The organism is Paenibacillus sp. SRL342, from assembly GCF_984798905.1.
In genome coordinates this window covers 1,960,830-2,018,500 of the sequence record NZ_OZ481790.1, presented here as the reverse complement: position 1 = coordinate 2,018,500, position 57,671 = coordinate 1,960,830, and the positions used below count along the sequence as shown (strand labels likewise).

The 57,671-nt window shown below is 46.0% G+C and carries 47 protein-coding genes and 1 riboswitch (2 of these 48 cut by a window edge); of the genes, 9 read left to right on the top strand and 38 right to left on the bottom strand.

Going from position 1 to position 57,671, the window contains the following annotated elements:
• From AC4E8D_RS09240 to AC4E8D_RS09220, 5 genes are all read right to left on the bottom strand, one after another.
• Positions 1-2,052, bottom strand: the 5' portion of a protein-coding gene (locus AC4E8D_RS09240; protein ID WP_221823034.1) for an EAL domain-containing protein. The gene continues 429 nt to the left of window position 1, outside the view; only the first 2,052 of its 2,481 coding nucleotides appear in the window; it begins with the start codon at positions 2,050-2,052; its stop codon lies off the left edge, out of view.
• A 265-nt stretch (positions 2,053-2,317) separates the two neighbouring features.
• Positions 2,318-5,140: an endo-1,4-beta-xylanase gene (locus tag AC4E8D_RS09235; protein WP_405131836.1), complete on the bottom strand. Its 2,823-nt coding sequence runs from the start codon at positions 5,138-5,140 to the stop codon at positions 2,318-2,320.
• A gap of 252 nt (positions 5,141-5,392) precedes the next feature.
• Entirely contained in the window at positions 5,393-6,397 is a 1,005-nt protein-coding gene (locus AC4E8D_RS09230; RefSeq protein ID WP_237176193.1) for a LacI family DNA-binding transcriptional regulator, read from the bottom strand.
• 129 nt (positions 6,398-6,526) lie between these two features.
• Positions 6,527-7,534, bottom strand: a complete 1,008-nt coding sequence (locus AC4E8D_RS09225; protein ID WP_339183551.1) for a protoglobin domain-containing protein — start codon at positions 7,532-7,534, stop codon at positions 6,527-6,529.
• A 243-nt stretch (positions 7,535-7,777) separates the two neighbouring features.
• Complete coding sequence (locus AC4E8D_RS09220) at positions 7,778-9,673, bottom strand: PrkA family serine protein kinase (protein WP_036610009.1); 1,896 nt, start codon at positions 9,671-9,673, stop codon at positions 7,778-7,780.
• A 361-nt stretch (positions 9,674-10,034) separates the two neighbouring features.
• Between AC4E8D_RS09220 and AC4E8D_RS09215 the strand changes: the two genes are divergently transcribed.
• A complete protein-coding gene (locus AC4E8D_RS09215) occupies positions 10,035-10,880 on the top strand; it encodes a DUF2161 domain-containing phosphodiesterase (RefSeq protein ID WP_405131835.1) in 846 nt (281 codons plus the stop codon).
• Between the two features lie 112 nt (positions 10,881-10,992).
• Here AC4E8D_RS09215 and AC4E8D_RS09210 read toward each other — a convergent pair whose 3' ends face one another.
• The 3 genes from AC4E8D_RS09210 to AC4E8D_RS09200 form a co-directional block, all read right to left on the bottom strand.
• Positions 10,993-11,619 carry an FMN-dependent NADH-azoreductase gene (locus AC4E8D_RS09210; protein WP_221823024.1) on the bottom strand — a complete coding sequence of 209 codons (627 nt, stop codon included), beginning with the start codon at positions 11,617-11,619 and terminating at the stop codon, positions 10,993-10,995.
• A 191-nt stretch (positions 11,620-11,810) separates the two neighbouring features.
• On the bottom strand, positions 11,811-13,034 hold the full coding sequence (locus AC4E8D_RS09205) for an aminotransferase-like domain-containing protein (protein ID WP_076209159.1): 1,224 nt from the start codon (positions 13,032-13,034) through the stop codon (positions 11,811-11,813).
• Positions 13,035-13,170: 136 nt separating this feature from the next.
• Positions 13,171-13,827: a response regulator transcription factor gene (locus AC4E8D_RS09200; RefSeq protein WP_017689577.1), complete on the bottom strand. Its 657-nt coding sequence runs from the start codon at positions 13,825-13,827 to the stop codon at positions 13,171-13,173.
• 439 nt (positions 13,828-14,266) lie between these two features.
• Between AC4E8D_RS09200 and AC4E8D_RS09195 the strand changes: the two genes are divergently transcribed.
• Positions 14,267-14,677, top strand: a complete 411-nt coding sequence (locus tag AC4E8D_RS09195; protein WP_017689578.1) for a uroporphyrinogen-III C-methyltransferase — start codon at positions 14,267-14,269, stop codon at positions 14,675-14,677.
• Complete coding sequence (locus AC4E8D_RS09190) at positions 14,674-15,738, top strand: phosphodiester glycosidase family protein (protein ID WP_221823021.1); 1,065 nt, start codon at positions 14,674-14,676, stop codon at positions 15,736-15,738. Before AC4E8D_RS09195 ends, AC4E8D_RS09190 begins: the two co-directional genes overlap by 4 nt.
• Positions 15,739-16,037: 299 nt before the next feature.
• Here AC4E8D_RS09190 and AC4E8D_RS09185 read toward each other — a convergent pair whose 3' ends face one another.
• The 6 genes from AC4E8D_RS09185 to AC4E8D_RS09160 all read right to left on the bottom strand — a co-directional run bounded on the left by AC4E8D_RS09185 (position 16,038) and on the right by AC4E8D_RS09160 (position 23,701).
• Positions 16,038-17,054 (bottom strand): LacI family DNA-binding transcriptional regulator, encoded by a 1,017-nt coding sequence (locus tag AC4E8D_RS09185; RefSeq protein WP_221823019.1) that lies wholly within the window; start codon positions 17,052-17,054, stop codon positions 16,038-16,040.
• Positions 17,055-17,131: 77 nt separating this feature from the next.
• Positions 17,132-19,297 (bottom strand): beta-glucosidase BglX, encoded by a 2,166-nt coding sequence (bglX, locus tag AC4E8D_RS09180; protein ID WP_221823017.1) that lies wholly within the window; start codon positions 19,295-19,297, stop codon positions 17,132-17,134.
• A 98-nt stretch (positions 19,298-19,395) separates the two neighbouring features.
• A complete protein-coding gene (locus AC4E8D_RS09175) occupies positions 19,396-20,991 on the bottom strand; it encodes a type 2 periplasmic-binding domain-containing protein (RefSeq protein WP_221823015.1) in 1,596 nt (531 codons plus the stop codon).
• Positions 20,992-21,044: 53 nt separating this feature from the next.
• Positions 21,045-21,947 carry a carbohydrate ABC transporter permease gene (locus tag AC4E8D_RS09170; protein WP_076209164.1) on the bottom strand — a complete coding sequence of 301 codons (903 nt, stop codon included), beginning with the start codon at positions 21,945-21,947 and terminating at the stop codon, positions 21,045-21,047.
• Positions 21,948-21,965: 18 nt separating this feature from the next.
• Positions 21,966-22,925: an ABC transporter permease gene (locus AC4E8D_RS09165; protein ID WP_017689585.1), complete on the bottom strand. Its 960-nt coding sequence runs from the start codon at positions 22,923-22,925 to the stop codon at positions 21,966-21,968.
• Positions 22,926-22,936: 11 nt separating this feature from the next.
• A complete protein-coding gene (locus AC4E8D_RS09160) occupies positions 22,937-23,701 on the bottom strand; it encodes an alpha/beta hydrolase (RefSeq protein ID WP_221823013.1) in 765 nt (254 codons plus the stop codon).
• Between the two features lie 473 nt (positions 23,702-24,174).
• Here AC4E8D_RS09160 and AC4E8D_RS09155 point away from each other — a divergent pair, with 473 nt between their 5' ends.
• Positions 24,175-25,092, top strand: a complete 918-nt coding sequence (locus AC4E8D_RS09155; RefSeq protein WP_221823011.1) for a serine hydrolase domain-containing protein — start codon at positions 24,175-24,177, stop codon at positions 25,090-25,092.
• 99 nt (positions 25,093-25,191) lie between these two features.
• On the opposite strand, the gene AC4E8D_RS09150 is transcribed toward AC4E8D_RS09155, so the two are convergent.
• The 16 genes from AC4E8D_RS09150 to AC4E8D_RS09075 form a co-directional block, all read right to left on the bottom strand.
• On the bottom strand, positions 25,192-25,446 hold the full coding sequence (locus AC4E8D_RS09150; RefSeq protein ID WP_036610032.1) for an AbrB/MazE/SpoVT family DNA-binding domain-containing protein: 255 nt from the start codon (positions 25,444-25,446) through the stop codon (positions 25,192-25,194).
• Positions 25,447-25,612: 166 nt separating this feature from the next.
• On the bottom strand, positions 25,613-26,080 hold the full coding sequence (gene trmL / locus AC4E8D_RS09145) for a tRNA (uridine(34)/cytosine(34)/5-carboxymethylaminomethyluridine(34)-2'-O)-methyltransferase TrmL (protein ID WP_076209167.1): 468 nt from the start codon (positions 26,078-26,080) through the stop codon (positions 25,613-25,615).
• A gap of 140 nt (positions 26,081-26,220) precedes the next feature.
• A complete protein-coding gene (gene serC / locus AC4E8D_RS09140) occupies positions 26,221-27,309 on the bottom strand; it encodes a 3-phosphoserine/phosphohydroxythreonine transaminase (protein ID WP_313771485.1) in 1,089 nt (362 codons plus the stop codon).
• A 239-nt stretch (positions 27,310-27,548) separates the two neighbouring features.
• A complete protein-coding gene (gene glnA / locus AC4E8D_RS09135; protein ID WP_074094318.1) occupies positions 27,549-28,973 on the bottom strand; it encodes a type I glutamate--ammonia ligase in 1,425 nt (474 codons plus the stop codon).
• 413 nt (positions 28,974-29,386) lie between these two features.
• Positions 29,387-30,451, bottom strand: coding sequence for a 3-deoxy-7-phosphoheptulonate synthase (gene aroF, locus AC4E8D_RS09130; RefSeq protein WP_036610039.1), 1,065 nt, complete (start codon positions 30,449-30,451; stop codon positions 29,387-29,389).
• A 289-nt stretch (positions 30,452-30,740) separates the two neighbouring features.
• Complete coding sequence (locus AC4E8D_RS09125; RefSeq protein ID WP_076209170.1) at positions 30,741-31,694, bottom strand: 4-hydroxy-3-methylbut-2-enyl diphosphate reductase; 954 nt, start codon at positions 31,692-31,694, stop codon at positions 30,741-30,743.
• A 67-nt stretch (positions 31,695-31,761) separates the two neighbouring features.
• Positions 31,762-33,222: a sensor histidine kinase gene (locus AC4E8D_RS09120; protein WP_237176203.1), complete on the bottom strand. Its 1,461-nt coding sequence runs from the start codon at positions 33,220-33,222 to the stop codon at positions 31,762-31,764.
• 1 nt (position 33,223) lies between these two features.
• Positions 33,224-33,913, bottom strand: a complete 690-nt coding sequence (locus AC4E8D_RS09115; RefSeq protein WP_076209172.1) for a response regulator transcription factor — start codon at positions 33,911-33,913, stop codon at positions 33,224-33,226.
• A 174-nt stretch (positions 33,914-34,087) separates the two neighbouring features.
• A complete protein-coding gene (locus tag AC4E8D_RS09110) occupies positions 34,088-35,749 on the bottom strand; it encodes a S1C family serine protease (protein WP_490206109.1) in 1,662 nt (553 codons plus the stop codon).
• 147 nt (positions 35,750-35,896) lie between these two features.
• The gene (locus tag AC4E8D_RS09105; protein ID WP_017689597.1) at positions 35,897-36,559 is read right to left on the bottom strand and encodes a response regulator; all 663 of its coding nucleotides are present in this window, start codon (positions 36,557-36,559) and stop codon (positions 35,897-35,899) included.
• 18 nt (positions 36,560-36,577) lie between these two features.
• Entirely contained in the window at positions 36,578-37,603 is a 1,026-nt protein-coding gene (locus tag AC4E8D_RS09100) for a HAMP domain-containing sensor histidine kinase (RefSeq protein ID WP_091032721.1), read from the bottom strand.
• Positions 37,604-37,606: 3 nt separating this feature from the next.
• Entirely contained in the window at positions 37,607-38,635 is a 1,029-nt protein-coding gene (gene liaF, locus AC4E8D_RS09095) for a cell wall-active antibiotics response protein LiaF (protein WP_490206108.1), read from the bottom strand.
• Positions 38,636-38,820: 185 nt separating this feature from the next.
• Positions 38,821-39,036, bottom strand: a complete 216-nt coding sequence (locus tag AC4E8D_RS09090; RefSeq protein ID WP_221822994.1) for a hypothetical protein — start codon at positions 39,034-39,036, stop codon at positions 38,821-38,823.
• Between the two features lie 111 nt (positions 39,037-39,147).
• Entirely contained in the window at positions 39,148-39,687 is a 540-nt protein-coding gene (locus AC4E8D_RS09085; protein WP_156946116.1) for a 3D domain-containing protein, read from the bottom strand.
• 428 nt (positions 39,688-40,115) lie between these two features.
• Entirely contained in the window at positions 40,116-42,053 is a 1,938-nt protein-coding gene (thrS, locus tag AC4E8D_RS09080; RefSeq protein ID WP_221822992.1) for a threonine--tRNA ligase, read from the bottom strand.
• A gap of 415 nt (positions 42,054-42,468) precedes the next feature.
• Entirely contained in the window at positions 42,469-43,413 is a 945-nt protein-coding gene (locus AC4E8D_RS09075) for a putative sporulation protein YtxC (protein WP_221822990.1), read from the bottom strand.
• Positions 43,414-43,593: 180 nt separating this feature from the next.
• Here AC4E8D_RS09075 and AC4E8D_RS09070 point away from each other — a divergent pair, with 180 nt between their 5' ends.
• The 4 genes from AC4E8D_RS09070 (at position 43,594) to AC4E8D_RS09055 (ending at position 47,048) form a co-directional block, all read left to right on the top strand.
• Entirely contained in the window at positions 43,594-43,998 is a 405-nt protein-coding gene (locus tag AC4E8D_RS09070) for a hypothetical protein (RefSeq protein WP_221822988.1), read from the top strand.
• Between the two features lie 293 nt (positions 43,999-44,291).
• Complete coding sequence (locus AC4E8D_RS09065) at positions 44,292-44,786, top strand: cation:proton antiporter regulatory subunit (RefSeq protein ID WP_036610059.1); 495 nt, start codon at positions 44,292-44,294, stop codon at positions 44,784-44,786.
• A gap of 4 nt (positions 44,787-44,790) precedes the next feature.
• Positions 44,791-46,029: a cation:proton antiporter gene (locus AC4E8D_RS09060; protein ID WP_091014701.1), complete on the top strand. Its 1,239-nt coding sequence runs from the start codon at positions 44,791-44,793 to the stop codon at positions 46,027-46,029.
• Between the two features lie 113 nt (positions 46,030-46,142).
• Positions 46,143-47,048: a YitT family protein gene (locus AC4E8D_RS09055; protein WP_490206107.1), complete on the top strand. Its 906-nt coding sequence runs from the start codon at positions 46,143-46,145 to the stop codon at positions 47,046-47,048.
• 316 nt (positions 47,049-47,364) lie between these two features.
• On the opposite strand, the gene AC4E8D_RS09050 is transcribed toward AC4E8D_RS09055, so the two are convergent.
• The 6 genes from AC4E8D_RS09050 to metA form a co-directional block, all read right to left on the bottom strand.
• Positions 47,365-48,378, bottom strand: a complete 1,014-nt coding sequence (locus tag AC4E8D_RS09050; protein WP_490206106.1) for a zinc-binding alcohol dehydrogenase family protein — start codon at positions 48,376-48,378, stop codon at positions 47,365-47,367.
• The gene (locus AC4E8D_RS09045; protein ID WP_490206105.1) at positions 48,375-49,352 is read right to left on the bottom strand and encodes an aldo/keto reductase; all 978 of its coding nucleotides are present in this window, start codon (positions 49,350-49,352) and stop codon (positions 48,375-48,377) included. Before AC4E8D_RS09045 ends, AC4E8D_RS09050 begins: the two co-directional genes overlap by 4 nt.
• 231 nt (positions 49,353-49,583) lie before the next feature.
• Positions 49,584-50,720, bottom strand: coding sequence for a cyclic dehypoxanthinyl futalosine synthase (gene mqnC, locus AC4E8D_RS09040; protein ID WP_074096829.1), 1,137 nt, complete (start codon positions 50,718-50,720; stop codon positions 49,584-49,586).
• Between the two features lie 241 nt (positions 50,721-50,961).
• A complete protein-coding gene (locus AC4E8D_RS09035; protein ID WP_490206104.1) occupies positions 50,962-52,134 on the bottom strand; it encodes a trans-sulfuration enzyme family protein in 1,173 nt (390 codons plus the stop codon).
• Positions 52,131-53,318, bottom strand: a complete 1,188-nt coding sequence (locus AC4E8D_RS09030; RefSeq protein ID WP_076327044.1) for a PLP-dependent transferase — start codon at positions 53,316-53,318, stop codon at positions 52,131-52,133. The genes AC4E8D_RS09035 and AC4E8D_RS09030 overlap by 4 nt, the downstream gene beginning before the upstream one ends.
• A 24-nt stretch (positions 53,319-53,342) precedes the next feature.
• Positions 53,343-54,260: a homoserine O-acetyltransferase MetA gene (gene metA / locus AC4E8D_RS09025; RefSeq protein WP_237176215.1), complete on the bottom strand. Its 918-nt coding sequence runs from the start codon at positions 54,258-54,260 to the stop codon at positions 53,343-53,345.
• A 236-nt stretch (positions 54,261-54,496) separates the two neighbouring features.
• A riboswitch (SAM riboswitch) is annotated at positions 54,497-54,620 on the bottom strand.
• 451 nt (positions 54,621-55,071) lie between these two features.
• On the opposite strand from metA, the gene corA reads away from it, so the two are divergent.
• Positions 55,072-56,007, top strand: a complete 936-nt coding sequence (gene corA, locus AC4E8D_RS09020; RefSeq protein ID WP_062833460.1) for a magnesium/cobalt transporter CorA — start codon at positions 55,072-55,074, stop codon at positions 56,005-56,007.
• A 70-nt stretch (positions 56,008-56,077) separates the two neighbouring features.
• Here the strand turns inward: corA and AC4E8D_RS09015 are convergent, their stop codons facing one another.
• Together AC4E8D_RS09015 and AC4E8D_RS09010 are read right to left on the bottom strand one after the other, a co-directional pair.
• Positions 56,078-57,079 carry an HRDC domain-containing protein gene (locus tag AC4E8D_RS09015; RefSeq protein ID WP_221822967.1) on the bottom strand — a complete coding sequence of 334 codons (1,002 nt, stop codon included), beginning with the start codon at positions 57,077-57,079 and terminating at the stop codon, positions 56,078-56,080.
• 177 nt (positions 57,080-57,256) lie between these two features.
• Positions 57,257-57,671, bottom strand: partial view of an ROK family protein gene (locus AC4E8D_RS09010; protein WP_215076947.1) — the final stretch only. It continues 464 nt past the right edge of the window; 415 of the gene's 879 nt are visible here — the last part of the coding sequence; its start codon lies beyond the right edge, outside the window — the gene reads right to left on this strand; the stop codon is at positions 57,257-57,259.

The window sequence follows — 57,671 nt, the reverse complement described above, 5'->3', positions numbered from 1 at the left end:
CAGATAACGGGCCTCCAGCCCTGTCTCATGTAGGGCATTCTTGACCTGTTCCACTAAGTTGGATTGGTGAAACTGCTGGCTGGACAAGTTAACCGATACCGGAATGAGTGGTCCGCCACTGGCATGCCAGAGTTTCATCTGCCTGCATGCCTCCCGCAGCGTCCAATTGCCAATCTCATAGATCATGCCTGTCTCTTCTGCAAGCGGGATGAATACATTGGGTGCGAGCAGACCTTTGAGTGGATGGTTCCAACGTATAAGAGCCTCCACACCAATCATGCGGCTATCCTCGGTACGAATCTGTGGCTGATAGTACAGGACCAGCTCATCGCGTTCCAAAGCTTTACGAAGATAACCCTCCAGCTCAATGCGTTCATAAAGTTCCGAATCCAGTTGAGCAGTGTAGAATTGGAAACCATTTTTGCCGTTTTTCTTCACTTCATACATGGCGGAGTCCGCATGTTTCAGCAAAGCATCCACGCCAACTCCATGATCCGGGTACATCGCAATTCCAATGCTGGCGGTTACGTAAAAGTCATTCTCCTTCAGTCGATAAGGTAACTGAATGGCTTCAACAATCTGTTTTGCAAGTTCTGCCACTTGTACTTCTGTCGCTTGATCCTGGGTCACAACGAGTGTGAACTCGTCACCACCCATCCGGGCCAGCATGACATTCTCCATAGCCAAGGGATCAGAAGCTTCTATGGCTTTCATGATCCGGTTGCTGACTTCTCTTAGAAATACATCTCCAATGGAATGTCCCAGCGAGTCATTAATCATCTTGAAACGATCTATATCCATCACCATAACGGCAAAAGAATTCCCTTTTTCTTCTGAATCGTGAATCGTACAAGCCAGTACATCATCCAGCTTGCGCCGATTGGGCAACCCCGTCAACGGATCATGCAAAGCTTGGTGACGAATCTTCTCCTGAGCCTGTTTCTCCTCTGTAACGTCTTTGATCAAAATGTGACTTCCCACATGTCTGCCATCAATGACAACAGGAACTACAACAATACTAAGGTCCAGAAGTTCACCCTGTATGTCTCTCATTTTGGCCATGTAGTGCGCCTGCTCCAGCCCATGATCATCCCAATCGATGGAATCAAATTCACTTATCCACTCGATATCGATCTGCTGAGCGATATCATCAATGGAACGATCCATGACCTCTTTTTCAGGATATCCGGTGATTGTTGTTACAGCAGCATTAATACCTTTGACAATCCCTTCCTTGTTCACTGAAATAATGGCATCCGAATGGTTATGATACAAGGCCTGATACCATTGCTCGTTCTCATGAATCCGTTGATCTTTCTGTGACATTCGCTGATTGATAAATATGCCAAACAACGTCAAGCCCAAAGCAATAAATGTGCCCGATGCGATCAAGTAGGCGAGAATGCCTGGCTCAATCTGCATACCTGAACTTACCATCGAGCCATGTGAATGATGGAAATGCGCGGCTGACATCCCGGTATAATGCATGCCAGAGATTCCAATCCCCATTATGAGACCGCTGCCCATCTTGTAAACCCAGGTATGTCTTGATTGATGATAACGGAAGAAAAACATGAGCCACAATGCCGCAAAGGAAGCAAGCGCTGCAATCAGAATGGATAACACCACTCTGCCTGGTTCATACGTAACCGGAGTTGACATCGCTGCCATTCCCACATAATGCATCGAGCTGATCCCCGCTGTCATCAGCACTCCAGCAATCATAAGCTGGCTTATCCTGCCCGATTGTCTACCCGCAATGTTCAAGGCCACCCCTGATGCGACAATAGCAAGTAGAACAGATAAAATAACCTTACCGGTGGAATAGGAGACTTGCGTAGGCAGAACAAAAGCCAGCATACCTACGAAATGCATGGACCAAATTCCCAGCCCCATCGAGACTGCACCGCAGGTAAGCCATACATTCCGCGCCATCCCGCTAGCCTGACTTACACGGCCTGCAAGGTCAAGGGCTGCGTATGAAGCTAACGATGCAATAATATAGGATAAAATAACAAGTTCTAAGTTGTACGTACCATGTAGGTGCTCCACTCACTCTTTCCTTTCGACCGGGAAATGCCTTGTATGTATGCAAAAATGTAAAAAAGAAGCGAGTGCGCTGTCTGGATGACAGGCACTCCCTCCGCATCATTTGACTCGTGACCACAGACTTAGTTGAAGCCGTTGTCATACATTGGAACCCGTTTATTTGAATGTATATAGTCTAAACGTCCCAGCCCTTAAAATCAACACTTATTTCCAGATATACGATGTTGATTAGCTAACTTTTTCATATTCTAATTCACAACAAAATATTCTATTTGCGAGTCAATAACAGACTGCCAAAACCGGAAGTATCTTGATAAGAGTTACCTGATGAATCACTCCAGATGGACACACTGCTTCGCTTGCCATCCCCCGCGCCATCATCATTAACTTGCAGATCAAATCCAATCCATCTTTGCCCTTCAGCACGAACGCTATCTAGTGGGATTGCCACTTCAACTGTATACCCTCCGCTTGTTAATCGGGTAGCTGATTTGAAACTTTCTTTCCGTGCATTTCCTCCAAAAGAAGCCTCATTATCAAAATTGACCCGGTACTGGGCGTCATCCTCCTGATAGAATGTTGTCTGATCTTTGCTCGGGTCGATAAAAATCTCGATCGAATCCTGCTCATGTGCATTAGAACTTAATTTGCTTCGCAAAGGATCTTTCACATCTGCCAATACGTACAGGTATTTCTCATCCCATAACAGCTGTGCAGTCGCCGTTGCACCGGAGTTTCCGACCACCCAGACATCCGTTTTAACAGATGCAGCCTTTTTCCAGACGTTATCCTTTTTTGCATCAATTACAGGTTTGCCATAAGTGACCTTGGTTTGTTTCAAGACAGAACCGAGCTTCAGTTTGCCCCGGTTGGCTGGTTTGTCGGGCTGTTGATTGGAAATATCATTCCAAACGATGGTCGCTGTCTTTCCAGCAGCATATTCATCCGTAATCCGATAATCCAGAGACAAGACCTGGCCTTCAGTAAGTAAAGCAGCTGACATAGGCAGTGATGCGTATACAACATAACCGGTTTTTGTCTCCTGTACATTGTAAGTATTTTTATCTTTGCCTTTACCACCATCCCGTTTAAATGTATATTGACCATTGGCAGACGGCGGATTTTTCTTCTTGGCAGACAGATCAGCTTCAGAAGTTGCAGCACCTGTCCCCTTGACTTCTTCCGCGAGGAAAACCTGCACCTGATCCCCTTTGCGACGTGTGGTATCCTTCACTTCCACTCGTAAATTCACCTTTTTGGCATCCCACATCATACGAGCCTCACCCGTAACCGCAGATGTACCATCTGCCAGATGATTAATTTCCAGTCCTTTCACAGCACCCCAAAGAATATCTTCCTGTCCTTTATGATTCGGGAAAGAAGGGCTGGCCTTCAATGCTGTCCATTCATTACGATAGATCGGAAGGGTGGCAGGGTCCACCAGTGCCCAAAATGCCGGTTTTGCTTTTAATTTACGATCAAACAGCAACGGTGCATCTTTGCGTCCTTTGACCGGATGATTGTCAAGCCATGTACCATCATCTGCAAGTCCCCAGACCGTAACACTGTCCATCACGCCGCGTTTCCCCAAATCTTCGAACAGGTCAAACAGTTCACGATAACGATAAGCTTGTTGCAGCATTAATTCATCTGTGACAGGCATCTCCAGTTCAGAATTACTTGAATAGATCGAAACGTCCAGCTCTGTAACCTGTACATTCACACCAAGAGCGATCACTTTCTCAAAAGCCTCACGAATGAGCTTTACATCCGGTCCGTACATCGACACATGCATCTGGAATCCAACCGCATCAATGGGTGTTCCTTTGGCAAGCAGCTTCTCTACAAGCTTCACCATATCATTTACCTTGTTTCCATTGCCCTCCATTCCATAGTCATTAATCACCAATACCGCATCGGGGTCAGCCTCACGTGCATAACGGAAAGCCAGTTCAATGTAATCACTGTCATCTCCGTCGCTATCCACATCCCCAATAATATCTCTCCACTTGGAATTACTGGCCTCATTCCGCAAGCCGCCTCCGTCTGAGATGACTTCATTGACGACATCCCATGTATGAACCTTTCCTTTGTACCGACTCACGATGGTTTGAATATGCGTTTTCATCCGTGCAAGCAACTGTTCCCGCGTGGCAGGTTTCGAAGCATCATCCGGATCCGTAAAGAACCAATCCGGCACCTGACTATGCCATAACAGCGTATGACCTCTGATTTCCATGTCATTTGCTTCGGCAAACTTCACCAGGCGATCTGTCTCTGACCAGACAAACTGTCCTTCCTGAGGCTGCATCGCATCCATTTTCATAAAGTTTCCAGCTGTAATACTATTAAAATGTTTCGTCAACAGCTGGGAATGCGGATCTTCCGCGTCCAGTGCAGACTGGTCGATTGCCGCTCCCATTGCATAGTGTTGTCCCACAACATCCACTAGATTCGGAATGTTCGGCTCTATTTCAATTTTTTCGGCTTCCGTAATCAGTACATCATCCACGTAAAAAGTAATCGTATCCGCCGACGTCACTTCCGCTGACGTCTTCCAAGGTGTCTCTGCATACATGCGGAATCCGGTGATGCCGCTATTTTCTCCAGGGATCACCACATCTGCCTCGATTTTTTTCCACTGTCCCTTGTTCAGAGTTGCAGAGGCAAACGTAGCATATTCTCGACTTGAAGCGTCGTTATTGTACTCTTTCTCCAGTGAACCGTTAATGACCTGACTGTCCGGCCCTTCATCGTACATGGCCCAAAATGAAATATGAACCGTGCTGCCCTTCTGTACATGGTCTATTACTTCAATTAAGGGTCCATGGAACGTTTCGGTACGGGAAGAGGTTCTCAGGCTCCGTGTACTGTCGTGACCTACTTGCGTGACAATATCGAGTTTCTCATTCGCACGTGGACGCCATTGTCCCAACACACCATCTTCAAAATTAGCCTCAAACAGTACTTCATCATCGCCAGTCTTAACGTCCGCAGCCGCAGCACGTGTCCCTCCTGTTCCCACACTTGGGAACAAACTGAAGATCAATACAGCCGACAAGCACAAGCTCCACCATTTTCTCAAATGCATCCGATCTCCTCCTTGGTTGGTTGTTTGTGAAGAGTAACCTTTGTTCTGTCATGCGCCAGCCCTTTACAAGATCGTTGTGCAGGATTGGATAGTCGTTATTGAACAGAAATTGTAAGCACTTTCATTATACGATTGCCAGCGAACTTTGTTTACCCGTTAAACTATAGGACTTATTTTAAAAACTTCACAATAAGATAAAACGACAAAAAGCACAGCTTGTTAGCTGTGCTCCATGTCACCGTCATTACATATTTACACTTTTAAAGGTGCTGTGGTCTGACGGACAACCAGATTGGAAGGTTCCGTCACCACGGGAGGAGAATAAGATGGATTCTCGATCATGGCAATCAGATATTCGATGGACTTAATGCCGATGGAATAGATATTCTGATTCACCGTGGTCAACCCCGGTTTGAATACCTCAGCATAATACGTGTTATCGAACCCGACAACCGAGATATCTTCTGGTACACTCAGTCCATGCTTTTCAATTTCATGAATCGCACCAAAAGCAGACATGTCTGATGCACAGACAATTCCCGTTGGTTGATCCTGAAGTGCCAGCAATCGTCGGGCGGCCTTGCTTCCTCCGTCGAAGGAATAATCGCAGATCTCCAGATATACCGTAGAATACGGGATGCCGCATTCTCGCAGCCCTTCCCGATATCCTTCCAATCGTAGATTGGCTACGGCAGGTCCAAGTGTCCCTGAGATATAGGCAATTTTGCGGTGCCCAAGCTCATGCAGATGTTTGACACCCATCGAGATCCCGTTCGCGTTATCCGTAGTAATGTAACCGGCACGTTTGCCCAACATGTCCGTATCAACAAACATCGTTGGAATCTCTGCATCCACCAGTTCCTGAATACTCGTGTTTTCTCTGCCTTCCCCGAATACCACAACGCCATCCACATTACGACTGCGGCAATGTTTGATGAACGAGTACGCCGGATCATCGAATCGAGTAGACAACCGGACCAGGTCATATCCACTGTTCTCCAGCGCTGTCTTGATCCCTTCCAGCAACTCCGACACAAAAGGGTTCGTAAACGGAACCGTTAACAGTACGCCCACCGTCCATGAACGGCGTTTGACGAGTCCACGTGCGACCACATTGGGTTGATATTTCAATAATTCGATGGCTATATTGACTTTTTTGCGTGTTTTTTCACTTACATCAGGATAATCGTTTATCACTTTGGAAACGGTTGCAACAGATACTCCCGCTTCCTTGGCTACATCATGGATAGAAGCCATCTGATCACCTCAACCTCTTTCGAATCCCCTGTCTCCGGCTGCATTTTCTATAACATCGGCAGGTTTGTCTACCCATTATAGCTTAAAACAGCCTGAAACGGTATGGAAGGTTCCTAATGCTTTTAAGCTCTATTCCTGCTGTTCCAGATTCTTCAAATCCAGAGACAGTTTCTCCATTGTTGTTGCAAATACAGCGAGTTCAGCCGAGCGTGAAGCTTGGCTACGTGCTCCGCGAGACGTATGATCCGACTCCTGCTGCACACTGCTCAGTTTCTTCATGATCTTCTCCAGATTAGACTGAATCTTACCCTGGGCATCCCGGGAACTGGCTGCAAGCTTGCGCACCTCACTAGCGACTACTTCGAAGCCACGTCCAAACTCTCCTGCATGAGCAGCTTCAATCGCTGCATTCAGGCCGACAAGATGACTCTGATCCGATATCTCGCGAATGAGTTCACCCATTTTTCCGATCTGCTGGATCTCTCCTGTTAATTCGGTAAGCAGAACCTGAGCCTGATCCTGAGAAGCCGCTGTTTCTTTGGCAACACTCGATATAGCCATTGCACTTTCATTTAATTCACTAATCATGCCTGTAAGCTCTTGGGTAATCTGCGTAATTGCCTGTAATGTATGTTGTTGGTCATCGGCAAGCTGATGTAACTTTTCTTTTTCTTTCTTCTCATAGGCTTCAAGGACAAGCTGTGAATCCAGATTGAACATTTTGCTGAGCGCTTGAATGACAAGATGCCAGGAATCAGGAATAACCTGTTGGAATATGCTCGTTGCAATATCCAGGTAGACCATATAGGTACCCAGATAATAATCTTCAGACAGACCAATCCGTGAATGCACAAGTCCAATCGCAATCCGTTGCTCAATATATGCGTCGTCCACGATTCCATCCGTCATCGATAACCAGTACATCTTCTGCGTTTCTTTTAGACGATCAATGGTAGAGAATCTTGCGATCAGATCTACCAATTCAGGATAATTTCCCACATGATTGTAGAAATGATCCACCACTTCATTAACGACTTTTTTAAAAACAGGCCGATGATCGGCAAGTAGTTTTAGATCCCCTGTGGTTAATCCCATGTAATCAAGTTGCTTCTGTCTTGTTGCGGAAATACTGCTCATATCGGGTTCAGTCAGCTCCTTAATAAACACTAAATTACTTTAAATTGTAAATATATGTATTGATTATAGACTAAAATACCTAAATATACATATACCATTAGAACTAATTCTCTTTAAAATTAACCTTATTTATCAGCTTTTTAGATTAATATGACCTTCATGTAATTAAAAAGGCCCTGACTCTGCTGTGAAGGAGCCTCACAGCAGACATCAGGAGCCTGATCCGGAATGGTTTGTTGCCGATTAGCGATTAAGCAGACTGCCCACATAACGTAACAGTTCATTCGCGCTGGCTGCGGTGTATCCATGTTCCTCAATTAAGCGTTTAATGACTTCATTCATACGTTTCAATTGTGTTGCATCCGGTGTTTTGGTTGAGGTTGTGATCTTGACGATGTCTTTCAGATCGGTGAACAACTTCTTCTCAATCGCTTCACGCAAACGGTCATGGCTGCTGTATTCGAACTTGCGCTCCTTGCGGGAGTATGCCGAGATTCGGATCAGAATCTCTTCTCTGAACGCTTTCTTTGCATTCTCGGAGATCCCGATCTGTTCCTCGATGGATCGCATCAGACGCTCATCCGGGTCCATCTCTTCATCCGTGAGCGGGTCACGAATCTTGGACCAGTTGCAGAATGCTTCAATGTTATCGAGGTAGTTCTCAAACAATGTTCTTGCGGATTCCTCGAATGAGTACACAAATGCTTTCTGCACTTCCTTCTTGGCCAGTTCATCATACTCCTTGCGTGCAAGAGCAATGAAGTTCAAATAACGCTCCCGCTCTTCCTTTGTAATCGAAGCATGTTGGTCCAGACCGTCCTTGATCGCCCGCAGAATGTCCAGCGCGTTAATGCACTGAAGATTTTGCTTGATCAAAGCACTGGAGATCCGGTTAATGACATACCGCGGATCAATGCCGGACATCCCTTCATCCAAATACTCATTTTGCATCTCGCGCAGATCGGCTTCTTTGTATCCTTCCACTTCTTCACCGTCATACATGCGCATCTTTTTAACGAGATCCATGCCTTGTTTCTTCGTTTCCTTCAAGCGGGTAAGTATCGAAAAAATGGCTGCAGTCCGCAGTGCATGCGGTGCAATATGAACATGCTTCATGTCACTTTGCTGAATGAGCTTGGCATAGATTTTCTCTTCCTCGGACACTTTCAGATTGTACGGAATCGGCATGACAATCATCCGGGATTGCAGTGCCTCATTCTTCTTGTTGGAGATAAAAGACTTATACTCCGATTCATTCGTATGCGCCACAATCATTTCATCCGCACTGATTAAGGCAAAGCGTCCTGCTTTGAAGTTCCCTTCCTGCGTAAGTGACAGGAGATTCCACAGGAATTTCTCATCACATTTTAACATCTCCTGGAACTCCATTAACCCACGGTTTGCCTTGTTCAACTCCCCATCAAAACGATAGGCACGTGGATCGGATTCGGAACCAAACTCCGTAATGGTGGAGAAGTCAATACTACCCGTCAGATCGGCAATATCCTGTGATTTCGGATCGGATGGGCTGAACGTTCCTATTCCCACGCGATTATCTTCGGAAACAATGACCCGTTCCACCGGTACCTTGCTGATATCACCACCATATTCGGTACGGAGTCTCATCTGGCAGGATGGGCAAAGGTTACCCTCAATACGGACTCCAATTTCCTTTTCCACTTCAGGACGAAGCTCCAGTGGAATCAGATGCAGCGGTTCCTCATGCATCGGGCATCCATCAATGGCGTATATGGCACCTTTCTCTGTCCGCGAGAACTGTTCAAGCCCCCGCTTCAGCAGTGTCACCAGCGTCGATTTCCCTCCACTTACGGGACCCATCAGGAGCAAGATCCGCTTCCGTACATCCAAACGACGTGCTGCCGAGTGGAAGTATTCTTCAACCAGCTTTTCAATCGAACGATCCAGTCCAAAAATCTCCTGTTCAAAAAACTTGTACCGCTTATGCCCACCTACTTCTTCAACGCCAAACGATTCAATCATCTCATACACTCTGGCGTGAGCCGTCATTGCCGGAGTCGGGTCCTCTCTCAGCAGTGCAATATAATCTTCAAATGTTCCGTTCCATGTCAAACGGTCACTCTCTGCCCGATGTTCCGCAACGCGTTCAAAAATATTCATGCTTGGTACCTCCCATGGCTCCTTTAGTGTGATTGTCAACCATTCCGAATGGTATGAAGAAATCAATAGAATTGCGGCTCCTGCTTGAATACCAATCTTGCGGTTCTGTGTAGTCCCGCCACCCTCTGTCCAAACGTCTTGTTTTGTTGTGAAAAGTGTATTACATACCTATGCGGCAATTCGGATAAGTTGACCTCTTTTTTTCAATCAACCACTTCGAATTTTGGCTTTTCCCTGTTCTATCAGACATCTTGTGCCTTCAGAAAAAAAAGAACGAATATGATATAATGAGGGTTCTAAATTTAGGAAACCGGACAACACATGGTCAGAGACAGGCCACTTCTGGAAAGGAGCACGGACGATGGCAGTGAAATACGAAACCGAATTATATTCGCCTGTGAAGGCTTTCTTCGAGCAGCGTGGCTTCGACGTCAAGGCGGAAGTCAGACATTGTGACCTCGTCGGAGTCAGATCGGACCAGGACGAACCACTCATTGTGGAGATGAAAAAAACATTTAACCTCTCCTTGTTACTACAGGGCATGCAGCGCTTGAAACTTAGCCCGTTCGTGTATCTGGCCGTCGAGCGCAATCGCAGTAAACGCGGAGCCGTAAACCAACGCTGGAGCGAACTGACCGCACTATGCAGACAGCTCGGTCTGGGGCTACTGACTGTCACATTTTACAAAACCAAAGCTCCCCTGATTGATGTACTGTGCGAACCTTCAGCCCAGACACCCCTTACTAGCGCCAATCAAGTTGCTCGCAAAAGCGGTGTTCGGCGGAAACGATTGCTCAAGGAATTCGACGAACGCAGTGGAGACTACAATACGGGAGGCAGCACACGAAGACAGCTGGTCACAGCATATCGTGAGAAGGCTTTACGTGTCGCATCCGCTCTACGGACGAACGGAGAAGCCTCTCCGGCCAACCTTGCCAGACAGACAGGCGTAGGTTCTGCAGCAGGGATTCTGCAAAAAAATTATTATGGCTGGTTTGAACGCCTCTCCCGTGGAAAATATATTTTGACGATTAAGGGAGTACAGGCGTTAACCGAGCATGCACACATGCTTGAGGATAATGATATGATTGAACGAACCATTAATGAACTCGATGTAACGTATTCTGTATCTGGTGAAAATAAGGACGACCTTGCATACATCGCTGAAACAGCGGAGCAGTACTTGAAAAATACAGGCAAGATCTGATTCTGATCATCTGAAAGTAACGGATACGAAAAAATGAGAATGCAAAAAAAACACCTGTAATCTCCACTGGAGACTACAGGCGTTTTGATGTGTTCTATATAAATGATTGCTATTAGAATTTTACTGCTACTTCGGAAGCCAATTTCAGACCTGCAGTAACGATTTCTTCAGCACGATCTGCAGAAGCGTTATGTCCTTCAACGATAACCACTTCTGGGTTTTGAATGCCCCACAAGCCGAGAACTGTTTTCAGGAAGTTCAGGGACATTTCAGCAGCTGCCATTGGGCCTTCGGAATATACGCCACCACGTGCGTTAAGCAAAGCTACTTTTTTGTCGCCAGCAAGTCCTACAGGACCTTCAGCAGTGTATTTGAATGTTTTACCAGCTTGGCTCAGGTAAGCAATGTAGTTTACCAATGGAGCTGGAACAGTGAAGTTCCACAGTGGGAATGCAAATACAACTTTGTCAGCTGCCAGGAATTGATCTTGCAATTGTGCTGCAAGTAAAGCTGCTTTTTGCTCGTCAGCTGTCAGTTCAAAACCGTTAGCTGCTTTGTAAGTACCGGTGATAGCAGTGTTACCATAGAATGGGAATTCTGTATTGTAGAGATCCAACTCAGTAACTGTGTCACCTGGGTGAGACTCTTTGTATGCGCTCAAGAATGCATCGTACAATTTAACGCTGACTGCTTGATCTGCAGGACGGTCATTTGCTTTAACAAATAAAATATTAGACATGTTGAATTTTCCCCCGTTAGATAAAATATATGAGTGCATTTTCTGAACCGGCCACCATTGTAGCTTATATAAAGAAACCAACAACTCATTAATTCATATTATATATAAAAATGTTAGTGGATGCAATAACGTAATCACTTTGGTCATGAACCCATTTTAATTTTTGCTAAAAAATCTATTTTTGATCTGACTTAGCTACGAGCCGTAAATTCGGCAATGGTTTCACTGATCAGGTTCATGCCAAGCAGCAATTCATCCCGGCCCGGATGGCTAAAGTTCAATCGAATATAACGTTGATCCTGTACACCTGTAGAACATAGTGATCCAGGAAGAAAGGATACACCTTTGGGCAAAGCCGCTTTAAGCAGAGCGCCACTATCCAATCCTTCAGGCAACTGTACCCACAGATACATTCCGCCCTCAGGGATGTTGTACTGACACCCTTTCCAGCCAGGTCTTTTCAACAGTTCAAGCATCAGTTTGAGTCTTGTCTTATACTCCCGATTCAACATGGATAGGTGATCACTCCAACGAAAAGGGGAATGGGCAAGCAATTGATACAACAGCCGCTGATTCATCGGACTGGACTGACCATCTGCAATTCGTTTAACCGAGGCCATGGCCTGAATCAGCGCAGGATGTCCAGCAGCCCATCCGGTTCGAAGAGCGGGCGCTACCGTTTTGCTGAACGAACCAATGTAGAGAACATGTCCACCCTGATCGGCAGTATCCAGTGCAAAAAGTGAAGGATATTTACGATAGAATTCCGTTGGCTCAAGGCCATCGAAATGGAGCTCTCCATAAGAATCATCTTCCACAAGCAGTACACCATAGCGCGAACACAGCTCAAGGACTGCCTCCCGCCGCTCCATACTCCACAAAGCACCGGTCGGATTCGAGAAACTGGGTGCAGCAAAAAGCAGCTTCGGTCTAACCTGCTGCATGTGATGCTCCAAAAGGTCTGGCAGTATGCCGTCCCGATCACCCATTACGGGCACAATTTTGGCTCCTTGCATCTCCAGAACCTCAAGACAGCCTGGAGATGTGGGATGTTCAACCAGTACAGAATCTCCTGGCTCAAGCAATAGACGCATCACCAGATCAATGGCCTGCTGGGTACCAGTGGTCAACAGAATCTGTTCGGGTACCGTTCGTATGCCTTTGCGTGCATTCCAGTCTTTGTTCAGCCACTCTCTTAGGGGGGTGTAGCCTGCTGGCTCTCCATATTGCAATGCGGAGGGGCCTGAACTAAAGACAGACACCGCTGCTTCTTCCAACAATTTGAAAGGAAACAACTCCTCCGCAGGCAATTCTTCTGCCAGAGATATGAAATAATCCCTGCCAGACATCTCACGTATATCCCTCAGTGGTGATGACAAAAGCCTGTTGGTACGGGAAGCAAAGAAATATTTCATCGATCCGTTCCCCTTTCATCCCTATTCCGAAACTGTACTCGCAGTCCGCAGCCCTACAACCTATTCCTGCTCGCCATCGAATATGACCGGATGCATACCGAACTGTTGTGATCATGGGAAGAACAAACCTGTTTCGTCAGGATCCCGTCTTCACTTGTCTTGCATGCAAGGCATAACGTTCAATGGCCTGTGCTCTACTGCTTACTTCCAGCTTCACGTATATTTTACGCAGGTAATTATCAATGGAACGTCTGCTAACGTTGATCTCATTCGCTATTTTATCATAGGTTACACCCTGAACAATTCTTTCCATGATAAAAGTTTCGGTTTCTGTTAATTCAATGACACGTGCTTCTGTCGGAGACTCCACAGGTTGCGCCCACTCCGCACTGTTTAACCACGACAATGGAATGGACACATGGCCCTCACGTAATCCAGAGATCAGATGAATCAGCTGGCTAGGGGAAGCCTGTTTGGATAACATGCCGCTTGCACCAAGGCTCATCAAATGACGAAACAGCTTCACATTGTCTTCATCCGTCAAAATAATGATGTGACTGTGAGCTGACAGATTCTTCATCTGGGCAATATATTGATCTGCCTGACCCTCCGGAAGACGATAATCCATTAGAATCAGATCAGGCTGGTGAATATTCACCAGATCGAGCCCTTCTGTTCCGGTCGAAGTCATGCCACGTACCGTCAGATCTTGCTGCTCTTCCAAAATCAATTTTGTACCGAGCATGCTGGTGGGGTGGATATCTATGATGACCACCTGCCATACTTTTTTCATTGTTGTTCCCCCTGTTATGTATTGGACAAATGACTTTTAAATTCTGTCATGATGAATTCATCGTCTATGCGACAATCCGAGTATAGAAGAAGCATAGGTCGGATTATGTCGAAAAACAGAAAAATACAGGAGGAAGCCGATAAAAAGGCTCTATTTTCACTGTATTTTGTTATAAAAACACCATGACGTCCATCTTCCCATCCCCGGGAAGGTCAAAATATAGTATAAATTTCCTGCATTTCTATCTAAAAAAGTCGAAAAACCTGCCCAAAGTTCCTACTTATTGCATCTATAAGAAATTGTATCCTAGGACTTCCTTCCGATGCAATCTCTTTTTACTCTATTAAGTAAAGAATTTCATTTTTGCGTAATCAATAGGGGCATGATAGAATGAGGACTGGAAATTTTTTTGTACCTATTAATGACCAGGAGTGATGATATGAAACCATCTGCCCCGTCCTCTGACATCCATCACACCCGGAGCGCCAAAGGCAAGGCTGGATCTTCAATCAAGCTGTTTCTGGTAATGTGGATTGTTCTCATTGCACTAGGAGTCGTTGGAACCTACTATTATAGTAACCATCTCCAGCAACAGATGATTAACCAGCTTCAAGCCCATAATCAGCAGCAGATTGCAGCACTAAAAACCGACTATGAAAATCAGCTAACAACGATATCAAAGGAAGTAGAAGATCTGCAGGGACAGGTTCAATCCTTCAATGAATTGCTGACTTTCACCAAGGATAATGCAAGTGACAAAACGGATAACAGCAACAAACTGTATACCCAGCTGAGCGAAGTCAAAAAACAACTGGAGACACTCCAGAAAAAGATGGACCTGCTCAAATGATTACACCCGTCAAACAGGTTAATCGTTTTTTTATGCTTGCACTCGCTCCTTTTGTTGGATTGATATTATGCCTGCTGCTGCTTCGTCCTCCACTTGAACCCGGAGGTTTGATGCCTACCGAACTGTCAGAGGATACGATTACACCCCGGACCCAAGCAATTAGCCAAGAGCTTGCGGGGGCAAAAGATGCTGCTGTCCAGACTTCTTCTTCTATTAAAAGAACGACACAGCTCTATAATAAAACAACAAGTACGATGTCTACACTTGTACAGAAGGCTTCCGCCCAAGCGGATCGTCCGGAAATGATCTACAACAAACGGATTTCATCCAAGCTGGGCGTTCCATTTGAACGGGTAGACAGTGACCGGTTAACGATTGAAATGTACAGAGTGAATCCTGGCAGCTATAAGGGCTATGCCATGAAGATCAAGCTAAAAGACCCTACAGCCATGCAGATGGCTCTAGACAGTGAACCTGGGCGTTCTGAGACGACCATGCAGGCTGTGAAGCGTAACGGCGCAATTGCCGGGATTAACGCAGGTGGATTTGCTGACAGTGGGGGCAAACGTTATCCACTTAGCACAACCGTCATGGACGGGAAGTACGTGAACGGGTTCCAAGCCAGTTTCAAAGATCTGTTTTTTGTAGGACTTAACGATGCCGGCAAACTGGTCGGAGGCAAGTTCTTCGACAAAAACTCACTGGATCGCCTGCAACCACAATTTGGGGCTACGTTTGTACCCGTGCTGCTACAGAATGGACGTAAAACTGCAATTCCCGACAAGTGGAAGGTATCACCCAAACGAGCCCCACGTACAGTCATTGGCAATTATAAGGATGATCAGTTACTGATTATTGTAGTTGACGGATATAATGAGGGCGGAAGTTCCGGTGCTACCCTTGAAGAGCTGCAAGGGCGGTTGTACAAGCTTGGGGTGATCGACGCCTATAATCTGGATGGCGGTGGATCATCCTCGCTTATTCTGAATAATCGGGTCGTGAATAACCCTTCAGATGGCAGCCTCAGACCGGTGCCCACACACTTTTTATTTTACAAATAATAGGGTGAAGCATTTCTTTTCTACCTATAATGGTTATAATAGAAGAAAATGAGCTTGTGCAGGAGGTGCGAAGGGTATGTCATTTTCACTGACATTCTGGATTATTGCAATCGTATTGACTCTCTTCATTACAGGCATTCTCACTTCATCCTACAACAATGACAAAACAAAAGGCTTGTAAAGGCCAAGCCTCTCTCCGGAGAGGCTTTTTTCTATTGCTTCATCCTCGAAACAGCAAGAGACAAGGCTTAAAAGAATGATTCGATTCTTCTAAGCCTTGTCTCTTGCTGTATTCGGGATCAATAGCTAACCGCCCTGTCATTCCGCATAGATATAACCGAATCAGACGGACTAGGCCCACTCACCGACCCACCCTCAACTAATGTCACATAAATTCGCTCATGATCAACGGGTTCTCCAGCAATAATTTTGATCAATTGTTCGGCAGCAAGCGATCCCCACTTGCGCTTGGAATAATCAATGCTTGCCAATCTCGGCTGGACGTATTTGCTCAATTCAATATTGTCGAATCCGATGACATCAATCTCCTGACCAACGCCGAGTGCACTGTCTGCCAGACGATCACACAAGCCAATAGCCATCTCATCATTGAGGCAGAATACCGCTGCGGGTCCATCATACACCTGCACAATCTGATCTGCGGCTTGTTCTCCACCACTCTTTTCAAAATCTCCCGTGATCTCAATCCATTCCACATCGGCTTCACGTTCCGCAACCTGTCTCACAGCCTTTAACCGCTGCACAGAGTCAAACGAACCTTCCGGTCCTGTCACCACGTAGATTTTCTTATGTCCCTGTTCAATCAGATGTTCCATCGCAAGTGTCGCCCCGGCCTTATTATCCAGCAGAACCTGATTAATGTTAGGATGATCCATCTCACGGTCCAATACAACGATTTTGTGCCCACGATCGGCATACTGCATTAGTTCCTCACTTGCAAACGTATGATCCAGAATGATCGCACCATCAATCATCCTCTCTGGAAGCATGCGATGGGATTGTTTACCACTGCACACGATCAGGTCATAACCTTGAGCATTACATACGGCTTTCATGCCACTCAGCAAGTCTCCATACACATCTCCTCTAAAATCGGTCAAGAATACACCTAGAATTTTGGATTCCCTCTTCTTCAGTGTTCTTGCTGCGGCATTTGGAACATAGTTCAGTTCTTTGGCAATGGCCAAAATTTTGGAACTCGTCTCATCGGTCACTTTGTTGCTGCCATTCAGCGCATATGACACAGTAGAGATGGAAACTCCCGCCTGTTTGGCGATATCCTTGATACTGACCACATTCTTCGCTCCCCTGTTATGTTCATCAGGCCTTCCATAACAAAAGGCCTGACACATTACTCTTTCCATTCACCGGATTAAACAAGTCTGAATGATTTCTTCTGAGTATCCCGACTGTTTGCACCCACAAGAATATGGAACTCGCCTCGATCACTGCGGTGGCTTAAGTCGGAATGGTGATAACGAAGCTGTTCTTCATTTAATGTAAACGTGGCTGTACCACTCTCGCCTGGCGCCAGTGCAAGCTTCACATATCCTTTCAGCTCACGCATAGGACGAACGACTTCACCCGTTACATCACGAACGTACAACTGAACGGTCTCCACGCCTGCGCGCTCACCCGTGTTCGTTACACGTACTTGAATGCTCAGGGACTCTTCGGCAGTCATCTCGTTACTTGACACTTCCAGATCACCATAAGAGAACGAAGTGTATGAGAGACCATAACCGAACGGAAGCAAAGGTTCATTCGGGCTGTCAATGTACTTGGAGACATAACGTTCTTCTGTCTTCTCCGGGTTCAGTGGACGACCTGTATTGAAATGGTTGTAATAGACCGGAATCTGACCTACGGACTGCGGGAAGGACATCGTCAGACGTGCGGATGGATTCACCACACCTGTCAGAACATCTGCGATCGCTGCTCCGCCTTCACTACCTGGGAACCAGGCTTCAAGAACAGCATCCGATTCATCGATTACACCATGCAGATCCAATGGACGGCCGTTGAAGATAACGCTGGCAATCGGTTTTCCCGCTGCTTTGAGCTGTTTAACCAATTCCAATTGGGCTGCTGGCAGCCGAATATCCGTGCGTGAGCCACCTTCTCCACTCATCTCGGAGTCTTCACCAAGAGCAAGGACAATCAGATCTGCTTTGCTTGCCACTTCCAGGGCTTCGGCAATCTGCTCAGCTGTAATCGTATGAACATTACTGCCTTGAGCAAATTGAACTTTCCCACCCGTCAGGCGTTCTTGCAGAGCTGTTCCCAACTTGACTGCATCTTCCTTAACCCCTTCACAGGACCACCAGCCCAGAATATCAGGACTCTGTGCAAAAGGACCAATGAGGGCTACATTAGCATCAGGTTGAAGTGGAAGCACGCTGCCATTATTTTTCAACAAGACAGCCGATTTGGTTGCCAGTTCATACGATACCTGACGGTGCTCTTTGGAGAATACAATCTCACGTTCACGTTCAGGATCAGCTGCACGAAGTGGGTTATCGAACAAGCCCAGCTTTTCTTTCAGTTGCAGAATTCGCAGAACGGCTTCATCAATGAGCTTCTCATCCACTTCACCACTCTCAATCAGTTCAGGCAAATGATGCACATAACAAGGTGTCATCATCTCCATATCTACTCCTGCGCGAATGGCACGATATGCCGCTTCACGATCATCTTCTGCAGCACCATGCGCAATCATCTCGCGAATGGAAGCCCAATCCGAGATCAATACACCATCAAAGCCCCACTCGTCACGCAAAATGCCGCGCATTAACTTCTCATTGCCACTTGCCGGAATACCGTCAACCGTATTGAACGAAGTCATGACCATTTCCACGCCCGCATCCAACGCTGCTTTGTATGCTGGCAAATAGTACTCACGCAGGTTACGCTCAGCCATGTCCACCGTATTGTAATCCCGACCACCCTCAGCCGCTCCATAAGCCGCAAAGTGTTTCACACAGGCTGCAAGACGATCTGGCTCATCCTTCAAGCTATCGCCCTGATATCCACGTACAAACGCAGCCGCGAACAAACTGTTCAGATAAGGATCTTCTCCTGTTGTTTCCATCACACGGCCCCAGCGCGGGTCACGAACCAGATCCACCATCGGTGCAAAGGTAACATGCAAACCGGATACAGCTGATTCACGTGCTGCAATTTCAGCACTTTTCTCAGCCAGTTCTGTGTCCCATGAACAACCGATCGCCAGTGGAATCGGGAAAATAGTTTTGAATCCATGAACTACGTCAGCCATGAACAAAAGCGGAATGCCCAAACGGCTTTTCTTCATATAAGCTTGCTGTACATCAATGATAGCCTGCGCACCGGACAATCCCAGAATGGACCCACTGGCATCCACGGACTGCTCCGTAATTCCCATCTCTTCCATTGGCCCTGTGATCTGACCTTCCACATTCGTTCCTTCATAGAAGTTGGCAGTCAACTGAAGAAGTTGTGCTGTTTTTTCCTCCAACGTCATCTGTTTCACCAGGTCTAACAACTGGTCGTTATTCATCTAATCGTATCCTCCACTATAAGTTGTTGAAATAAAGAACCCGGCTGCGTTCGGGGAGAGACCGCGCACCGGGTTCAAAATTAATTACTGAATGATTACTAGAATTTATCGTTTAGCTCATCCAGATAAGGTTGAACCAGGGACCTTTTACTGTTTACCCATTCTTTCCAGTTTGCCTCTAGATCTCCGTTTTTGAGGATCAAGTTGGCATATTCATTCTGGTAGTCGAATGAAGCCTGACTCTTAGCTTTGGAATCGTACAGGTTGACATCCCAATCGTATGGTGCAAGCGATTTGCCTTCTGTACCAAGTTTTGCTTTTTCTTCGAACAATTTCACGGCTCTATCACGGTAATCTTTTTTGATTGCAGGGTTTACAACACTGAAGTCGTCACCGAGCAGATACAGACCTTCGAAACGTGCTGGATATTTATCTTCCAATACCGTTCCTTCTGGCAACAAGCTAACGAGTTCGTTGTTTTCATCATACTTCCAATCTTTTCCTTCAAAGCCCATGTTGATGAGCAACTGTCCTTCTTTTGTTGCGGAGTAATCGATCAGATCCATGATCCGTTCGAATTTCTCGTCACTGATGTCTGGATTGAAGATCAATGCAGACCAGAAGTTGGCTTGCTCCATGTTACGGTATTTCCCGTCATCGCCCACTACGATTGCTGTGTGTACCAGTTCATCACTATCTACACCCAGATTTTTTTTCATATCGGAATCCAGACCTTGTCTGTACGAAGCCAGTCCGCCCAGACTTGTTACAGCAGCTGTACCTGTTACTTTGAAATTGTTTTGACCTTCATTGTTTTTCCATGTGTAGAACTCAGGATTGAGCAGTCCGTCTTTATAGGCTTTTTGCATCAATTTAAGTCCTGTCAGCGTTTCAGGATCTGCTGGTCCCCAGTGGAATTGGCCATCTTCACCTTTGTAGAAAGGAGAGTCAGTCATGGCATGCACACTGTTTGGCATAATCATGTTTGTCATGGCATCTGCCGCATTGTAGGACAGAGGTACAAGTTTGTTACCCACTTTGCCTGGATCTTTTTCTTTCACTAGCGCAGCATATTCGTTCAATTCAGTTGTTGTATAAGCATCTTTCAGTTCAAAACCAACCGCTTCAGCCCAGTCTTTACGAAGCGCAATGACACCAATTTGGTTCGTCAGTGGATCAGCTGGTTTGTTCTCGAAGTAGATTGGTCTAGGCAGGACATATGTTCCACCCGTCAATTCTTCCAACTTGTCTCCAAGACCCGTCAAATTGTAAGCTGCTGCGACGTTAGGCCAGCGTTCTTTCCAGTCATCCGGGAATTTGTAGAACAAACCTTGTTCAATGCTGTTAATGGCATCGCCATGTACGTAGTTCCATACCGCTACATCCGGCAAGTCGCCAGAGTTGATCCACAGACGAAGCTTCTCGCCCCATGAATCCCAATCGATATAGTTGTAGTCCCAAGTTACATTAAATTTGTCTGTCCAGAACTTGTGGAAGTCATTATCCAGGTTCCCGTTTTTGATTTCTGTCAGGTTAGCTACAGAGATGGTCAGGTTATCTTTGTAATTTCCCTCTGCATCTTTTTCGTTACCACCTGAAGCTCCTTGGCTGGAACAAGCGGTCACCATCAGCATAACTACACTAAGCGTGATGGCAAAGAGAGCTCTTACTGACAACTTTTTGTTCGTTTTCATGTTTTACCCCCATGTTTTTTAGTAGAATTTTATTGCAAAATCCTATACGTATATCAGGTCTTGATTGCCCCTGTTAATACCCCTTTGGCAAAGTGTTTTTGCAGCATTGGGAAGAAACACATAATTGGTACCATGGTGACAAATACGGCTGCCATCTTCATGCCCATTGAGAAGTTGCTTGCCTGGGCAGCATCCACACTGGATGCATTGGATGCATTCGTCGTAGATGTCACGATAATATTTCGGAGTACATTCTGGAGCGGTAACTGATCCGCTTTTCGAAGGAATATCATCGCATCATACCAACTGTTCCAGTAAGCCACACCGTAGAACAACGTGATTGTAGCCATAATTGGTGTAGCCAGCGGAAGAACAACAGAGAACAAAATTCTCCACTCTCCGGCTCCATCCAGTCTCGCCGATTCCATGAGTGATTCAGGCAAGGTGTAGAAGTAGTTCATCATCAGAATCATGTTAAACGCACTGAAGCTTCCCGCCAGAATGACGGACCACAGCGTACCTGTAAGATGAAGTGATTTCATGATCAGGTACAGCGGTACGATACCACCATTAAAGATCATGGTGAACAGTACCAGGAAAAAGAGAAATTTCTTAAACGGAAATTTGTTACGACTAAGGCCATATGCCATGCTTGTTGTCAGGAACAAGCTGAGCGGCAAGCCGATGACTAGCAATATAATTGTATTTTTGTACCCAGACAGAATCGTTCCGTCAGCGAACAATGCCTTGTAGGAATCCAATGTCCATTCTTTAGGGAACATCAAAAATGGATTGTCAGCATATTCTTTTTGTGTTGCAAACGAGATCATGATGACATTCCAGAACGGAATCAGGATCATCAGGGCAAGCACTAGTAATACGGCAAAAATAATGTAATCGAGAAGTGTCATTTTTTCTGTACCAATTCTCGGTTTTTTGTTAGCTTTCTTGCTCATCTCATTTTTCCTCCTCTCTTATCGGAACAAACCGTCTCCGCCAAGCCACTTGGCAAATCTGTCAGCAAGAAGCAGCAAGGCCATATTCACCAGGGAACGGAACAAGCTGACCGCTGTCGAGAATGAGAAATCGGTAGATGACTGGAACGTAATCCGATAGATATATACATCGAGTACTTCCGATACATTTTTGGTAGCGGCATTTGCCAAGTTGAAGATCTGGTCAAACCCGGAAGACATCAATCCACCAACCGAGAGAATAAACATGATTGTGATGGTTGGAAGGATGTTCGGTAAAGTAATTTTGAACATCTGTTGCATACGGGATGCCCCGTCAATCTGTGCTGATTCATACTGATCCTGATCAATACCGGAAATGGCAGCCAGGAATATAATCGCGCCCCATCCACTTGATTTCCAAATATCAGTCAACAGCAACATGGGTACAAAGTTGGATTCAGACCCCAGGAAGTTAATCGTTGGCAATCCGAGTAGTCCGAGCGCGCTGTTTACCAGTCCGTCATATGCCAGCACATTGATGACTACCCCGGATACGATGATCCAGGACAGGAAGTGTGGGAACGTAAGAACGGTTTGGAACAATTTTTTTCCTCTGCGCATCCGCAATTCATTCAGCAACAGCGCCAGAATGATCGGGAATGGGAACTGAATAATCAGTTTCAGAATATTGATGTACAGCGTACGCCATACTGCGTCGATAAAGGTTGGATCACGGAAAACATATTTGAAGTTCTCGAATCCGCTCCATGGACTTCCCCAGATGCCCAGATTGGCCTTGTAATCTTTGAATGCCAGAGACAGGCCACCCATCGGCATGTAGGCAAACAGAATTAGCCAGACAAGCCCCGGAATAAGCAGGGTGTATGTCATTCGGTGCTTCCAGATTTCAGTCCAGAGCGAATTGCCCTTCACGTTTCCCTTCAGCTTTTTGCTAGGTCCTTCGGCTGCAGGTTTCACATTGCATCTCCTCACTCTACTATGGTCTTGTCGTTGTACAGAAAATCAAACATCGTTCTCAGGTGGTGCTCCCAAAATCTCCATTCATGAGCCCCCGGCGTCTCCACATACCGAAAATCAAAGGCAGTCCCCTGCATGTATCTCGCATAGTCGCGATTCATCTCTACGAAGGGGTCACTATCGCCACAGCAACTGAGGATATCCGGTAAAGGAACACCCTGTTCCAGCAGCTTGGCCGACAGTGCGTAAATATCCTGATCGGCTTTTACCTGTAAACGTTCTCCAAAAACCGCTTTCATTTCCTTGATCATGGTCGCTGGCATATGAGGATCACGAAGTCGTGTCTGGATATCCGTTACGCCGGATAGGGACACTACTTTGCGATATCGCTCTGGATAAGTTAGTCCACATTTCAGTGCACCATATCCACCCATGGATAAACCGGCGACGTATGTTTTCTCCGGATCAGGATTCAGATTGAGCAGACGCTTGCATATTTCAGGTAACTCCTGAGTGATGTAGTGGAAGTAATTCAGGCCGTATTCCATATCGGTGTAATAGCTACGATTCGCTTCCGGCATAATGATCGTACAGCCATATTGCGCTGCATACATCTCAATTGTGGTTAACCGCTGCCAGGTACTCGCATTATCGCCTGCCCCGTGCAACAGATATAGTGTACCGCCTGAAGTCTCTCCGGAGTCACTGGACACAACATGTATGCTGGTATTCATGCATAAGGTTGGCGATCCAGTTTCGATCGTTATATGTGCCATAAATGTAACCCCTCTCATCATCGCCTGCTGTCTTTACTCATTCGTTTCTCTGGCGTTGGATTGCAGGCTGTTGTAGATTCCCTTGTATTACGATGGGTTATCGAAACGATTTTCTCGAATCGTTTCAAAACATAGCCAACGTTGGTCCACATGGACTTCATTACAACACTTTTAATGTGGAAGCGATTTCTTCGAATCGTTTCGAATAAATCATAAGCCCGATGAGTAAATCCTGTCAATAACCTTTTTACAAATTTCGCGTTTTTTTCTCGAAAAAATGCTATTTTAAGTCTAAATCTGCGTCCAAAGACACTATTATTACGAAAAAATGAAAATTTAGTAAGTGCGATTACAACTTTAATTGACACCAAACCAGGTTTATACTAACATGGGTTCTGATTTTGCATTCGAATTACGGAAACGTTTCACCAACCGATTTTACTCAGGTTTCACCTGATATTAGGGAGGTTAATATGTCTGAACAACTCAAAGGTTTCATTCATACGATTACGGAGCAACAATTGAATGTTTTTTCCATTCGCATATTACAAAAAGGGCATCTGCTTGCCCATTGGGACCGGGATAAGGACCAGCGCAGGGTACAACATTCCATCAGTAAATCCTTCACGTGTATGGCCGTTGGTCTTGCGCTTGAAGAAGGTCTGTTACATCTGGATGCGACACTTGGTGATTATTTCTCTTATGATCATGTACCCGTTGCACAGCACAAACTCCCATCGCCGCAAGAATTAAAATTGCGTGATCTTCTCCGAATGTCTTCGGGCCATGACTCTCCCCCTCTTTGGGCTGATGAACGAGCTTCATTGACTGAAAAGGACTGGGCGAAATATTACATGTCGCTGCCTCTGGACCGGTTACCTGGAGAACAATTTACATATAGCAGCGGGGATACATTTATGATCTCAGCCATGCTACAGGCTGCTACCGGTCAAACCGTGAAAGATTACCTGACTCCACGGTTATTTGATCCGCTTGGCATCCATGAAGTAGAGTGGGAAACCTCTCCATTGGGGGTAACACTTGGCTGTGCAGGTCTTTGGATAAGCAATGAGGAACTGAGTCGATTTGGACAGTTACTGCTGCAGGAGGGGCTTTGGGAAGGCACACAGCTTGTACCTGCGGATTGGATCAGACAGGCTACGTCCCAGCAGATCGAAACGACTGGAGACGGTGATTGGGGAAAAGGTTATGGGTATCAGTTCTGGATGTGTTCTCATGGCGCTTACCGCGCCGATGGAGCCTATGGTCAATTGTGTATTGTAATTCCCTCTAAGGAAGCTGTCATATGTATTAACAGTGAGGAAGAAAATATGCAAGGCATCCTGAATGCCGTTTGGAATGCGGTTTTACCCCTTTACACCAAGGGTTAGTCTACGTATCTTATCTTATTTAAATTTGCAATTATGCCATCCGATTGAGAATAAAACAAAAAAACGCCACGGGGTCAATGGACCCCATGACGTTATTTCTTATCCGTGCTGTGGAAGCTGAGTCATTTCATCTAAACATTGTGCGCATATGTAACGCTCTTTGAACTCGTTGACTTCCTCGATGGATCCGCAGAAAATACATTTTGGACGATATCTCTCCAAGATAATATGGTCCCCTTGTACTAAGATTTCTACAGGATCTCCCTCATTCATTTGATACCTTTTACGCAAAGATTTAGGCAATACGATCCTACCTAATTGGTCAACTTTGCGAACTACTCCAGCTGGCTTCATAGCTACGGCACACCTCTCCTATCTTACTCTAAATTTCTAGGTACATTTGTACTATGTTTATAGATTCGCCAAGATTTTGTCGAATCCTGCTGGAAATAAACATTTTTTGTCCTTTTTTTTGAAAAATGTTTTTTTTCGAATTCTAGCCGTCATTTATAACCTGAATTTATCCTTCTAACCCTGGGAAATTGAGCTGGCGCAACGCTTCATATACAATAATTGCTGCCGAATTGGATAGATTTAATGATCTAACGTCACCAGTCATTGGCATTTTCATACATGTATCGGGATTCGCAGCAATTAATTCAGGTGGCAGGCCTTTAGTCTCTTTACCAAAAACAAGGAAATCTCCATCCTGAAAATTAAAATCACTGTATCGGTTTTTCGCCTTCGTAGTTGCGTAGAAGAAACGACCTTCCGGAAATTTTTCCTGAACCTCAGCGAATGAGTCGTGGTATTCAATATGAACAGCATGCCAGTAGTCCAGCCCTGCACGCTTCAATGTAGCATCATCTGTTCGAAATCCAAGTGGACGTACGAGATGCAGATGGGTACCGGTTGCCGCACAAGTACGAGAAATATTGCCTGTGTTCGCCGGAATTTCTGGTTCAACCAGAACGATGTGTAAAGCCATATGTGTTCAATCTCCTTTTCATTTTCATGTTGACGACAACCCTCTAATCTTAAAGAAAAGCCCTCCACACGTCAATGTGGAAGGCTCTGGTAAGGCACAGGATTAGACACAAAGGTCCATTACACCGTACCTATACTTAATTATCCATTTGTCTTCTGGAAGTGGCTCATGAAGTCTGTCAGTGCCTTAACGCTCTCATAAGGAGCAGCATTATAAATGGAGGCACGGAGACCACCCACACTGCGATGTCCTTTCAGACCTACAAATCCTTCTTCCTCCGAAGCCTTGATGAACTTTTTCTCCAGTTCCTCAGAAGCAAGACGGAAGGTTACATTCATGAGGGAACGATCCTCTGTTTCCACACAACCACGGTAGAAATCGCCTGAAGCGTCAATTGTGTTATAGAGCAATTCCGCTTTTTTCGTATTTTTTTGCTCAATACCAGCCAGTCCGCCCTGTTCTTCAATCCATTTCAATACTTCATTCACCATATATACCGAGAAGGATGGCGGCGTATTGTACAGGGAATTGTTATCTACATGTGTGCTGTAACGAAGCATGGTTGGAATCGTTTTAGGCGATTCGCTCACCAGTTCCTCACGGGCAATGACAACCGTAATTCCGGATGGACCCAGGTTCTTCTGCGCACCCGCGTAGATCACGCCGAACTGATTAAGATCAAATGGTTTACAGAAAATATCACTCGACATGTCCGCAATCAGAGGTACTGAACCGGTATCCGGGAACGATTTGAATTGCGTACCTTCGATCGTTTCGTTGGAAGTCAGATGTACATAAGCCGTACGTTCGGGCAAACTCAGATTCGAAACATCCGGCAATTTCATGAACTTCTCTGCTTCTGAAGATGCAGCAACATGCGTCTCGCCGATCAACTTCGCCTCAGACAGAGCCTTTTTGGCCCAGCTGCCAGTCATTACGTAACTTGCAGTCTGCCCTGCACCGAGCAGGTTCATTGGTAACATCGCGAACTGAGTGCTTGCACCGCCCTGCAGAAAGAGAACCTTGTATCCTTTTGGATTGCCTAGAAGCGACAACAACCGCTCCTGAGCTTCATTATGTACAGACTCATACACCGCTCCACGGTGAGACATCTCCATAATCGACATGCCTGTATTACGAAAATCTACAAATTCCGCCTGTGCACGCTCCAGTACCTCAAGTGGTAACGCCGCAGGTCCTGCATTAAAGTTATACGCTCTTTTTGTCACAAAATCCCCCGCCCTTTCCATCCGTAACTCTGACATACAAAGTGAATATTATCGCTATGATATCAGTATTCTCTATCTGCTTCAAGGGCAATATGCACTGAAGTGTTGAATTCAGGCCATCAAATTCCTTTATCACCCTGCAAAGTTAAAGCACTACATTGTTTAATTCAAGGAAAAGCCTCCGAGAGCGTGTCCCGGAGGCTTTAAGTTGGAACAAGAATTGTTCCGACCCCGACCGATTAGCAGTCGAAGTAGAGGCTGTACTCGTGCGGATGAATGCGGATCGCTACTGCTTTTGCTTCATCACGTTTGAGGTTGATGTAGTTTTCAATGAATTCTTTTGTGAATACGCCGCCTTCAGTCAAGAACTCGTTATCAGCTGCCAATGCATCAAGTGCTTCTTCGAGGGAAGCTGGCACACTGCGGATGTTTTCTTTATCTGCATCAGACAGGTCATAGATGTTTTTATCGAGCGGACCATATCCAAGCTCAGTTGGGTTGATTTTGCGTTTGATTCCATCCAGACCAGCCATCAGCATTGCGGAGAATGCCAGGTACGGGTTAGCTGTGGAGTCAGGTGTACGGAACTCGATACGACAACCTTTTGGTGTCACAGCTGCAACCGGAATACGAACGGCTGCGGAACGGTTACCTTTGGAGTAAACCAGGTTAACTGGTGCTTCGTAACCAGGTACAAGACGTTTGAATGAGTTTGTACTAGGGTTAGTCAAAGCGATCAGTGCCGGAGCATGGTACAGGATACCTCCGATGTAGTGCAGAGCCATTTCACTCAGGTTAGCATATCCCGCTTTGTCATAGAACAATGGGGAATCGCCATCAAAAATGGATTGGTGAACGTGCATTCCGCTACCATTATCACCGAACAATGGTTTTGGCATGAATGTTGCTACTTTACCATATTGACGTGCAGTGTTGTGCACGATGTATTTGTATGCAAGCAGGTTATCTGCTGTTTTCTTCAGTGTATCAAAACGGAAGTTGATTTCGGCTTGGCCCGCTGTCGCTACTTCATGGTGATGACGCTCGATCGACAGGCCCGCTTCTTCCAAAAGGCGACACATTTCGCTACGAATATCTTGCTGTGTATCCACTGGCGCTACTGGAACGTATCCACCTTTAGTGCGAACTTTGAAGCCCAGGTTTCCGCCTTCTTCTTTGCGGTTGGTGTTCCATGAAGCTTCTTCGGAATCTACATAGTAGGAAGAGCTGTTCGTGCCACTCTCATAACGTACATCGTCGAAGATGAAGAACTCGGATTCAGGTGCGAAGAATGCCGCTGTACCTACACCGCTCTCTTGCAAATAAGCTTCTGCTTTAACAGCGATGCTGCGTGGGTCACGCTCATAACGCTCGCCATCCGGAGTGAAGATATCACACATAACATTCAATGTAGGGTGTGCAGTGAACGGATCGACATAAGTCGCTTCAGGGTCTGGCATCATAACCATATCAGACTCTTCAATTCCGCGGAAACCTTGGATCGAAGAACCGTCAAAAGCTACTCCATTTACGAACGTGTCTGCATCAACAGCCGAAGCTGGCAACGAGATGTGATGTGCACGACCAGCTAAATCTACAAAACGAAAATCTACCCACTCGATGTTGTTCTCTTGAATTGATTTCAATACGTTTTCAACCGACATGTATTCGTCCTCCCAAATATTCCGAACATTAAACAACCCCACTAAGAAAATGTCTAAATTCGAATTTTTTTCTGTCGTCATTATAAATTTTAAAACATGACATCGTCAATACTTATGTAAGGTATTTTTTGAAGGTATGTTAGATATACTCACATTTTATAAATAACCTAAATTCATATAACAACTAGATTTATATACATTCAACTGGTTTAATGCGGTAAAGCGACCCCTTTTTTATCCTAAATCATGGGAAAAACTTCACATCATAAATGTTTCTTATCACCATTGATTAATAAATACGTTCAAAACTGCAAAATATGCAAAAAACCGAGCATCTATCTGATTCCGTCGCAATGAACGAGACCAGATGAGATGCCCGGATGATGATCCAGACCTTGATTATGAAATTCTTATTACACGCCTACACGTGCCGGGAAAAATTCTGCCGGTTGTTTGGCTGTGCTGAATGATTTACCCACGATTGGTGCCAATTTCTCCAAATCCTGCAACAGGTTAGCGAATTGATCAGGGAACAGGGATTGCACACCATCTCCTGTCATGGAGTTATCCGGATCGGTATGCATTTCAATGATCAAGCCATTGGCACCCGCAGCAACGGAAGCTTTTGTCATCGGTTCCACCAGTTCACGTCGTCCAGTACCATGGCTCGGGTCAGAAATAACCGGCAAATGGCTCAGAGACTGTAGAACAGGGATCGCTGACAGATCCAGCGTATTCCGTGTGTAGGATTCAAACGTACGAATACCACGCTCACACAGCATAACATTTGGGTTACCACCCGCAAGAATGTATTCAGCCGCATTCAACAACTCATCGTATGTCGCACTGAAGCCACGTTTCAACAATACCGGTTTGCCACACTCACCCAATTTGCGGAGCAGGTCAAAGTTCTGCATGTTACGTGTACCTACTTGCAGAATATCTGCGTACTCGGCGCAAATATCCACATACTCAGGTGTCATGACTTCTGTAATGGTCAGCAGATCATGTTTCTTGCCTGCTTCCGCCATCATGATCAATCCTTCTACACCCGTTCCCTGGAAGCTGTAAGGACCCGTACGAGGCTTAAATGCACCACCACGTAACACTTGCCCACCAGCAGCTTTCACAAGCCCTGCAATCTCATCAATCTGTGCAGCGGATTCAACCGCACATGGTCCGCCCATGACAACAAGTTCTTTTCCGCCGATATCTACACCTTTGATGGAGATCACCGTATCTTCCGGATGGAAGTCGCGGCTTGCCAATTTGTAGGACTTCGAGATTTTCACGACATTCTCGACACCTTTCATTTGACGAAGATGCTCTTGCATTTTAGGTTCAACTTTACCAATCAAACCAATGATAGTACGATCCTCTCCGCGAGAGATATGCACCTGAAGCCCTTCTTTTTCAATAACTGCAACGATATCCTGAATCTGTTCCTCCGGTGTAGCCTTGCCTGCAATAACGATCATATTAATTCCCATCCTTCCTTGTATGAGAGCACAATCATTTCTTAACGTGCGTCTGATTAAATATAAAAACTCTGTCACGCTTAAACGCTTGTTCGCTTTTAAGCTTTTATCCGTTAAAGTGAATATACCATAGTTCTCTTATTGCGTCAAGGTACACATTCCTTATCCATATACAAAAAGAACCCTGCTCCACAGGCTCCGACATTCGGATCTGCGTAACAGGATTCTTCTCATTCACATCTCGTTTTTAATTCACATACACTTAGACTTACTTTTACATTAGCTGCGCCTAAGGTGTACGTGTTTTTTCTCTAACTGGAGGCAGCAGTTTGCTCATGTTCACGGTACGTTTGATTTCCCACGTCTCCGGCTTGTCATGTTCATACTGCTCCAGGTAAAGGATGACTTCCTTCGTGATCGGTGTTGGTGTTGATGCACCCGAAGTAACCGCCACCTTATTTACACCTTTCAGCCATTCTTGCTGAATCTCGGAAACATCGGATACACGGTAGGCCGTAACACCCGCAATCTCCTCCGACACTTGTGCCAGACGGTTAGAGTTATTGCTGCGAGGATCCCCCACCACGATAACCAGGTCCGCTTGACCTGCCTGTTCAGCAACAGCTTCCTGACGAACCTGAGTTGCGAGGCAAATTTCATTATGAATCTCAGCTCCCGGAAACTTCTCCAGCAGACGGCTCATAATGTGTTTGATATCCCACTGGCTCATCGTTGTCTGATTCGTAATAAGGATTTTGCCTGAAGGTACGTTCAGTTCTTCGATCTCTTCTTCCTTCTCGATCAGATGAACGAGGTCTGGCGCAACGCCAACAGCACCTTCTGGTTCAGGATGATTCCTTTTACCAATATAGATAATCTGATAACCTTCTGCTGTCTTTTCGCGAATGAGATCATGTGTCTTGGTCACATCAGGGCATGTTGCATCCACTGTTGTCAATCCTTTGTCCCGTGCCAGCTTACGCACTTCAGGAGATACACCATGAGCTGTAAAAATAATCGTGCCACTCTCCACTTGGCTCAAAATATCCATCCGGTTCGGACCATCCAATGTAATAATACCTTCATCTTCAAAGGAATCAGTCACATGTTGGTTATGCACAATCATACCCAATATATAAATAGGTCGTGGTAAATCCAGATTGCGTGCCGCTTGACGCGCGAGCACCATCGCATCCACAACGCCGTAACAATATCCCCGCGGCGAAATTCGTAGTACTTCCACTTGGTTGCCACCCGCTTTCTTTCTCGGCAACGTTGCCGATGTAATTGCAGTCCTGTCTATTATACCTTTATTCGATAGGCGGAGCAAAGACAACCGGCAACCAGATAATAAAGGTGGTTCCTTCTCCACGTCTGGTCACAACCTCAACCGATCCATGGTGTTCCTCAATAATCCACTTCGCAATCGAAAGTCCCAGACCGATGCCCGGTGTAGCCCCGCGGGATTCATCTGCCCGATAGAAACGATCAAAGATGAACGGCACTTCGTCCCGATCCATCCCAATACCGGTGTCGCTGATGCGTAGTCCCACCTGGCCCTTGTATAATACAGCATCCAGCGTCACAGAGCCTTCAGGTGTGTATTTAAAAGCATTTTCGATGAAAATAAACAGCATCTGTTGCAGATAGTCCTTGCTACCGTTCACATAAATGCCGTTAAGGATGGAAAAATCTCCTGGAAGCCAGTCTGCCTGACGATCCAGAAATTGTGCTCTGCGTGCCACTTCCTGTACGAGAATCTGCAGCGGGATCGGATTCAGTTCAATTTTCTGACCCGTATCCGCTCTCGCCAGCGATAACATGTCGCTGATCAGCCTGCTCATACGTTTTCCCTCGTCCGCCATGTCTTCAATGGCTTCCAGCGACATTTGCTTGACAGTCTCCTCATCCAGATTCGGTCGGTCGGTTCCCTCCTGATCCCATAACTTCTTCAGGAAGTCCACGTTCCCGCGTATGGTGGTCAGCGGTGTACGAAGTTCATGTGATGCATCGGATACAAAGCGGCGCTGGGCAGCATTCGTCTCCTCCAAACCGCGGAATGACAATTCTGTACGTTCAAGCATATTATTCACCGTTTCAATCAGACGCCCGATCTCATCCTTTGGCCCCGCATATTGAATACGTACACTTAAGTCATCTCCCGATTGAATCTGATTCGCAGCATCAATGACATTCACGAGTGGACGCATCGACTTGCGGGCCAGAACAAGACCTGAGGTTATAGCCAATGCCATCGCTACCAGCCAGCCAAAAACTAAAATATTAAGCAACGCTTCCAGCAATCTCTCCTGTGAACTTACATTGGCTCCTACCTGAAGAATTCCACGTACTTCATTGGTACCTTGAAGAGAAAGGGGAAGCTGATTCACCAGAAACGGTGTACCGTCCACATAGATCTTAGATATGCCACGCTCTTTAAGTATCTCATTGGCTTTTAGTACCGGAAACTGAATCTGCAATTTCTCCATATTACCGGAAATTCTGCCAGAACGACTCTGATAATCCCAGAGTTGAATATAGATTTGTGCCTCCTGAAGCTGACTCTCTGTAAATGGGTCCAGATCCAGCGACTGTGAAAGAGGATTAACACCGATCTGCTCCGTAATCCGGGTACTCTTCACCTTCAATTGCTGTTCGACTTCCTGATAGGAGTTAAAATAAACAAAGGCATAGATTACAACGCCCCAAAAGATCAGAACAGCCGCCAAAATGCCAGAATACCATGCGGTTAGTCTTAACCGAATGGACATATTAAGAGTCACCTCTCAGAATATAGCCGGCTCCCCGGATGGTCTGGATTAGACGCTTGCCACCGTATTCTTCGGTCTTCTGTCTGAGCATGGCAATGTACACTTCAAGCACGTTAGACTCACCGCTGTAATCATAACCCCAGATTTTATCCATAATCAGATCACGGGACAGTACCCGTCTTGGATTTTGCATGAACAGATTCAACAGTTCGAATTCTTTGGCAGTCAGCTCCAGACGCTGCCCATCTCGCAATACTTCACGTGAGTCATTGTCCAAAATGATATCTTCATACATTAAGCGGTTGTCCGGCGTACCCCCATTATCAGACTTGCGGCGCAGCAATGCGCGGACACGTGCCAATAATTCTTCCAGCGCAAAAGGTTTTACAAGGTAGTCATCGGCTCCCGTGTCCAGTCCGGTCACTCGGCTCTGTACTTCATCCTTGGCCGTCAGCATCAGCACAGGTACTTTGCTGCCTGCTTCTCTCAATCTGCGACATACCTCAAATCCGTCAATCTGCGGCATCATCACATCCAGCACAACGATGTCCGGCTCCTTGTCCATCAGTTTGCTGAGGCCTTCAGCTCCATTGGAAGCCGTCTGTACCTCATATCCTTCAAAAGCCAGCCCCCGGCGGAGCATGGATACAATTTTTTCGTCATCATCCACAATCAAAATAGTTGAGCGCATGGTCTTTCTCCTTTATCCTAACGTTTTATCCCATTGTAACAGGCAGAAGCACAATCTGCATCTTCAAGTAGGCGGTCTCCATTCCGTACTGGTCCATTGTAACCTTGCTCCATCAGGGCAAAAAAAACGGAAGGGCCTTCAAACCCTTCCGTTCTGTTAATCCTTGACCGATATTTATGGTTGCTGCTGTTGTGTACCTGTTGTTTGTGAAGTATCAAAATCATTTTTGTTTCCGATTTTGATTTTCAGATCCATTTTCTTACCGTCACGCACCACGTTTAATGTCACTTCACTGCCGATTTCCTGTTTCTTGATAAAATCAATCAGATCTTGACTTGTGGCGTAAGGGGTACCGTTCGCACCTGTAATGATGTCATATGCACGAAGATCTGCTTGGTAAGCCGGCGATTGGAAGATCGTGCTGGCTACAACTGAACCTTCGGTCACATCTGTTCCCATTTGTTTAGCGACTTCAGGTGTGAGAGCCATCAGAGATGCACCGATAAAGGGTACTGGCTCTTTGGGAACTTCTTTGTTCTCTTTAAGATATTTAACCGCTTCAGAGATGACACTTGATGGGATCGCAAAACCAATCCCTTGTGCGTCTGCGCTTACTGCAACGTTCATACCGATAACTTCCCCGTTCAGATTAAGCAACGGACCACCGGAGTTACCCGGATTAATCGAAGCATCTGTTTGCAGCAAATGGCTGTACTCACGTGTTTTTCCTGTTTCTTCATCTGGAATGCTGATTGTACGTTCTTTGGCACTCAGTACACCTGCTGTAACCGTGTGTTCGAATCCTTCAGGGTTACCGATAGCTACAAGCCACTCACCGACTTGAGTACTATTGGAATCACCCAGTGGAGCTACAGGGAACGCATCGTCACCACTGTTTTTCTCAATTTTCAATACAGCCAAATCCAGATCAAAGCTGCTTCCCAGCAGTTTAGCTTCATAAGGCTTGCTGTTGTTCTCCAGGGTTACCTGGATTACATCTGCACCCTGTACAACGTGTTGATTCGTCAGGATATATCCTTCTTTGTCAAAAATGAACCCCGAACCAATGCCCATAGGCACAAGCTGATTACTGCTTTGTGGTTGCTGGCTTTGGCCTTGATTGCCTTCCGTTCCGCCCCCATTACCAAAGAAGTATTGGTACAGCGGATCACTTGTATTCGATCCACCCTGACCCAATCCTGTACGTGAGGACTGCTTCGCGAGTGTTTCAATTTTAACGACAGCCGGACTTGTACTTGTTACTACGGAAGACACATCTTCTTTGCCTGTTGGCAGTAACGACGCTGTGACATTGTTGCCTCCGCCTGTGTTTGTGGATGCTTCCTGTCCTGAACTTTGATTGTCCGTGTTCGTAAGTGCCGTCTCCGGTGTGAACATGTTTGTTCTATCAGCTGTGTACATGAGAACAGTGATGACCAGCATACCGGCAATAAAGGAAAATAGAAGTGATCTTACGGAAGAACGCGGCTTGCGGTTATTATAGTTCCAGTTGCCTTTGCCGCCATTCCCTTGATCTCCACCGTTACCTGAGCCGTTTCCGCCGCCTGATGATCTTTTCGCTTGTTCAGATGATTCACTATTATAGTAAGTAGGTACGGGTCTCACCGGATCAGGTTTTGTAATCTCTACATTTCCTTCTTCACGCTGATTAGTGCTTCCCATGTGATTTGCTGTATCTTCCTGATTCACGGACTGAAAAGGTCCATAAGAATAATAATAGGAGGATTCGTCCGTTCCGGAAGAATTGCGGTTCTCCGTTTGTTTGGTTTCGTTTTCCTCGTCTTGACGGTTCGATCTATAGTTGCGTTCGTCCATGCCTCTCTACCTCCCAATCTCTTATTCCCAAGAGATATTCTTTAACTGTTCTTATTTTGTACTTTAAACCTTAACCGTACCTTAAAAACAATTAAAAAGGAGATAAAAGCACGTAAGAATACATTCTTTTCCCCGTCATGACAGCATTTACCCTTTCGTTTTCACCCAACCCTGACGATGCGCATAGATGGCCAATTGTGTACGATCGTCCATCTCACATTTCATCAGCAGGTTGCTCACATGTGTTTTGACGGTTTTGATACTGATATGTAATTCTTCCCCAATGTCTTTGTTGGTCTTTCCCTCTGCAATAAGTAGCAACACTTCCTTCTCCCGTTCAGTCAGACCCGATTCACTCTCTCTCGCTGTACGTTGTCTGATTCCCCGGGTTAACGCCTGCGACACATCACCTGTCATAACAGGCATGCCTCTATAGGCCCCTTGAAGAGCATAGATCAGTTCTTCAGCAGAGACTGTCTTCAGTACATAACTTACCGCACCCGCTTCAATCGCTTGCACAACCAGATCATCCTCCAGGAAACTGGTGAGCATCACAATTTTCATCCCTGGAAATTCAGTCATGATGGCTTTTGTTGCTTCAGCGCCATTCATTACCGGCATCATCAGATCCATCAGGATCAGATCCGGCATTTCACTATCGTTTAACTTACGCAACTGATCAAGCGCATCCTGCCCGTGGCCCGCTTCCCCCATCACATGAAAAGTAGGTTCCAGCATCAGATACGTTTTCAGCCCCATTCGAACCATGTCATGGTCATCCACAATCATTACGTTTACTTTCCCACTCATTGCGTCTCCCCCTCTAGTTCATTCAGATACATTAGGAAATTTCGGGATCAATACCCGTACCGTCGTTCCCGCTCCCGGCTTTGATATAATCTGAACTTGCCCCCCAAGCTTCTCCGCCCGTTCACGCATGGTAGATAACCCGTATGAACCCGGACGCTCCGCTTGCTGCAAAAATCCCTGACCATCATCGCTGATGCTCATACTGATCTGATGTTCACTCTCTCGTATGGATAGACTAACCACTCCCGCCTCTGCATGCTTCACAACATTGGCAACTGCCTCCTGAATAACAAGAAACAGCTGGTGCTCAATGGCATCCGAGATTCCGCCATCCAGTTCCAGCTCTTTCACACCTTTAAGACCATTCTGCCTGCAATAATCAGGAAACCAACTATCCAGTGCTGCGGTGAGGTCACGCCCTTCCAGCTCCACCGGTCGAAGTTGGGCAATAAGTCCTCGCATCTGACGCTGTGCAATATGTGACATCTGGATTAACTGGTCCAGTACTTTACCGCCATGTTCAGGATTCATCTCCAGCAGACGAGGTAAGGACGAAGCCGACATATGCATGGCAAACAGCTGCTGGCTAACCGTGTCATGGAGGTCCCTTGCCATTCGTTTGCGCTCTTCAAGCACAGCCCGCTCCGAGGCTTGCTCCTTCTCAATGACTTCCTGCTCACCGAGGCGCTGAAGCAGTCTCATCTTTTTCTCAATTGAATCCATCATGACATTGAATTCCTGATAGACACGACCAAACGAAGCATCATCCGCTTCAGGCATGCGCACCGCCAGATTACCCTTGGATACTTTCAACATGTTGAGATCAAGCAGATCGATCTTGCGTTGGAGTCGTAATGCAGCGATATATCCGGTGATAACGGTGGCCAGCACAACAACGGCAACATAGGTCCATGCCCGCTGACGACCAGCCCCCATCAACACCTCTCCATACAATAGATAGAATCCGCCCAGCGTAATCAGACCGGTTAGCGCAAAATACATCATCAGTTCCCATTTATTGGCCTTGAGAATGGTTCGAATCATGCGTTAACCCACCTTATTCACTTTGACGTCTCCGATAAACACACTTACAATAATCCGTACCTTTTTGCTTGCTTCATGGTAATGGGCAGTTTCAGCCTGGGCACTACTCAGGAATCCGCCGCGTTTCTGGTTCAACAGTGACATATCTCCAATGAAGGAATTAGTCGTCACCGTCACACCCAGATCCATATCTTCTGGAACAAATACTTTCACATCCCCAATAAATGAAGAAATGACAATTTTCGTCTCACCGTATGGAATCTGTGCTTTGGTCAAATCAATTACGGTATCTCCGATAAAAGCCGAGATGTTCATGGGTTTCAACGAGAACACTTCCTGTCCCATGTACAAATCCCCTATGAACGCTGATTTATTAATGGTATTGCCACTGCCATAATTCCCATAACCATTTCCGTACCTATCACCATAATGTTCTCCATATCCGGTATCGTTAGAGTTATACGATTGATGTTTCTTCTTATATTGATGCCCTTGTGATGATGAATCCGTTGATCCTGTGAAATGAGGGCCATGTGCATCGTTCTTCTGTTCCTGTTTTGGTTTGCCAAATGTTTTCTCGAACTGTTCGTCAAACGACGACGGCATCTCCAGATCCTCCGGAGACAACGGTTTATAAGGTTGCTCAGGTGCTGGAGGTGGCTGCATCTTGTCATGATGTTTCCGATCACGACGTCGTGGACCAATCAGTACAAATAATCCTCCGCCAATCAGCATAACCGGGATCAGATAACGGATAAACTCACCCATGGAGTAATCAATCCATCCCAGGTTACGGGCTAGAAAATACCCACCGATCGCCAGTACAATTATCGGTCCAATAAAGGCGTAACCCCCATTGCGACGAATCTCGGAAATTCCTTTGACCCCCCACCAGATTAGAAATAACGGCCAATATGTTCTGAAAATATATCCTACATCAATGTCATATCCCAATTGTCTGAACAAGATCATCGCACCAATAGCAATAAGAGGTATGCCAACCCACCAGCGGTCACGCGTCGATCGTTTCATCGCTCATGTCTCCTTTGTCTGTATTATGTATCCAGTGTAACTCAGACAAGACAATGAGAACAGCGGCGGCAGATGGAATTCATCTCGGTCTCGAGACTGAGATGGGAGGGTATTAATGTAAAAAACTTCGCATATGTAAAACACCCCGGAGCTGCTGCTCCAGGGTGCTGAATCTTTATCTTCAATTATTTCTGGAATTTCCCTGCACGGCCTTGGTTTGTTTGACCCGTGTTTTCTACACCGAACTCGGCATTGAATTTTTCATCAGGTGTTTGGAAATTATCTTGTACTTTGTTTTGAGCGGATTGTTTCACTTTAGCTGCTGCATTCTCTTCTCCAAACTCTGCATTGTACTTCTCGTTTGGCGTTTGGTACCCTTGTCCTTGTGATTTCTTAGCCACAACGAATCACCTCTCTCTTCATATTTACGTTGCATTGCTGCACCGCGGGGTTCGTCCCCAGTCAATATTATGTGAAGAGAGCACTTCAGTTATTCATGTGACCAGGTGAAATTATATGGCCTTGTCCAGCCAGGAGTCCGGTACGGATTTGTACACATCAATCGCATCGGCCAACTCGCTGAGCATCTTTTCTGTACACTTTCCAGCGCCTTGCCTGATCACCTGTACCTCCACATCCTTTTTGCCCCACTCTTTGTACACTTGCTTGGTTGTCGGGAAATACAGATCGATCTTATGGCCTTTGATCGCCGAACCGGTATCTGCAACAATTCCGTAGCCATAGCCCGGAATATACAGAATGGAACCCATCGGGAACAATTTTGGATCAGCTGCAATCGTGGAGACCGTTTCTTTATCACGGCGTACTTTGACACCAGAATACGTAATTCCATATTGAGGATGTTTAGGCCCTTTTCCTGTAGACTCCACTCCTGCCGTATATCCCGTTGCTGTAACCTTTTGTGTACCAAGGATTTGTTCTGAACGCGGAGCAAGCACCGGCATAGACGGATCTGCCACTTGTTTTTCTGGAAGTTCAGGTCTTGGAATGACCATTGGTTGTGGTGACCACAATAAAGCCATATAAACCATGGTCGTCAGCTGGGCCTCATCGCTGTATTGATGGCTGACCTGTTCTGGAAATTCTTGATCCGACTTGCTCGAAGTTTCAATAATCGGACCTTCACTGCCGCTGCTCTGACTCTCGACATGCAGTACTGTACTTTCCTCTTCAAATGTATAGGCATCCGCCTGATTCAGGTTAATCATCATTCCGGCGAACATCACACAGCCAACCAATAAACCCCGTATATGTTTCTTTTGAATTGAGAATTGCTTTTTCATTGTATAACCTCCCCCTCACTGCAAAGGTTTTCCAAAAAGCAATTAATCTATACTTTTTACTGCAAACACTACGAAAAAACGCCTGAATAACATAGGTCAATCCCATGTTATCCAGGCGTTATACAGAGTGATCAGCGCAACTTATGCACTGGTTATCCGATAGATCATTTGTTCATTTATACCAAACGTGTTGCGATTTCTTCTTTCAATTGAGCGATTATTTCATCGACCGGTTTCATGCCCAGATCGCCTTCTCCACGCTTACGCACGGATACTGCTTCTGCATTACGCTCATTCTCACCAACTACAAACATATAAGGCATTTTCTCAAGCTGCGCCTCACGGATTTTATATCCAAGCTTCTCATTCCGCAGATCGGCTTCAGCAGAGATTCCCGCACGTTTCAGCTTCGCTTCCACTTCACGCGCATAATCGTCGAAGTTTCCGGATACCGGGATCACTTTTGCCTGTACCGGAGACAACCACAATGGGAAAGCTCCTGCAAAGTTCTCCAGCAAGAATGCTGTGAAACGTTCCATTGTACTAATTACACCGCGGTGAATAACGACCGGACGATGTTTCTGTCCGTCATCTCCCACATATTCAAGTTCAAAGCGCTCAGGCAACAGGAAGTCCAGTTGAACCGTAGACAATGTCTCTTCTTTGCCCAGGGCTGTTTTGATCTGTACATCCAGCTTCGGACCGTAGAATGCCGCTTCACCTTCAGCTTCATAGAAAGGAAGATCAAGTTCTTCCACAACTTCACGCAGCATGCGTTGGGACATTTCCCACATCTCGTCGTTCTGGAAGTATTTCTCGGTATCCTTCGGATCACGATAGGACAGACGGAAACGGTATTCGTTAATACCAAAATCCTTATACACTGTTTGAATCAACTCGATAACACGAGCAAACTCTTCTTTGATCTGGTCCGGGCGTGCAAAAATGTGTGAGTCGTTCAGTGTCATTGCACGTACACGGTGCAGACCTGTTAATGCCCCCGACATTTCATAACGGTGCATCATGCCAAGCTCCGCAATACGGATTGGCAGATCACGGTAGCTGTGCATGCTGGACTTGTACACCATCATATGGTGAGGACAGTTCATTGGGCGCAGAACGAGTTCCTCGTTATCCATAACCATTTTCGGGAACATATCTTCCTGGTAGTGCTCCCAGTGTCCAGATGTTTTGTACAATTCCACGTTACCCAGAACCGGTGTGTATACATGCTGGTATCCCAGGCTTTCTTCCAGATCCACAATATAACGCTCCAGAGTACGGCGCAGCTTCGCGCCGTTAGGCAACCAGATTGGCAGGCCTTGACCGACCAGTTGGGAGAATGTGAACATTTCCAGCTCTTTACCCAACTTGCGGTGATCCCGTTTGCGAGCTTCTTCAAGGAAGTGCAGATGCTCGTCCAGCTGTGCTTTTTTCACAAAAGCCGTACCATAGATACGTTGAAGCATTTTGTTTTTGCTATCTCCACGCCAGTAAGCACCCGCGACATTCATCAGTTTGAACACTTTGATTTTGCTAGTCGATGGTACGTGAGGACCACGACACAAGTCGAAGAATTCACCTTGCTCATAAATCGTAATCACGCTGTCCGCTGGCAAATCACGAATCAACTCAAGTTTGTAAGGATCGCCCACTTCTTCAAACGTTTTGATCGCGTCCTCGCGGCTAACTTCCTTACGTACAATTGGCAAGTTCTCGTTCACAATACGTTCCATTTCCTTCTCGATCTTTTGCAGATCTTCAGGATTGAGCGCATGTTCGAGGTCCATATCATAGTAGAAACCATCTTCAATGACAGGGCCGATACCGAGGCGTACCTCTTTGTTACCATATAAACGTTTCACTGCTTGAGCCATCAAGTGAGCTGTACTATGACGCATCACTTCAAGTCCTTCTGGTGAATCCAGCGTTACGATCTCCACCAATGCTCCCTCATGAAGTGTTGTGGACAAGTCCACCACGATGCCATCCAACTTGCCGGCTACGGCATTTTTGCGCAATCCGCTGCTAATTGAAGCGGCTACATCCTCAATGCTGCTGCCATCCGCATACTCACGTACCGAACCATCCGGTAATTTAATGTTCACTGCCATTTGTCTCATTCCTCCTGTTAATGTAACCTTCGAGTCCAGATATTTATGGACTGATTATCTATTGCTATTCCAGTCATTTTGCAAAGGAACGCAAAAAACACCCGTCCCGGCAAAGGGACGAGTGTTATATACTCGTGGTTCCACCCTAATTCAGCTGATTCATCCATATTCGGAAATACAGCCCTCATTGGCATGACGATAACGGGCATGACCCGGCAGATCCTTACTCGCGGATAATCCCCCATAAAGGCGATATTCTAACTCCACTTTCAAAATTGCAGCTACAAAGGGGTAAACCATACGTGATATCCGGAGGAAATTCCAGCCTAGGTTCCTCTCTCTGCACCGATCTTGCGTGTGGTTGTTGTCTTTGTCAACGCTTTTGGTTCAATGGTTCTCATGAAAAATTCATGGATCAACAGTTATTATAATTGCCGAGATCACTTGCGTCAAGACCTGTCAACAATCCTGAGCGCAGCACTTCGCATTCCGGGCAATGATGACATATTTGCACTTTGTCTTCAAAGATCTGGCATATGGTCGAGATGATTGGCAGATCCGGGGTGCGTGTATGGAGCATGACCTTCTCAGGAGAGATCGAGATGAGTGTACTTACAATCATATCTTCAATATCCATCTCCAGTTCCAGACCCGGCATTTCCACAACAACCTGTTCATCCTTTTGCACAGGTAACAGATTAAGTCCAGCATCCAAGACCTGAAATTCATGCATTCCCTTGTGTACAAGATGAACTAGTGGTACTTTGGCTTCTTGAAAAAACACAAAATATTTTAACAGCCCCATAAACTCTTCATACTGCCGATCCATCCAGAACTCATCGAGTGCATACTCCACTAATTCCTGAAGTTCCTGCTTATATGGCCGTATACGGAAATTGATAATACCTTCAAGGTGAAAAAAGTGAACATCCTCCAGGTCTTGCCGTAGTCCACTGGCTAACGTAGTACGGCGGCGCTCCCGAAGTCCGGGCTGATCCAGATCACCATTTAATAGAAGTGGCATGCAGATTCGATTGACCTTCTCCACCTCATGCTCATCCATGACAGAACATGCCTTGGCGATCATATCCTCCACCATGCCTCGTTCTTGTGTCTCCATAATGAAGTCGGCGAGTCCAAGGGAGAGCAGATCACTGATCCGGGGAAGCCATTGTTGGAAGTCTTCGTGATTCTCATTCCCTCTACACACCCAGGTTGCTCTTCCATCATTATGTTTGAAGGTGAGCCGGAAACCTCTTTTATTTATATGTAAACCTTTGGTTTTTTCCTTGACACAACGATAAAATTGATCCGCTTCCTCTTGCCCCGATACATCGGTCCATACAGCAAACAGTTCCACAAGAATCACTCCTTTCCTTCCTGTTCAAAGTATATGGCAAGGCCGATGGGGATATACGAAGCGGATTGATGGAAAGCGTGTCATGATTTCTCAGTATATTATGAAGAGGTTTGGAGTTAAGACAAAAATGTGTTATTATTTTAATAACAGTATGTTTCACGGAAAAGGAGGGAAGCCAAAATGAGACAACAACCTAGAATACTCCACTACACTATCATTATCATTTTGTGCGTTTTCCAAGCCTTGTGCTTCCCTATTCCGATGCAGACCGAATCTGCCGTTGGGGTGTCTGTAGAAGCAACTTCCAACAAGGAAGTGCTGTTGCAAATACCCGAATCCCAGCAGAAACCTGTCATTCGCAAATACCCACAAGTCATGTCCAAGCTGATTGCGGTTACGCATAATAAGCCTGTCTTTCTTGTCCTCGCATTGGTATTGATGCTGCGAATCCCTACAACGGGTCTGTCCTTTAAACCGTGGTATTGTCTGTTTAAACGCAGATTATTTCTGCTACCTATTAAGTTTACCAGCATGTATGTATCCCTCACCCCTATAGCACCAAAATACGTGAACGCTCTTCACTAGCCGTTACGACGTATTACAGGTTGCTTTTGCATGGAGACACCTCTGTATTTATAAGACGGTGTGCTTGTGCATAACTTATAACCCTTTAAGCACACGTTAGATAAACCAATGTTATGACTGTACCTATTTTTGTTGTACCCACACCGACAAATTCAAATCATATGGCTGTGTCAGGAATTTCTGGCTCTGTTTACCCGCATCTTTTGATGTTCCTTTGAGCAGCAGATTAATCATTTTCGGGAAATAAGCCTGTCTTCTGTGGCCAGCCCCTAATTATAAGGAGGCAACAATCCATGGATGTACGTGAAACAGACTTGCCGGGAATTGGCAAAAAATTTCAAATTGAAACAAGTAGCGGTGATAAAATTGTCATTATTATTCACGATGACGGTCGCCGGGAAATGTACCACTTCGAGTATGATGATCCCGATCAAAGCATCTCGATGATCACACTTGACGATTACGAAGCACGACAGATTGCTGCTATTGTTGGCGGATTAACTTACAAACCAAAGCAGCTTGAAAATATTGAAGTAACGTTTGACGACCTGATTATCGAGTGGTACAAAATCGAACCATCCTTCGGAAGTATCGGTAAATCCATCGGTGAATTGGACGTACGTCAAAACTCTGGGGCAACGGTTATCGCCGTTGTAGAGAAAAATCACAAAAAACATATCAGCCCAGGTCCGGAGGTAGTTATCAGTGCAGAATCCACGGTGGTAGCCGTTGGCGAACGCAATCAGCAGAAACTGTTTAAATCCCTCCTCCTGACTGGAAGGGGGTAAATAGATGGATCATTTGATATTTGAAGTAGGTCTGGCCCTTGTGCTCATTGCGGCAGCCGGCCTTTTATCGGCAAAACTAAGATTTTCGGTTGTTCCATTTTATATTCTGATCGGGATGGCCGTTGGGCCACATGCCATGAAAATCTGGCATCTGGACTTCCGCTTTATTGAAAGTCAGCCTTTTATTGAATTCATGGGTCGGATCGGTATCCTGTTCCTTCTCTTCTACCTTGGACTTGAATTCTCGGTAGGTCGTTTAATTAAATCGGGTCGCTCTATTGCAGTTGGCGGCTCGATCTACATCGGCATTAACTTTACGCTGGGATTAATATTCGGTTTTGTTTCCGGTTTCCCAGTTGCAGAAGCACTTATTATCGCAGGTATAACTACCATCTCTTCCAGTGCCATTGTGGCCAAGGTACTCGTCGATTTGAAACGAACAGCCAACCCGGAAACAGAGATGATATTGGGTATTATTATGTTCGAAGATGTATTCCTCGCTGTATATATCTCGATCTTGTCCGGACTTGTGCTTAGTGATTCATCCTCCATCGGAGGCGTCATCATGTCCGCACTTATTGCCCTCGGATTCATGCTTATCGTGATTATCCTTGGACGCAAAGCAACACCACTACTAAACAAATTGCTTAAAATTCGATCAAATGAGCTATTCTCTCTCGTTGTATTTGGAGCCTTGTTCCTGGTAGCCGGTTTCTCTGAAACCATTCATGTTGCCGAAGCGATTGGTGCATTACTGGTTGGTTTGGTGCTTGCTGAAACAGAACACGCGAAGCGGATTGAGCACTTGATTCTACCGTTCCGTGACTTCTTCGGAGCAATCTTCTTCTTCAGCTTTGGATTGTCCATCGATCCGTTGTCCTTGGGTGGCGAAGCCGTATGGTTAGCTCTGATTGCAGTTGTTATTACATTGTTCGGTAACTTCCTGGCCGGTATGTTGGCTGGACGCAGTGCAGGGCTATCGCCTAAAGCATCGGCAAATATTGGATTAACCATTGTCTCACGAGGTGAGTTTTCCATCATCTTGGCCAACATGGGTAAAGCCGGTGGACTGTTGCCAATGATTCAACCATTTGCCGCGCTGTATGTCCTAATTCTGGCCATTCTGGGTCCTTTATTAACCAAAGAGTCCAAACATGTATTCCGTTTATTGGATAAAATATTCAAGTTCAAAGATCCTCGGAAAAAGAAAGAAGAACCAAAGGTCCTACAGAAAGAAGGATAATTCCTATGTCTGTACAGAACAGACATACTAACGTACTTCGCGGCTCTTACGCCGATCTTTCTGTGACTAACCCAGGGAGAATGGCTCGAAAGCCGCACTAAGGAGGATGACCTATGAAAGCACCTCTGATATCGGCTAATCCGGTGCCAAACACCGTCAAGACCAGGATATCGTCTACCCGCCGCTGGTTAAACCTGTTTCTCGTTATTGCGGGCGGAATTCTGGCCTCCGTGGGACTTGAATTGTTCTTACACCCCAATAAGATTATTATTGGAGGCATTACCGGCATTTCCTCACTCTTCGCCCACTGGACCGAAATGAGGATTGGATTGTTCCTATTTTTATTCAATGTTCCGTTTATATTTCTGTCTTACAAGATTGTGCAGAAGAAATTTGTACTGGTTACTGTTCTGGGTCTGGTTGTCTTTTCGATCGGTGCCATTGTGCTTCATCCCATGCCGCCACTTGTAGAGCATCCGCTGGCTGCCGCCATGTTTGGCGGATTATGCCTCGGACTCGGAATTGGGCTCGTCGTGCGGTATGGTGGGACACTGGATACGCTGGAAATCGGTGATCCGTCTTCCCGCCCACCTGAACGTGTATTTAGCGGAAAACGGATGCTTATCGAAAAAATAATCATGCTGCTTAACTTGTTGATACTGACAGCCGCTGGTGTTGTCTTTGGCTGGGACCAAGCGATGTATTCCGTAATCGCCTACCTTATTGCTTATGAAATGGTGTACATTGCGTTCAGGGGCTTTTCTTCCAAACGAAAAGTATGCATATTGACCACACAAAGCTCTCAAGTTGAAAAAGCTGTACGCAAACGGCTGCGCCGTGAACCTGGAACGCTGGAAGCCACTTCTGACTCAACACAACTCGCGAGGACGGAAGGATGGATCAGGCAAATCCCGGGTGCACTTTATTATGAGGTACATGTGCTGGAGATGATCTGGTTGAAGTCCATTGTACGTCACATTGATCCACATGCGGGCATTGTAACGAATTCGGAAAAATAATAGCTCATGTAAGTTGAACTAATGATATTTACACTGACACTACGATGACAGAACAACCTTCCAATCGCTGTTATCCCCAGATTTTTTCTATTCCCTTTTCTCAAGGGAAAAATCCGGGGATAGCGTATGCTTTCGGAGCAGCTTTCTTTCAGAAAGCTTTCAGGCGAACGCTTCGCTTTTTCAGGTTTTTTCTGTCCTCTTCGTTATCGTGTAATTTTAATTCAACTTACAAAAAACGCTCTCTTCCCCTATGGATGGACAGTATTGTCCACCAAGGTCAGAGAGCGTTTTTTTCTGTTATTATAATTAATTGTTATTATAGTTCAACGATGGCTTTGACTACATGGGAATCTGGCAATAACCATTGGTCTATTGCCGTAGGTAACTCATCAAATTCCACTCGGTGTGTGATATACCCATCCATGCTTATTTTCTTTTGGCGCAGGGTTGACAGGACTTGTTCAAAATCTTCACGGGTTGCGTTTCGACTACCCAGGATACTCATCTCCCGCTTGTGAAACTCAGGATCATGAAAAGTAATATCTGCTTTCACTAGTCCTACAAAAATGAGTTGACCACTATGCGCAACATATTGAATGGCCTCATTCATGGAATTCACGTTACCTGTTGCATCGAAGACAGCCGTAGCATAGTCGCCTCCCGTGATTTCAGCCACATGCTGCACAGAATGTTCATTCGCCTGAACCAAGTCATCCGCTCCAGCCCAAGTCCGGCTAAGCTCCAGCCTGTCCAGATTACGATCAACGGCAATAACACGTGCTCCCGCCTGTTTGGCAAATGCCATCACACCCAAGCCAATGGGGCCAGCTCCAATCACAACCACATGCTCCCCAGGCTTGATTCCCGCTCTTCTGACGGCATGGGCTCCAATGCTTAATGGTTCTACCATTGCCGTCTCATCCACCGTCAAACCTTCTGCTGAGAGCAGATGTGAGACAGGCACGCTGATTCTTTCTCTCATGCCTCCGTCTACGTGCACACCCATGACTTGCATGGACGCACAACAATTGGTTTTTCCATTGCGACATGCAATACAGTGACCGCAATGCAGATACGGAATAATACTTACCTGATCCCCAGGCTGTAACCCAGCCTCGTTCGGACCGATTTCTTCAATAACAGCCGCCAGTTCATGACCCAGAACACGAGGATAGGTAAAGAATGGCTGGTTGCCTTTGTACGCATGCAGATCCGTTCCACAGATCCCAATCCGCCGAATGGCAACCAACGCCTCTCCTTCTGCTCGTTCTGGTTGAGGCAGCTCCTGGAGCTTCAATTGATCTATTCCTTCACATACAATGGCTCTCATCGTTGTTCCCCCTTGGATGCTTCTGCTGCCGTGTTGCTTGGCTTCGTATTATATTCAGGTCGTCCGCTTGACCAAGTCTCGTTATGCAATGGAGCCAGAATGCGCAGCACTTCATCCAGCAGGTTCTGATCTATCGGTTCCTCTATCCAGGCTGCATTATTGAGGATATTGCGCTGGCTGGCACTGCTCACCAGTGTTGTCGGAATTCGTTCATTCGACGTGGAGAATTGCACGGCCAGCTTGGCAATGTCACTGCCTTGTTCTGCACAGAAGCGGGCAGCCTTCAGGCAGAGCTGTTTCACCCGATCATCTGCCGGATGCCAGGCAGGAGCCCCTCGGGTACTCAACAAGCCCATAGAAAGAGGCGAAGCATTGACAAGGCCAATTTCTTTTTTTTCCAACAGGGGTAATAACGTTAATAATGAGGTATCATTCAATGAATAATGACAATACGAGATGATCGCATCCGCATCGATCTGTGGCAGAACCTTCTCGAACAACGGCAAGGGTAATCCACAAATGCCCGCATGTCGTATAATTCCCTGCTCTTTCAGACGCAGCAACGTTGGAAAAGCTTCTTCGATAATAATCTCTGCTGGCACAAATTCAATATCATGCAGGAACAGAATGTCGATATAGTCTGTATGCAGTCGATCCAGGCTCTCTTGCACGCTATTCAGAATCCGCTGACGTGAAAAGTCAAACTCATTTTCCCCATACCGTCCGGCTTTGGTTGATAATATATATGAACTGCGGGGCAAGCTGCGGATGGCTTCACCCAACACTGTCTCCGCCTTTGTCAGCCCGTAATAAGGCGAAACGTCTATGTAATTCATCCCCGCATCTACAGCCGCATGTACAGTGCGAATCCCTTCGTCCCGGTCAATGTCACGAAATACAGAACCGAGTGAGGATGCTCCAAAGCTCAATACAGGTACGTTCAGTTCCGTCTTGCCAAGTATTCTTCTCTTCATCGGTTTACCCCTTCCAGCATGTCTGACTACACAAGTTCCCTTTCATTGTAACAGTTCAATTTCAATATAAAATATCGCCAATTGCCTAACATGTACTGTTTGATGACCTCGAACCGCAGAAGAAATCAAAAAAGCCCGCCGTCTCTCCAAACGGAGTAGTCAGCGGGCTTGGCTTCATCAATACTAATCTACCGATCAGCATTTATGGGAGTAGTATTCAAATAATCAGGATTAGTTCTGCATTACGAAATCTTCATGCACGGCATTCTCTTCATCGAACATGCGTACGATGTCGTAACGGGTGTTACGCTGAGCCGGAATATAACCGGACTCTCGAATCAAACGCAGAATGGATTCAATGTTAACTTTGTAAGTTGCACCAGCAGCAGATACAACGTTCTCTTCAATCATGGTGCTACCGAAGTCATTACAGCCAAATTCAAGGGACTTCTTACCGATCTCAGGACCCATCGTTACCCAAGAGGACTGAATGTTCTTGATATTATCCAGCACCAGTCGGCTGATGGCAACAGTCTTCAAGTACTCTTCTGGCGTCTGACGCTCCAGTTTGAGATTTGTATTATCCGGTTGGAACGTCCACGGAATGAACGCCAGGAAACCTTCGGAATCATACTTGTTCGCAATACATTCGTCCTGAGCTTCACGTACACGGAGCAAGTGTAATGCACGCTCTTCCATCGATTCACCAAGTCCGATAACCATCGTTGCCGTGGTGTTCATACCGATGCGGTGTGCAGTTTGCATAACGTCCATCCAATCCCGCCATGAACCTTTCAAACGGCTGATCTTCCGACGTGTGCGGTCATCCAGAATTTCAGCGCCGCCGCCAGGCAAGGAATCCAGTCCAGCTTCGTGAATGGCACGAACAACTTCTTCCAATGTAAGGCCATCGGATACTTCAACCATTTTCATAATCTCCGCTGGGGAGAAAGAGTGCATCGTGATGTTTGGGAAACGCTCTTTGATGGCTTTCAACAGGTCTGTATAATAGCTGAAAGGCAAGTTTGGATTCGTTCCACCTTGCATCAAAATTTCGGTACCATTCACATCTTCCGTTTCCTGAATCTTCTGGAAAATAACTTCGTCCGGAAGTACATAACCTTCATCCGATCCAGGTCTGCGGTAAAAAGCACAAAAACGGCAGTACACATCACACACGTTCGTGTAGTTGACGTTACGCCCGATTACAAATGTTCTGTATGGTTCAGGGTGCATGCGTTTCATAATGACATTAGCAGCAGCCCCGATTTTGTCCACTTCGTTGGATTCAAATAGCTGAATCGTGTCTTCCAAGTCCAAACGTTCGCCCCGAAGGGCTTTATCTAAGATACGGTCTACCGTACTCATCGTAAAAAAGCCTCCCTCATGAAGAGAAATTATATAACGATCCGTCCCAACTTGTTCAAGAGAAGCAAGTTCTGGTGGCAACATCGTATTTCTGTACTCCACATATCGTAACACAGGTTACATGTGAAAAAAAGCACCTTATGTACAGGTGCTTTAAAAATAAGTAAAAATTTTTACATATGGAAAAGAATTATTTCAAACTTAAGTGATACGCATCGGCTTATTCGGTCATCCAGTTTTGCTAGGATTCCTGAAGTGCTTGTTCCAAATCTACAATCAGATCTTCGATATCTTCCAGACCTACAGAGAAGCGCAGCAACCCATCTGTAATGCCACGGTCACGGCGAACCTCAGCCGGCATTGCAGCGTGAGACATCATCGCTGGGTAGGACAGAATACTCTCCACAGCTCCCAAGCTTACAGCAACAATGGGGAGCTTCACCCGGTTAAGAACTGCTTTTGCACGATCACCTGAACCGACATCAAATGAAACGACAGCTCCATATCCTGTGGACTGGCGCTCATGTGCCTCACGGCCCGGATGATCCTCCAGTCCAGGATAAAAGACAGCGGTAATATCACTGCGCTTATTAAGCCATGCCGCCAGTTTGGCTGTGCTCCGTTCACTATGAGCCATGCGAGCTCCCAGGGTTTTCATCCCGCGCATCAGAAGCCAGGATTCTTGTGCCCCGAGTACAGTTCCAAGTCCATTTTGCAACTGTTTTAATTGTACGCCAAGTGATTCCGTGCGAGCAACGGCTAACCCTGCCAGTACATCACTGTGACCTCCGAGAAACTTCGTAGCACTATGTACGACGATGTCCACACCAAGCTCAATTGGACGCTGATAGTACGGTGTCATAAAGGTGTTATCCAGAATCGTGATCAGGTCATGTTCCTTTGACCAGTCAGTTACAGCAGCGATATCCGTAATTCGCAGTGTAGGGTTGGACGGTGTCTCCATATAAACTGCCTTGGTGTTTGGCTTGAGTGCCGCTTTTACTTCATCTATATTGGTCATGTCTACAAAGGTTGTCTCAATCTGCATACGGCTTAATATGGAAGTAAGCAAACGATACGTACCTCCATATACGTCTTCCGTTACAATCATGTGATCCCCTGCGGAGAACATCATGAACACGCTTGATATCGCAGCCATTCCCGAAGAATAGGCAAAGCCTCGTGCGCCGCCCTCCAGCAATGTGATGTAATCTTCCAATGCCTGACGTGTCGGATTACCCGAACGACTGTAATCATGTTGAGGCGGATTGAAGATATCAAAATGATGGAAGGTTGATGCTTGATAGATCGGTACACTGGAGGCTCCAGTCGTTTTGTCAATTTCATCGCCAAAATGCAGCAATTTGGTATCAAATTTCAACTCAGAATTGGGCTTGTTGTTGGACTCACTCATGAGTGCACGCCTCCTTCCACTTCCTGTTGTGCAGCTGTCAGAGCATTGCCGAGATCTGCAATCAGATCATCTGCATGTTCAATGCCTACGGAGAACCGGAGCAGACGGTCATCCACACCTACGGCTTCACGAATCTCAAGCGGAATATCCGCATGAGTCTGTACTGCCGGATAAGTCATGAGTGATTCAACTCCGCCGAGACTTTCGGCAAAAGCAATGAGTTTGATATGACGCAGCAACGGTTCAACATAACGTGCATCCTTCACTTTGAAAGAGAAGATACCTGTGTTACCCGTGGATTGTTTGTTCTGTATCTCATACCCCGGATGATCGGATAGGCCTGGATGGTACACTTCAACCACCGCTGGGTGCTCAAGCAAGTATTTAGCAATCGTAAGTGCATTGTGCTCATGACGCTCCATGCGAAGAGCCAGCGTTTTCATACCTTTCATCAACTGGTAGGAGTCACTTGGAGATAATACTGCTCCAATGGAATTATGCAGGAACGCCATCTCTGCAGATAACGCCTCACCTTTGGTAATAATTAGTCCGGCGAGCACATCATTGTGTCCGCCCAGATATTTGGTAGCGCTATGAATGATGATATCGGCACCCAGCTCAATCGGACGTTGGAAAAATGGAGTCAGCAACGTGTTGTCAACAATGGTCAACAGGTTGTAACTTTTCGCCCAGGAAGCCACGGCTTCCACATCGGTGATCATCATCAGTGGATTGGTTGGTGTCTCAATAAATACAGCTTTTGTATTTGGCTGACGAACCTTCTCCAGTGCTGCAAGGTCATTCGTGTCCACATAACTAGCAGTTACGCCGAAACGGGACAGAATACGTTCCAGCAGACGATAGGTTCCACCGTACAGATCCAGCGATACAATCAGATGATCCCCTTGACCAAACATGGCAAAGATCGTTTGCAGCGCGGCCATTCCCGAGCTACAGGCAAACCCTGCATCACCGGACTCCAGCGCTGCGGCGGCTTCTTCCAATACTTTACGGGTTGGATTAGTCGTACGAATATAATCAAACCCCGTGCTTTGTCCAAGCTTCGGGTGGCGAAACGCAGTGGATTGATAGATCGGAAAGTTAATGGCGCCTGTTACCGGTTCATTGATGGACCCAATTTGTGCTAAGCGGCTTTCGATTTTCAACTTGTTGTTGTCTTCCATTGCTGCATCCTCCTGTAATCTCGATTAGATTTGCGGGCCAATATCGTAAGGTGTTTCTTGATACACATAGTAATTGAGCCAGTTAGAGAATAATAAGTTGGCATGAGCGCGCCAAGTAGCCGGTGGCACACGGGAAGGGTCGTCATTCGGATAATAATGCCTAGGCAATGCGATATCCAAACCTTTGGCTGCATCCCGGTCATACTCCCACTTTAATGAGAACGGGTCATACTCGGCATGTCCTGTGGCAAAAATCTGTTTGCCGTCTTTGGTAGCAACCAGGAAGATCCCCGCTTCCTCGGATTCAGCCAAAATCTCTAAATTCTCATTCTTTTCAATATCTTCGCGTCTCACTTCCGTATGACGGGAATGTGGAACGTTGAATACTTCATCGAACCCACGCAACAACGGAACATGTGGTTTATTGATGGTATGTGGGAAAACCCCAAAACACTTTTCTTCTAGTGCAACCTTGGGTACGTCAAAATGATGGTATAAACCTGCCTGGGAAGCCCAACATATGTGGAGGGTTGAAGTCACATTGGTTTTGGTCCATTCGAAGATCTCCTGGATTTCATTCCAATAGTTCACGTCTTCGAAATCCATCTGTTCCACCGGGGCACCCGTAATGATCATTCCATCGAAACGGCGGTGCTCAATCTCATCAAAGGTTTTATAGAACAGATCCAAATACTCCTGAGACGTATTCTTCGACGTATGGGATTTGGGATGTACGAGAACGACATCCACCTGAATAGGCGTGTTTCCCACCAGACGAAGCAATTGTGTTTCGGTCGTTTCCTTTGTGGGCATCAGGTTTAATATAGCGATACGGAGTGGACGAATATCCTGCTGATATGCAGAAGTTTCATCCATGACGAAGATATTCTCTCCTTCAAGTACTTCTTTTGCTGGTAGAGTATCGGGTATTTTGATTGGCATAGTAAATCTAACTCCTCCTTGTGCATAGATAGATGCAGCCACCCCTGGCTTGATGTCTTCACATCAATACAGTTATAGACTGCCTTGAGCTTGTAAAAACATTGAATTGCTCTTTCATCCAACGTTACAAACAACCACAAGTTCCTTAGCGAAAATCACTGCTGAGAAGTCGGGGCATATAACAAAGACCTTCCTCGGATTTCGAGAAAGGTCATATGTAAAAAAGATATGCGCCTCTCTCATCTCTCAGTTACAACAGTGCCACTTGACACTTAGTCGCTGCAAGAATTAGCACCGTGCGGTATACCGCCGGTTGCCGGGTTTCATCGGGCCAGTCCCTCCACCTACTCTTGATAAGATTTCGCTGTATTAGATTGTAATTAAATATGGTTCACCGTCTACTTTATTACATTAATGCCCTCACGTCAAGATGCAGTTCGATGTCTGCTTCCCAGATCGGAACCGTTCATCATCCATTGTCATACACTGCCTCAGGGCGCGAAATAGACACATTTTTGCGCTTGAAAGCACCTTGTACCAGCGGTATACTAAACAAGGTGTTATAAACCCTTATGTGAGAGGTGACATATTAAATGGATGGCGACCCGAGGCCTGACTGGCAGCCGAATTCCGACAAACTGCATAGAGAATTGACATCAGCATGCCGGCAGCGGGACGTGACTTCCGTTTGAGTATATAGTGAACGCAGCCCTGATCTCCAGGCTCCGCTGCCGACCGGCTGATTTGTTCTTTTTGCGCCCATAATGATAATATCCGCCAAGTTGGCGGGTGCAGAAGGAGTAGATTAACGATGAAAATCCGGTTGGTAAACAACGGTGTATTTATTCCGGTGGACGACATTCAGCAGGCGCTGACTCCACCAGCGGAAGGATTTTACTGGATTGATGCGGACGTAGACGATTTGGCGGTACTTCAGCCGTTGTTCTTGATGCATGATCTGGCTGTGGAAGACTGTCTTAGTGACGAAGAACAACGTCCGAAGATTGAAATTTATGAGAACCATTATTTTATTGTGATTAATAGCATCCGTTTCGATGATGAAGAGATATTTCTACGTGCGGTCAACCTGTTTCTCGGCAGACATTTCATTATTAGTGTTACCAAGCAAAAGGTCAGCGAATTGCGCACACTGAAACCAATCCTGTGGGAACAGGAAATCAGTACACCAGATCGTCTGCTGTATTTGCTGGTTGACTTGATTGTTGATAATTATTTCACCGTAGGTGACCGAATCGAAGCACGGATCGAGAAGCTTGAGGAAGACATTCTGATGCACACCAAAAAGTCACATCTAAATGAGATTATCGGGCTGCGCAGTGAGATTCTGTGGCTGAAAAAAGTGCTTGGACCTCAGAAAGAGGTCATTAACACCCTGAACAAAAAAGATCTGCGTCTCATCGATGATCAACTGCAAAAATATTTCAGTGACATCTATGAGAATGCTGTAAAAATATCTGAAACCTTTGAGACTTATCGCGACCTGATGGGCAACTTGCGAGAAGCCTACCAATCCAGTATTGCGAACCGGGCGAATGAGATCATGCGTGTATTTACCGCTATTACCACGGTCTTCATGCCGCTGACGGTCATTACGGGTATATACGGCATGAACTTTACGAATATGCCAGAGCTTAACTGGAAATACAGCTATTTTGTTGTGATTGGCCTGATGGTTACCCTGGGCCTGAGCATGTTCTTCATTTTCCGCAAGAAAGACTGGGTATGAACTCATATGAAATAACAAAGACGAAGCGCTCCTCTGGGAGAAACGCCTCGTCTTTTTTCATTTCTGATCATTAACCAACATTCTTCTCTGTCTCTGCGTGCCGACGAAAGCGGATTCGAATCATGCGCAGTCTTTCATAGACCTGCTCCAGACTTCCTCCATCGGGTTTCTCTCCTCCATACACCTTATGTAATACTGGCTTCAGGAACGTATCTCCCAGCTCCTCATACGCACTCCATACGGCCTCTTGTTCGTTCTCTGGCATCACTGCCAGCTCCACATCAAGAAGACAATCGGTGTCATAACCTTCGAGATCCAGTGTCTCCAACAGCTCAATCAATTCGCGTCGGGATAATCCGGATCGATTAACAATCTCTTCTAACGTATATCCTTCCTTCATGCCTTCAAGCACCTGCTTGCGCGTGGTGAACTTATCCAGTTCCTGCTTGTACTTCTGCTCTCTCTGCTTGTATAACCAACTCTCATACTCTTCTTCCTTCAGCGCCGTATATACCCAGTCCAGCGGGAATGTCGTTGAACGCTCCAACCCGCTTGTAATCTCCATCCATTCCGTACCATACTCAGTCGCTTTGCTCTCTCCTACGCCCGGCAGTTGCATCAGTTCATCCAGCGATTGCGGAACAAAGGCACTGATCAAACGCAGCAGACGATTTGTTGCAACAAAATACGGTGCCTTCCGGTCAGAAACAGCTCTCTTCCTGCGCCATGTGCACAGATCCGTATATAATTGCTCATTGCCGTATAGTTCACTGTAGCAATGGAGCCGCTGACCACCATAACTGCGTGACTTCAGATCATCATTCTCATGAAATAACCCCTGCAACTGCGGTCGGTACCCCTCACTCATCTGTATGGCAAGCTGAAGACGGTAAATATGAAGCAGCTCCTCCCAAGAAGTCCCTTCATACCAGATGCTGTCCTCACGCTCTCCTTCCTCGTAACGACTCCATCCCAGTTGCCAACTATCTTCCTCTTCCCCAATCCATAGCTGTGCATACTCTGCATTCTGATCTGACATTTTGGACAATCTGTTCATGAAAATGACTTCCATTTTCTGTTCCCTCCCTTTAACATTTCAGCCTATACGGGTTAGTTACGCTACCTACAGGCAGCACAAAAAAACACCCCTCCTGCAAAATCCATGCAAGAGAGGTGCTTCCTCATTAACCGTACTATGCTGTTGCCCATATCATACCACAATGGTAAAATTCGTCAATCCCTTAATGACCTATTTATTCAATGCCAACTTGGCAAGCGCCAGCGAACCACACAGACCTGCATTGTCTCCAAGTCCTGGTGACACAACATACTGGTCAATGTCGGATTGAAGCGCCGGATGCTGAACGTACCCTGCCAGCAACTCCTGCAGTTTGCTACGCACCATCGGGAACAAATGCTCCTGCTTCATTACTCCGCCACCCATGACGATTTTCTGCGGAGAGAGAATCAGGACATAGTTCATCAGTGCGTGCGCCAGGTAATGCGCTTCGATCTCCCAAGCTTTATGATCTGCAGGCAATTCATAAGCCGGCTGCTCCCAACGTTTGTTAATGGCTGGTCCTGCTGCAAGACCTTCGAGGCAGTCACCATGATACGGACAGAAACCTTCGTATGTATCCTCCGGATGTTTGCGTACAATGATA

Coding starts and splice junctions, on each gene's coding strand:
- AC4E8D_RS09150 (WP_036610032.1), bottom strand. CDS start 25,446: ATGAAGCCAGCTGGAGTAGTTCGCAAAGTTGACCAATTAGGTAGGATC.
- trmL (WP_076209167.1), bottom strand. CDS start 26,080: ATGGCTTTACACATCGTTCTGGTTGAACCAGAAATTCCGGCGAACACA.
- AC4E8D_RS09120 (WP_237176203.1), bottom strand. CDS start 33,222: ATGTCCATTCGGTTAAGACTAACCGCATGGTATTCTGGCATTTTGGCG.
- AC4E8D_RS09055 (WP_490206107.1), top strand. CDS start 46,143: ATGAAAGCACCTCTGATATCGGCTAATCCGGTGCCAAACACCGTCAAG.
- AC4E8D_RS09205 (WP_076209159.1), bottom strand. CDS start 13,034: ATGAAATATTTCTTTGCTTCCCGTACCAACAGGCTTTTGTCATCACCA.
- bglX (WP_221823017.1), bottom strand. CDS start 19,297: ATGAATAACGACCAGTTGTTAGACCTGGTGAAACAGATGACGTTGGAG.
- AC4E8D_RS09190 (WP_221823021.1), top strand. CDS start 14,674: ATGATTACACCCGTCAAACAGGTTAATCGTTTTTTTATGCTTGCACTC.
- AC4E8D_RS09070 (WP_221822988.1), top strand. CDS start 43,594: ATGAGACAACAACCTAGAATACTCCACTACACTATCATTATCATTTTG.
- AC4E8D_RS09230 (WP_237176193.1), bottom strand. CDS start 6,397: ATGGCTTCTATCCATGATGTAGCCAAGGAAGCGGGAGTATCTGTTGCA.
- AC4E8D_RS09065 (WP_036610059.1), top strand. CDS start 44,292: ATGGATGTACGTGAAACAGACTTGCCGGGAATTGGCAAAAAATTTCAA.
- mqnC (WP_074096829.1), bottom strand. CDS start 50,720: ATGAGTACGGTAGACCGTATCTTAGATAAAGCCCTTCGGGGCGAACGT.
- corA (WP_062833460.1), top strand. CDS start 55,072: ATGAAAATCCGGTTGGTAAACAACGGTGTATTTATTCCGGTGGACGAC.
- AC4E8D_RS09160 (WP_221823013.1), bottom strand. CDS start 23,701: ATGGCACATATAACGATCGAAACTGGATCGCCAACCTTATGCATGAAT.
- AC4E8D_RS09035 (WP_490206104.1), bottom strand. CDS start 52,134: ATGAGTGAGTCCAACAACAAGCCCAATTCTGAGTTGAAATTTGATACC.
- AC4E8D_RS09050 (WP_490206106.1), bottom strand. CDS start 48,378: ATGAGAGCCATTGTATGTGAAGGAATAGATCAATTGAAGCTCCAGGAG.
- AC4E8D_RS09110 (WP_490206109.1), bottom strand. CDS start 35,749: ATGGACGAACGCAACTATAGATCGAACCGTCAAGACGAGGAAAACGAA.
- thrS (WP_221822992.1), bottom strand. CDS start 42,053: ATGGCAGTGAACATTAAATTACCGGATGGTTCGGTACGTGAGTATGCG.
- AC4E8D_RS09210 (WP_221823024.1), bottom strand. CDS start 11,619: ATGTCTAATATTTTATTTGTTAAAGCAAATGACCGTCCTGCAGATCAA.
- AC4E8D_RS09170 (WP_076209164.1), bottom strand. CDS start 21,947: ATGAGCAAGAAAGCTAACAAAAAACCGAGAATTGGTACAGAAAAAATG.
- AC4E8D_RS09060 (WP_091014701.1), top strand. CDS start 44,791: ATGGATCATTTGATATTTGAAGTAGGTCTGGCCCTTGTGCTCATTGCG.
- metA (WP_237176215.1), bottom strand. CDS start 54,260: ATGCCAATCAAAATACCCGATACTCTACCAGCAAAAGAAGTACTTGAA.
- AC4E8D_RS09155 (WP_221823011.1), top strand. CDS start 24,175: ATGTCTGAACAACTCAAAGGTTTCATTCATACGATTACGGAGCAACAA.
- AC4E8D_RS09030 (WP_076327044.1), bottom strand. CDS start 53,318: ATGGAAGACAACAACAAGTTGAAAATCGAAAGCCGCTTAGCACAAATT.
- AC4E8D_RS09215 (WP_405131835.1), top strand. CDS start 10,035: ATGGCAGTGAAATACGAAACCGAATTATATTCGCCTGTGAAGGCTTTC.
- AC4E8D_RS09105 (WP_017689597.1), bottom strand. CDS start 36,559: ATGAGTGGGAAAGTAAACGTAATGATTGTGGATGACCATGACATGGTT.
- AC4E8D_RS09085 (WP_156946116.1), bottom strand. CDS start 39,687: ATGGTTTATATGGCTTTATTGTGGTCACCACAACCAATGGTCATTCCA.
- aroF (WP_036610039.1), bottom strand. CDS start 30,451: ATGATCGTTATTGCAGGCAAGGCTACACCGGAGGAACAGATTCAGGAT.
- AC4E8D_RS09235 (WP_405131836.1), bottom strand. CDS start 5,140: ATGCATTTGAGAAAATGGTGGAGCTTGTGCTTGTCGGCTGTATTGATC.
- AC4E8D_RS09195 (WP_017689578.1), top strand. CDS start 14,267: ATGAAACCATCTGCCCCGTCCTCTGACATCCATCACACCCGGAGCGCC.
- liaF (WP_490206108.1), bottom strand. CDS start 38,635: ATGAAACGATCGACGCGTGACCGCTGGTGGGTTGGCATACCTCTTATT.
- AC4E8D_RS09200 (WP_017689577.1), bottom strand. CDS start 13,827: ATGAAAAAAGTATGGCAGGTGGTCATCATAGATATCCACCCCACCAGC.
- AC4E8D_RS09015 (WP_221822967.1), bottom strand. CDS start 57,079: ATGGAAGTCATTTTCATGAACAGATTGTCCAAAATGTCAGATCAGAAT.
- AC4E8D_RS09225 (WP_339183551.1), bottom strand. CDS start 7,534: ATGAGCAGTATTTCCGCAACAAGACAGAAGCAACTTGATTACATGGGA.
- AC4E8D_RS09220 (WP_036610009.1), bottom strand. CDS start 9,673: ATGAATATTTTTGAACGCGTTGCGGAACATCGGGCAGAGAGTGACCGT.
- AC4E8D_RS09100 (WP_091032721.1), bottom strand. CDS start 37,603: ATGATTCGAACCATTCTCAAGGCCAATAAATGGGAACTGATGATGTAT.
- glnA (WP_074094318.1), bottom strand. CDS start 28,973: ATGTCGGTTGAAAACGTATTGAAATCAATTCAAGAGAACAACATCGAG.
- AC4E8D_RS09045 (WP_490206105.1), bottom strand. CDS start 49,352: ATGAAGAGAAGAATACTTGGCAAGACGGAACTGAACGTACCTGTATTG.
- AC4E8D_RS09115 (WP_076209172.1), bottom strand. CDS start 33,913: ATGCGCTCAACTATTTTGATTGTGGATGATGACGAAAAAATTGTATCC.
- AC4E8D_RS09175 (WP_221823015.1), bottom strand. CDS start 20,991: ATGAAAACGAACAAAAAGTTGTCAGTAAGAGCTCTCTTTGCCATCACG.